The following is a 57671-nucleotide window of genomic DNA, read 5'->3' on the forward strand; positions in this document are numbered from 1 at the left end:
TGAAGGCCGCGTGCTCCTCGAGGGTGTTGAACCGGGTCAGGCCCGGCGGCGTGGAAGGGGACGTCACGGGAGCCTCCGTGGCCGGATTCGGCCGTCGTGCTGAACGGGCGTGCCGATAGCTAACGCCCTCCCGCGACAGCGCGTCAACAGTTTGTTGAAAATTCGGTGGCGCGAAACCCGACCGATACACCCGGGGCCGGGTCAGGCCCCCTTCTCGCGGTTGAGGTAGTTGTAGACGGTGAAGCGGCTGACGCCGAGGGCGCTCGCCACGGTCTCCACCCCGTGCCGCACGGAGAAGGCGCCGCGCGCCTCGAGTACCCGCACGACCTCCTGCTTGGCCCTGCGGTCCAGATCGGCCAGTGGCATGCCCTTGCGGCGCTCCATGGCGGCCAGGATGTGATCGAGGGAGTCGGCGAGCTGGGGCAGCCGTACGGCGACGGCGTCCCTGCCCTCCCAGGCCAGGACGACGTCATCGGGGCCGGCCTCGTCGGGCGGGATCATCTCGCCGCCCATGGCGTCCACCAGGGGTTTCACGGCCGCGATGAACGGCTCGTCCCCCGCGCCACTCACGCCCCGCCCTCCTCGACCACGTTGACCTGGAGCGAGACGCGGGTGGCACCGGCCTCCAGGGACTTGCGGAGCAGGGCGTCCACAGCGGTGAGCACCGCGTCGGCACCGCCCTCCGCGGTGTTGCCGAACGGGCCCACGTCGACGGCGTCCAGCTCGGCTGCCTCCACGACCTCGCGGGCCACCACCGCGTGCGCGGGCGCCTCGTCCAGGTCGAACGGCTCGGTCGTGAACTCCACTCTCAGTCGCACGCGCTCAACCTAACGCGCGGGACGGACTTTCCGGCAGCCCCTCTTGACAGCCCTCGCACCCCGCAGGCAATCTTCCGTTAAGCAGAAACGAGATTCCGCAATACGGAATAAGCCGTGGAAGGCCCACCACGGCGGACAAGGAAGGGAGCGCCGCCCCGATGGGATTCGCAGACCAGCGCTTCAACGTCAACCTGTCGATCCTCTTCACGGAGCTCCCCCTCCTGGAGCGTCCCGCGGCGGCCGCCGCTGCGGGCTTCACCGCGGTCGAGCTGTGGTGGCCCTGGGTCGACTCGCCGGTCCCCGAGCGGTCCGAGCTCGACGCCCTGAAGCGCGCGATCGAGGACGCCGGCGTCCGGCTCACCGGCCTGAACTTCTACGCCGGGCGGCTCCCGGGCCCGGACCGCGGAGCTTTGTCGGTCCCCGGCGAGGAGTCGGAGCGGTTCCGCGCCAACATCGACGTGGCCGCCGACCTCGCCGCCTCCCTGGGCTGCACGGCGCTCAACGCCCTGTACGGCAATCGGGTCGAGGGCGTGGACCCGGCCGAGCAGGACGCGCTCGCGCTGGAGAACCTGGCCCTCGCAGCCCGGGCCGCCGACCGGATCGGCGCGATCCTGCTGATCGAGGCGCTCAACAGGCCGGAGTCACCCCGGTACCCGCTGGTGTCCGCGCCCGCCGCCGTCGAGGTCGTCGACAAGGTCAACGAGGCGACGGGGCTCGGCAATGCGCGCTTCCTCATGGACCTCTACCACCTGTCCATGAACGGCGAGGACCTCCCGTCGGTGATCGAGCGGTTCACCCCGAAGACCGGCCACGTCCAGATCGCCGACAACCCCGGCCGTGGCGCGCCGGGCACGGGCTCGCTGCCCCTCGAAGACCTCCTCGACCAGCTCACGAAGGCGGGCTACGACGGCTGGGTCGGCCTCGAGTACAAGCCGGGCGACCGCCCGAGCGCCGAGGCATTCGGCTGGCTGTCCCGCTGACCCCGTATCCGAAAGGCACCCCATCATGAGCACACTCCCCAAGGTCGCCTGGATCGGACTCGGCATCATGGGCTCCCCCATGTCCGAGAACCTGATCAAGGCGGGCTACCAGGTCACCGGCTACACACTGGAGCAGGACAAGCTGGACCGCCTGGCCGCCGCCGGCGGTACCGCCGCCGGCTCGATCGCCGAGGCCGTGAGGGACGCCGACGTCGTCATCACGATGGTTCCCGCGTCCCCGCAGGTCGAGGCCATCGCCTACGGCCCCGACGGCATCCTGGAGAACGCCCGGACCGGCGCGCTGCTGATCGACATGTCCTCGATCACGCCCCAGACCTCGGTCGACCTGGCGAAGGCGGCGAAGGACAAGGGCATCCGCGTCCTGGACGCTCCGGTGTCCGGCGGCGAGGCAGGTGCCGTCGAGGCCGTACTGTCCATCATGGTCGGCGGCGAGCAGGCCGATTTCGACGCCGCGAGGCCGATCCTCGATGCGCTCGGCAAGACCATCGTGCTGTGCGGTCCGCACGGCTCCGGCCAGACGGTCAAGGCCGCCAACCAGCTGATCGTCGCCGTGAACATCCAGGCGTGCGCCGAGGCCGTGGTCTTCCTGGAGAAGTCCGGCGTGGACCTGAAGGCCGCCCTGGACGTCCTCAACGGGGGACTCGCCGGCTCGACCGTGCTGACCCGCAAGAAGGACAACTTCCTCGGCCGCGACTTCAAGCCGGGCTTCCGGATCGACCTGCACCACAAGGACATGGGCATCGTCACGGACGCCGCCCGCAACGTCGGCGCGGCCCTGCCCGTCGGTGCCGTGGTCGCCCAGCTGGTCGCGAGCCTGCGTGCGCAGGGCGACGGCGGCCTCGACCACTCGGCGCTGCTGCGGGCCGTGGAGCGGCTCTCCGGCGCACAGCTCTGACCACCTCTCCGACCTGCTCCCGGCCCCCGTAGCCGGGGCCCCCGATCCCCGGGCGGCGCCGCCGCTGACACCTGTCCTGTCGCGCCCAGAGCGGCGGCGCCGCCCGGAACCAGCCATGCCCACCGCTTCAACAAACTGTTGACGCTCCGACACACCGGTCCCGGGCTCCCCGAAGCGGAACCATATTTCCGCTGGGACCGCTGCCGGGCGCACTCTCGTACGGAAGGTCACGATGTCGCAGCGCGTGCTCACCACCGCCTTCCAGCGCCCCCTGTCGGCGCCGCTGCCGGTGACCGGCCGGACCGGCACCTACGAGGCGCCCCTGCACACCGAGGACGACGACTTCTTCCAGGCCGACGGGCTGTTCCGGCTGATGTCGGCCGAGGAGAAGTCCCGCCTGATCGCGAACATCGCGGGCGGCCTGTCGAAGGTCTCCCGCGACGACGTGATCGAGGAGAACCTCGCGCACTTCCACGCCGCCGCCGACCCCGGGTACGGGCGGCGTGTGGAGGAGGCGGTCCGCGCCCTGCGCGAGGACTGAACTCCCTGACCGTGTCCGACCGCCCGGGGCGACCCGGATGAGGGGTGGTCCCACCGGGCACGGACACGGTCAGGGCGCGGACCGCGGCGGCTGCGAGCCAGTGCGGTGGTGAAGGGCCCGGACCGGCTTCTCGACCTGAGGGAAACCGGCCCGGAGCCCGTCGCACCCGCCGCGGTCCCAGCACCACCCACCCCTCTCCCGGACCCCGTCCGGCGGCGCGAACGTCCTGTCGCGCCCAGCCTCGCGCCGCCGGACGGCCAAGCCCTCTCAGGGTGCGGATCGGGCCCGTTCGCAGCAGCCTGAAGGCATGGCACCTCCCACCGAGCAACCGCACGTCGTGGTGCACGCTCCCGCCCTGGACGGCTCCCGCCGGGTGACCCTGGGCGAGGAGCCGCTGGGCGTCGCCACCCACACCGACGACGTCGCCGAGATCCTGCGCCTGGCCGACCTGTACGTCACCGACGTCGCCGAGAGCGACCTCGTGGAATGGCAGGGCGGCGGTCCGGACGACTGGCCGGGGCTGTCGGAGCACCACGAGGCGTGAGCGCGTCTGCGTCACCGGTCGTACTGCCCGTACGGAACCCTCAAATCTACCTCTGAACCCGGCCCCGGGGGCTTCAACCGCCCCCGGGGCCGGGCACATTCCCGGCACACGGGCCCGCCGGCACGGGGGGGCGGGCCCCGGTACGGGGGTGAAGCCATGAGCGACGGCACGGCGGTCCGGCTGGAGCCGCACGAGATCGCACTGCTGGGGGACGGCCCGCGGGCCGCCGTCACCGTCGCCGTGGTGGACCTGCATCTGCGGGGCCTGGTGGAGCCGGACCTGCCCGGCACGATCCGGGCGCGCGCCGGCCACGACCCAGGGGCGGATCAGCCGCCCTCTCCCCTGGCCGCCGCGGTGCACGCCCGTCTGCGCACGCCCGCGGCTCCCACGGCTTTGGTGAAGGATCCCGACATCCGGCTCGCGGTGGCCCTCATGCGCATCCCGCTCGCGGAGGCGGGCCTGCTGCGCCGTCCGCTGCTCGGCGCGACCCGCGCCGCCCGCCGCCATGTCCGGGACCTGCGGCGCGAGCACCCCATGCCGGCGAGCAGGCACGGCCTGACCGACGGTGAACGGCTGGTGCTGGTCGCCCTGCACGGCGAGGCGGCCCTGCGGCTGCTGGTGCCGCGCTTCGCCCTGCGGGCGGGTCTGGTCCGCCGGGCCGAGGTGGGCGGCGCGGCCCTCCTCAAGGACCCGCCGCACGGTACGAACGGCGGTGGCGGCGCCTTCCTCTCCTGCGGCGGGGGCGGTGGAGGCGGAGGCGGCGAGTGAGGTGCCGGCGCCCTTCGAGGGGGCCTGGAACGCGTGAGGGGCGGCTCGTCCTCCCGGACGGGGCCGCCCCTTCTGCCGCGCAGGTCTCAGACCTTCAGCGGTTTGATCGACGTCGGGGCATGGCCCGGCTCCGTGGCGATCTCCTCGAACTCCACGACGTTGCCGATGTCGTTGGTCGTCGACATGGAGATGTTGGTGACGCGCTCCAGGATCGCCTCGACGACGACCGGGACCCGGTACTCCGCGGCCAGCTTCTTGGCCTGCTCGAAGGCGCCGCCCAGCTCGGCGGGGTCGGTGACGCGGATCGCCTTGCAGCCGAGCCCCTCGGCGACCTTCACGTGGTCGACGCCGTAGACGCCGAGCTCGGGCGAGTTGAGGTTCTCGAACTCCAGGTTGACCTGGAAGTCGATCTCGAACGCCCGCTGTGCCTGCCGGATGAGGCCCAGGTAGGAGTTGTTCACCAGGACGTGGACGTACGGGATCCGGTGCTGCGCGCCGACCGCGAGTTCCTCCAGCATGAACTGGAAGTCGTAGTCGCCGGAGAGGGCGACGACGGAGGCCTCCGGGTCGGCCTTGGCGACGCCGAGCGCGGCCGGGACGGTCCAGCCGAGCGGTCCGGCCTGGCCGCAGTTGATCCAGTGGCGGGGCCGGTAGACGTGCAGCATCTGGGCGCCGGCGATCTGCGAGAGGCCGATGGTGGAGACGTACCTGGTGTCCGGGCCGAAGGCCTTGTTCATCTCCTCGTAGACGCGCTGCGGCTTGATCGGGATGTCGTCGAAGTGCGTACGGCGCTGGAGGGTCGCCTTGCGCTCCTGCGCGGCCCCGGCCCACACGGAGCGGTCGGGGAGCGCGCCGGCGGCCTTCAGCTCGCGGGCGACCTCGACGAACAGCTCCAGGGCGGCCTTGGCGTCGGAGGCGATGCCGTAGTCCGGGGCGAAGATCTTGCCGATCTGGGTGGGCTCGATGTCGACGTGGACGAACGTTCGCCCGGCCGTGTAGACGTCGAGCCTGCCCGTGTGGCGGTTGGCCCAGCGGTTGCCGATGCCGAGGACGAAGTCGGACTCGAGGTAGGTCGCGTTGCCGTAGCGGTGCGAGGTCTGCAGGCCCACCATGCCGGCGTTCAGCTCGTGGTCGTCGGGCAGGATGCCCCAGCCCATCAGGGTCGGGACGACCGGGGTCCCGGTCAACTCGGCGAACTCGACGAGGAGTTCGGCGGCGTCGGCGTTGATGATGCCGCCGCCCGCGACGATCAGCGGCCGCTCGGACGCGTTGAGCATCCCGATCGCCTTCTCGATCTGGGCGCGGGAGGCGGCGGGCTTGTAGACCGGGAGCGGCTCGTAGGTCTCCGGGTCGAACTCGATCTCCGTCAGCTGGACGTCGATCGGCAGGTCGATGAGGACCGGGCCGGGGCGGCCGGAGCGCATCAGGTGGAAGGCCTGCTGGAAGACGCCCGGGACCTGCGCGGCCTCCAGCACGGTGACGGCCATCTTGGTGACCGGCTTGGCGATGGAGGCGATGTCGACGGCCTGGAAGTCCTCCTTGTGGATCACGGCGGTCGGGGCCTGGCCCGTGATGCACAGGATCGGGATGGAGTCGCCGGTCGCCGAGTACAGCCCCGTGATCATGTCGGTGCCGGCCGGGCCCGAAGTGCCGATGCAGACCCCGATGTTGCCGGGGTGGGTGCGGGTGTAGCCCTCGGCCATGTGCGAGGCGCCCTCGACGTGCCGGGCGAGGGTGTGGGCGATGCCGCCCGAGGCTTTGAGCGCCGCGTAGAACGGGTTGATCGCCGCGCCGGGGACACCGAACGCGTCGGCGACGCCCTCGCGCTTGAGGATCTCAACTGCCGCGCGGGCAGCGGTCATTCGAGCCATCGAGTACTCCTGCTTCGGCTGTCGGATTCGCACTCCCGTCGCGCCCCGCGGTGAGCTCTTCCGTATTGCGGAAATTGTTTTCTACAATCTGGAATGAATGTATGTGGGGCGGACGACGGGCGTCAAGAGACGGAAAGCGCCGGACAGGGCGGGGCCCGAGGGAGCACGATGGGCACGCTGTCCCGATACGACACGGTTCTGGAGTGGCCATGGCCGAGACCGTTGCGGTGCGCTGCCCGGCCTGCCGCCGCGAGCACCGCTACACGGCACCGGCGTACCCGTGCGCCTGCGGTGCGCCGGTCGCCCCGCGACTGGACCGGGACGGTACGGCGACGCCCGTCTCGCACCGGGTCTGGCAGGACGACTGGGTGACGGTGCGGTGCGGCTCCTGCGGGCGACGCGGCGAGTGGCCGCGCCCGGAGGTGGGGTGTTCGTGCGGAGTGGTGCTGCGGGTGGCGGTGGTGGCGGAACGGGGTACGAGGGGGTGGGCAGCTGCGGGTGACGGGAGCGGAACGGCAGCCGCCCAGGCCCCGGAGACCGGCCAGGACGCAACGGCAGCCGACCAGGACAACCAGCAGGGCTCAACCGAACAGCCCGCCCGCAAGCGCGCAGCCGACCAGCACGGCACGCCCGGGACGCACGACACGACGCCCGGTCCGCGAGATGCCGCGGCCGTCGCCGCCGAGGCGCGTCCCGCCCGGCCCCCCTTCCTCTCGGTCACGATCCGCACCGCGCGCGACGCCGTCACGGCCACCGCCCTGTATCTGCGCTGGCTCGGCTACCGGGGTGTACGCAGGGCGGACCAGCGCCCGCCCTCCGGCATCGGTCTCGCCGCCCGCGGTGTCGTCGCGCAGGTGGACCCGGCGGTGCGCCCGGCGACCCTCAGGGACGTCGAATGCCTGTGGCTGACGGCCATGACGGAGTCCGCGGACTGCCTCTACTTCGCCCTCGCCGGATACGCCGACGACGCCCGGGCCCGCGCCGACACCCTGGGCGTCGCCTTGTTCGTCCTCGACCTCACCGGCACGCCGAGGCCGGTGAACGCCCCGGCCGAGATGCTGGCCGCCACCGGCGCCGGGTAGCGGAGCACCCTGACCCCGGGCCCCACGGCCCCGCATACTCACCGCATGCGTATCCGCCTCGCCACCCGAGCCGAACTCCTGGCCCTCCAGGCCATCGAACGGGCCGCCGGAGCCCCCTTTCGTGAGCTCGGCATGCCGGAGATCGCGGACGACGAACCGCCCGCGCTCGACGTACTGGAGCGCTACCGCCGGGCGGGCCGCTGCTGGGTCGCGGTGGACGAGGGGGACGAGGGGGACCTGCCGGCCGCCTACCTCCTCGCCGAACCCGCGGACGGCGCCCTGCACATCGAGCAGGTCTCGGTCCACCCGCGCGCCGCACGCCGGGGCGTGGGCCGCGCCCTGTTGGCCCACGCCGCCGACCGCGCCCGCGAGGAGGGCCTGACCGCCCTGACGCTGACCACCTTCACGGACGTCCCGTGGAACGCCCCGTACTACGCCCGCCTCGGCTTTCGGCCCCTCCCCGAAGCGGACCTCACGCCCGGCCTCCGTGCGATCCGCGCGGAGGAGGCGGCGCACGGCCTGGACCGCTGGCCGCGGGTGTGCATGCGCGCCCCGCTGTGACCGGCGGGGCCGCGCCCCTCAGCCGTCCGCGAACCGTTCCCGCAGCTCCACCTTGCGCACCTTCCCCGACACCGTCATCGGGAAGGAGTCGAGGATTTGCACCCGGCTCGGGAGTTTGTAGTGCGCCAACCGCCCCTCGCAGAAGGCACGGAGCTCCTCCAGCGTGGGCGGGTCGTCCGGGTCGCGCGCGATGACACAGGCCAGGACCTCCTCGCCGTAGCGTTCGTGCGGGACGCCGACGACCTGGACGTCCTGGATCTTCGGATGACCGTAGAGGAACTCCTCGATCTCACGGGGGTAGATGTTCTCCCCGCCCCGGATGATCATGTCCTTGATGCGGCCGACGATCTCGACGTAGCCGTCCTCACGCATCACGGCGAGGTCGCCCGTGTGCATCCAGCGGCCTGCGTCGACGGACTCGGCGGTCTTCTCCGGCTCGTTCCAGTAGCCGAGCATCACGCTGTAGCCGCGGGTGCACAACTCGCCCGCCGTGCCGCGCGGTCGGGTGACGCCCGTGGCCGGGTCGACGACCTTGACCTCGATGTGCGGCAGGACGCGGCCCACCGTGCCGGTGCGGTGCTCCAGGTCGTCGTCCCTGCGGGTCTGCAGGGACACCGGGGAGGTCTCGGTCATGCCGTAGCAGATGGAGACCTCGGCCATGTGCATCTCGGCGACCACCCGCTTCATCACTTCCACCGGGCAGGGCGAGCCCGCCATGATGCCGGTGCGCAGCGAGGAGAGGTCCCAGGAGGCGAAGTCGGGGAGGTTCAGCTCCGCGATGAACATGGTCGGGACGCCGTAGAGCGAGGTGCAGCGCTCCTGCTGGACCGCCTCCAGGGTCGCCCTCGGGTCGAAGGACGGGGCGGGGATGACCATGCAGGCGCCGTGCGAGGTGGCAGCCAGATTCCCCATGACCATGCCGAAACAGTGATAGAACGGGACAGGGATGCAGATTCTGTCCTGCTCGGTGTAGGCGATCAACTCCCCCACGAAATAGCCGTTGTTGAGGATGTTGTGGTGGGAGAGGGTCGCGCCCTTCGGGAAGCCCGTCGTGCCCGACGTGTACTGGATGTTGATCGGGTCGTCACAGGAGAGTGCGTCGTACGTCGCGTCGGTGGTCGCCCGCCCGAGCAGCGCCTCCCAGCTCGGGTCGCCGAAGTAGACCACCTCGCGCAACTCCGGCAGCGCGCCGCGGACCTGCTCGACCATCGCCCGGTAGTCGCTCGTCCTGTGGCTCAGGGAGGCGAACAGCAGGGACACGCCCGCCTGCTTCAGGACGTACTCCACCTCGTGGGTGCGGTACGCCGGGTTGATGTTCACCATGATCGCGCCGATGCGGGCGGTGGCGTACTGGACGAGCACCCACTCGGGGCAGTTGACCGCCCAGATGCCCACCCGGTCGCCCTTGGCGACGCCGGAGGCGTACAGGGCCGAGGCCAGTTCGCCGACCGCCGCGCCGAACTCGGCGTACGTCCAGCGCCGCCCGGACGGCACGTCGACCAGTGCCTCGCGGTCCGGCCACATGGCGACGGCGCGGTCCAGGTTGGCCCCGATGGTGTCGCCCAGCAACGCCGTCCCGCTGGTGCCGTGACTGTAGGAACTCACCGGAAGTCCTCCTCGCGGTACTCGGCGTCCGAGCCGGCCGCCGTGGCCTCACGCAGCTCGATCCGCCGGATCTTGCCGGAGACGGTCTTGGGCAGGTCGGCGAACTCCAGGCGGCGGATGCGCTTGTAGGGGGCCAGCACCTCGCGGGAGTGCTCGAACAGGACCTTGGCGGTGTCGGGGCCCGGCTGCCAGCCCTCGGCCAGCACGACGTACGCCTTGGGGACGGCCAGCCGCAGCTCGTCCGGGGCGGGGACGACCGCTGCCTCGGCCACCGCCTCGTGCTCCAGCAGCGCGCTCTCCAGCTCGAACGGGCTGATCTTGTAGTCGGAGGCCTTGAAGACGTCGTCGCTGCGCCCGATGTACGTCAGGTAGCCCTCGTCGTCCCTGGAGGCGACATCGCCGGTGCGGTAGTACCCGCCGGCCATCGCCTCGGCCGTCCGGTCCGCGTCGCCGTGGTAGCCGGCCATCAGGCCGACGGGACGGTCGGACAGGTCGAGCGCGATCTCGCCCTCCGCCGCGCCCGGTGCGCCGGACACGGGGTCGAGGAGTTCGACGCGGTAGCCGGGGCTCGGCCGGCCCATCGAGCCGGTCTTGAGCGGCTGGCCGGGGCTGTTGGCGACCTGGACGGCCGTCTCGGTCTGGCCGAAACCGTCCCGGATGGTGAGGTGCCAGGCCCGGCGGACCTGCTCGATGACCTCCGGGTTGAGCGGCTCGCCGGCCGCGACGACCTCGCGGGGCGGGGTGCGCAGCTGCGTCAGGTCGGCCTGGATGAGCATGCGCCACACGGTCGGCGGGGCGCAGAAGGTGGTGACGCCCGCCCGGTCCATCTCGGTCATGAGACGGACGGCGTCGAAACGCGTGTAGTTGTGCAGGAAGACCGTCGCCTCGGCGTTCCACGGGGCGAAGAGATTGGACCAGGCGTGCTTGGCCCAGCCGGGTGAGGAGATGTTCAGGTGCACGTCCCCGGGTTTCAGGCCGATCCAGTACATGGTCGACAGATGGCCGATCGGGTACGACGTGTGGGTGTGCTCGACGAGTTTGGGCCGGGCCGTGGTGCCCGAGGTGAAGTAGAGCATCAGCGGGTCGTCGGCCCGGGTCGGGGCGTCGGGGGTGAAGGCGGCGGAGGCACCGTGGGCGTCGTCCAGCGGCAGCCAGCCCGCCGGCACGGCCCCGGCGGCGCCCGCGGCGATGCGCGTGTAGTCCCCGGGGACCTCGGCGAACTTCGCGGTGTCCTCGGGGCGTGCGATGACGTGCCGGACCCGGCCGCGTTCGACGCGGTCACGCAGGTCCGCGGGGCCGAGCAGCGGGGTGGCCGGGATGACCACCGCGCGCAGTTTCATCGCGGCGAGGGCGGTGATCCACAGTTCGGCCTGGTTGCCGAGCATGACGAGGATCCGGTCCTCGGCGCGCACGCCCCGCTCACGCAGCCAGGTGGCGAACCGGTTCGACCGTACCGACATCTCCCCGAAGGACAGCCGGGTCTCGCGGCCGTCCTCCTCGACGAGGTGCAGGGCGGTGCGGCCGTTGCCGTCGGCGATCACGTCGAACCAGTCCAGCGCCCAGTTGAAGTACTCGGGGCGTGGCCAGCGGAAGCCCTCGTAGGCGGTCGGGTAGTCCTCGCGGTGTTCGAGCAGGAAATCCCGCGCGTCGCGGAACAGCTCCGTCGCCGATGTCATCTGTCCTCCTGGGTGCCGGACCATTGCCGGGCGGCTCTGAGCCATCGTGTAATCCGTGATGCAGGTCTCACTACCCCCGAACGGGGGGTGCGCCCGCACAGGAGCCGTGACGAAGGGGCGGATCAGGTGACGACGGACGCGTCCGACGCGGTCGAGATACGCAGCGCGCTGCTGCGCCTGCGGCGGGGCACCGGCCTTCCCGTCGCCTTCGGCGGCCTGCTGGAGGCCGGGCAGCAGATGCGTATCAGCGAACTGAGCGGCACGGCGACGCACGCCCTGCGCTCGCTGGTGGTGACCTCCGGCACCGGCCTCGGCGGCAAGACGGTGGCACTGGCCCGGCCGTGCGTGGTGACGGACTATTCGGTGTCGCGGCAGATCAGCCACGAGTACGACGCCCCGGTGGCCGCGGAGGGGCTGCGTTCGGTGCTGGCCGTGCCTGTGGTGGTGCGGCACCGGGTGCGCGGGGTGCTGTACGGGGCGCTGCGCACGTCCCAGCCGCTGGGCGGGCGGATGCTGGACGCGGCCATGGAGGCGGCGCGGGACCTGGAGCGGGCACTGGTCGTCCGGGACGAGGTCCGCACGCTCGCCGCCGGGGCCGGAGCGGGCCCGGGGTGGGAGCGGGTGCGGGAGGCGCACGCGGCCCTGCGCGCGCTGGCCCCGCGGATCGCGGACCCCGAGCTGCGTGCGGAGGTGCACGAGGTGTGTGCGCTGCTGACGGCCGAGTCCGCCGGGCCGGCGCGGGTCAGGCTCGCACCGCGCGAGGTGGACGTCCTGGCGTGCGTGGCGGCGGGGGCGACGAACGCGGCCGCCGCGGAGCGCCTCGGCGTGACGCCGGAGACCGTCAAGGGGTACCTGCGGTCGGCCATGCGGAAGCTGCGGGCCCGCACCCGCGGCGAGGCCGTGGTCGCCGCGCGCCGGGCGGGGTGGTTGCCATAGGTTTGTGGTGTTTTCTGTGATGCCTGCGCGAGTGCTTCGCCGAGGGGCCCCGGAGAGGGCGCCGACCCCGTCTTCCGGGGCATTCGGGAGTCCGCTGAATTCTGCCGCCGTCACGTGTTGTTATTTCCCTCACGAGGTCGTCCCTCCGAAATTCAAAGAACCGTTGCCTAATATTGGCCAGGACACGACACAGGGAGGGGAGCGGTGACCGTACGACGGGACTTCCAGGAGCCTCCCAGGAGCCGCCCCGACCTGGTCATCGGCCGGGAGGATCTGTTCACCGCGGCGCGTGAGCAGCTCGGCCGAGGGGGCAGTGTGCTGCTCCACGGACCCGCCGGAATAGGAAAGTCGACGGTGCTGCGGGCGCTGGCCGCGGATTACGGCGGTGCGGACCGGACGGTGTTGCGGTGCTCGGCGACCGAGTCGGAATCCCACCTGCCCTTCCTGGCGCTGGCCGACCTGTTCGGGCTGGTCCTGGACGACGTGTCCGGTGCGCTGCCCGGCGCCCAGCGCACCGCCCTGGAGTCGGCGCTCACCGGCCGTGGCGAGTCCACGCTCCAGCGGGACGGGCTCGCGCTGCGCCTGGCGGTGCTGTCGGCGCTGCGCGTCCTCGCCGCGAAGGGCCCGGTGCTCGTGGTCGCCGACGATCTGCAGTGGCTGGACGCCGCCAGTGCGGAGCTGCTCGGTTTCGCGGCCCGCCGGCTGGGTGACACGCCCGTGCAGATGCTGTGCGCGGTGCGGACCGAGGGCCAGGAGTACGACCGCCACCTGCCCGCGTCCCCGCCCGACACGCTCGCCGTCCGGCTGGGCCCGCTGAACCGTACGCAGGTCTCCGCACTGCTCGACCACCGCGGCTACACGCCCCTGTCCCGCTCCACGATCCGCGACATCCACCGCACCAGCGGCGGCAACCCGCTCTTCGCGCTTGAGCTGGGCAGGGCCCTGGCCGAGAGCCCGGCCCGGCCCCGGCCGGGCGAGCCGCTGCCCGTGCCCACCTCGCTGCGGGCCCTGGTGCTGAGCCGGCTGGAGATGCTGTCCGACGAGGCGCGCCGCACGCTCCTCGTCGCCAGTGCCGGTGCCCGTCCCACCCTGGCGCTGCTGCACGCGGCCGGGCGGGAGCACGCCGAGGCCGAGACGGCCCAGGCGGCGGCCCTGGGGCTGCTGGCCACGGACCCCGAGGCGCCGGCCCTGCGGTTCGCGCATCCGCTGATCTCGGCCGCGCTCTACGCGGAGGCCCCGGCGCAGGAGCGGCGGGCCGCGCACGCCGCGCTGTCGACGGCGGCCTCCGACCCGATCGAGCGGGCCCGACACCTGGCCCTGGCGACCACCGGCACCGACCCCGAGGTCGCGGCCCGGCTCGCCGAGGCCGGTGCGCTGGCCCGGGACCGCGGGGCGCCCTCCATGGCCGCCTCGCTCGGGCTGCTCGCCGCCCGGCACACCCCGGCGGACAGCACCCCCGGCCCCGACGAGCGGCGTCTGCTGGCCGCGGAGGACGCGATCACCGCCGGCGAGGCCGATCTCGCCCGGGACATCGCACGCGACGTACTGACGCGTGCCACCGTGCCCGCCGAGCGGGTCCGGGCCTGGATGGTGGTCATCGAGGCGGCCGGGCAGGCCCTCGGCGAGGTCGACGCCGTCTTCCCGCAGGTCCTGGCCGACGCGGGGGACGACCCGTGCCTGCTCGCGCAGGTCCACTACCAGCTGGCCTGGCGCGGCCTGGTCGTCGAGGGGGACTTCGCCGAGGCCCGCCAGGAGGCCGCGCACGCGGCGGAGCTGGCCGCCCGCGGCGGGGACCGGCGCACCGAGCTGATGGCGCTGTCCTTCCAGGCCTCGACGGAGACCCTGATGGGCCACCCGGACGCCCCCGTGACCGTCAAACGGGCCCTGAAGGAGCCCCAGGACCCGTACGTGGCCTGCCACCACAACGGCGCCGGGTCGGCCCGGTTCCGCTGGCTGATCATGAGCGACCAGCTGCCCGAGGCGCGGGCGACCATCACCGCGCTGCTGCGTGAGGTGCGCCGGCGCGGCATGGTCGAGAGCGAGGTGCACTTCCTGCGCTTCCTCGCCGACACGGAACTGCGCTCCGGGCACTGCGGCCGGGCCCTGGACCTGTCCCGCGAGAGCCTGCGGCTCGCCCGGGACGCCGGGATCGGCGAGGGCGCCTCGGCCATGCTGGCCTCCCTCGCGGAGGCCTCGGCCGGGGACGTCGACCGGGCCCTGGCCCTCGCCCGCGAGGCGGCGGACCACGCCGAGGTCGACGGCGACCAGATGTACCTCTCCCGGGCTCTCGCGGCTCTGGGCTACGCCCAGTTGGTGGCCGGCGACCCGGCCGCCACCGTCCGTTCGCTGCGCCGGGTGCGGGAGTTGGAGCAGGGCCTCGGCATCAACGACCCCGGGCGCGGGCGCTGGCACGGTGACCTCGCCGAGGCGCTGGTCCGCATCGGGGAACCGGGTGAGGCCCAGGACGTCATCGACACCACCCGGGCGCACGCGCTGCGGCTGGGCCGGCAGAGTGTGCTGGCCGTCCTGGACCGGGCCGAGGCGCTGGTGCGGGCGGCACGCGGCGAACACGAGGCCGCCGCCGTCCGGTTGACGTCCGTGCAGGACCGGCTCGGCCGGCTCGGGTACGGGCTGGAGGAGGCCCGGGCCGCCTTCGCGCTGGCCCGCCTGCGTGCCCAGGCCGCGGCCTCCCCCCGCCCCGGGGCCAGGCCGCTGCCGGGGCCGGTGTCGTACGACGAGGCCGCGCGGCTGTTCCGGCGCTGCCGCGCGCTGCCCTGGCTGCGGCAGGTCGACGCCGCCGCCACGGCCGGCCCCACGGCGGTGGAACCGGCCGCCGCCGCGCCGCCCGTCGCCCTGGACGCGCTGGAGGGGCTCGCCGCGATGGAGCGTCAGGTCGCCTCGCTGGTGATGGAGGGTGCGACCAACCGGGAGATCGCGGCGCGCCTGTTCATCAGCGTCAAGACCGTCGAGGCGACCCTGACCCGGGTCTACCGCAAGCTCGGGATCCGCTCCCGGGTGGACATCGTCCGGCTGGCCGCGGGCCGCCGCACGACCTGACCCCACCTGGGTTTACGGCGCCGGACCGAGGGTTATCCCTGCCCAACTCCCTTAGGGGGTTCCCTCATTGGGAGCCACCTCGTCGTGGCTCTAGCTTTGGGGCGTGCCGCTCGCCGGACACACGGAGATCCGAACAAAGGCGTCAGGGTCACCGTGCACCACCACCCGCGCGACCCCCCACCGGCAACTCCCCGAGGAGACCCCATGTTCGGGCTCAACGCTGCCAAGAAGGCCGCCGCCGCCGTCGCGGCGACCGCCGCCGCCGCCACGACCGCGCTGCTCGCCGCCCCCACGGCCGTCGCCGCGCCCCAGCCGATCGTCGGGGGCACCACGACCACGGCGTCCGCGTACCCGTTCGTCATGCAGATCACGGACGCCTCGCAGAACCAGTTCTGCGGTGGCACGCTGGTCTCGCCCACGAAGGTCGTCACCGCCGCGCACTGCATGGTCGGCGAGACCACGAGCAGCGTGCGCGTCGTCGGTGGCCGCACCTACCTCAACGGCACCAACGGCACCGTCAGCAGAGTCAGCAAGATATGGATCCACCCGAGCTACACCGACGCCACCAACGGCGACGACGTGGCCGTGCTGACGCTGTCGACGTCGATGCCGTACACCACGGCGAAGTACGTCTCCGCCTCCCAGACCTCGGTGTACGCGGCCGGCTCCACCGCCCGCATCCTCGGCTGGGGCACCACCGCCTCGAACGGCAGCAGCTCCAACCAGCTGCGCACCGCGACCGTACCGACCGTGTCCGACTCCAGCTGCGGAAGCTCCTACGGCTCCCAGTTCGTGAAGAGCGACATGGTGTGCGCCGGATACACCGCCGGCGGCGTGGACACCTGCCAGGGCGACAGCGGCGGCCCCCTGCTCATCGGGGGCGTCCTGGCAGGCATCACTTCCTGGGGCGAAGGCTGCGCCCAGGCCGGTTACCCGGGTATCTACACCCGGCTGACCACCTTCTCCAACCTGGTCACGACGCAGGTCAACTCGTGACCGCCCACTAGCTCCTGAGTATCCCTCAGGTGATTGACCGGGGGGCGTTGCGGGCCTCCACGAGCGGCCCGCAACGCCCCCTATCCATGTCGCGACGCAACCTGGTGCCGCGGCTCTAGGTCCGTACGACGCCGAACCGGACGTCGTGCGACGACCCCGGGTGCATGACGCGCAGCATCCGCTCCCCCTCGGCGGTGACGTCGTCCCTCTGGCTCCGGGAGAGCCGGTCGAAGGGCTCGATCACGAGCGCGTCCTCCTCCAGCCGCCACAGCCCCGCGAGGAAGCCGTCGACGAGGAGCGTGCGGTAGGCCATGTTGCCCTTCCACGAGCGGCCCCGGTGCTCGGGCGGGATCACGCGGCTGCGGTCGGCGTGCGAGAGCAGCAGGTTGTCGAACTCGGGGAGGAAGCGCGGCGGTGCCGGGGTGTCGGGGTCGGGGCGGGAGGCGTCGGGGAGGTCGAAGAGCTCGACGCCGGCTTCGTCCCGGAAGGTCACGAGCTGCGGCCGGAGACGTTCGAAGGCGTCGCGCAGACGCGTCATGCCGGCCCAGGTCTGCATGTCCTGCACCGAGGCCGGGCCGAAGGCGGCGAGATAGCGCAGGACGACCGCGTCGGGCGTGGGCGCCGGCTGTGCGGGCCGGCCGAGCCAGTGCTCGGCGGTGGTGAGACTGACCTGCCCGCTTCGCCCCCACAGACCGCGCGGCGTCACCTGCACCAGCGGCAGGCGGCAGCGCGCGGCGACGGCCAGGGCCTGCGGATCGGCGTCGGGCCACTCCTTGAGCAGGGCCTCGCGCAGTTGCCCCATGGTGCGGGGCTCGGTCTCGACGAGGTCGCGGGCGAGCCCGGCCAGCCGGTCCAGGTCGACCCCGGCCAGGCCTTTGCGGAAGGTGACGAGCTCCCGGTCGCGGGCGGGCTGCACCAGCGGCCGCAGGGTGAGGCAGTCGTCCGCGGTGTGGGTGTGGATCGTGGAGCGCATCGTGACGATCCGGACGGCCTCGCGGTCGGCCATCAGCCGGGACAACGCCTCGGGGGCGAACCCGTCGAGCCGGGCGGCGAGCGCGTAGTACGGCGGTTTGACGTTCTGCGCCTGGAGGCCGAGCAGGTGCTCGACGGCCGCCGCGACGGAGCGCCGGGAGCGGCGCAGGAGCAGCTGCCGGTCGAGGGTCGCGCGGTTGAGGGCCCGCGCGTCGAGCAGGGGTGCCGTGCCGGTGACGCTCCGCTTGGTGTTCGTCATGTGAGGCACGGTAGCGGGACTTGCGGACAGGTTCTGGCCGCGACTGAAGGGTCCGGCCGACCAGGCTCCCGTTCTCTTCGGCCGCGTGTCCTGCCCGTGTCCCGCTGCGCGTCCTGCCCGTGTCCCGCTGCGTGTCCTGCCCGTGTCCCGCTGCGTGATCACTCGTACGTACGCTCGACCGAGAGGCAGCCGGGACGCCCGAGCGACCCGCCCGCCCCGCCGAGGAGACCGCCTGCCGAGGAGACCTGGCCCGCAGACCTGGCCCGCCGAGGGAGACCCGGCCCGGCGCGACGAGTCGCTCCGCCGAGGAGAGCCGGCCGGGCAAGGAGAGCAAGCCCGCGGCATCGCCGCAGCCGGTGAAACCGCCCTTCCCGCACAGCGCTCCGGCGCCGCGCCGTGGCCTCGCCGCAGCGGCCTTCCTCCCCGTCGTCCTCCGTCGGCACCCTGCCGGGTCGGGGCGTCCTGGGCGGCGATCCTGTTCGCCCCGACTGGGTGTGGCGCCCCGAGGCTGCCGCGCAACGGGTACAGGGCGGCCCTGTCGACTTCTGCCTGTGGGTCACCCGGCGTCGCCCCTGGTCCGAGACCGATGACGGCGACCGGCGTGGACGCACAGAAGTGGCTGGAGGTGGCCCGCGTCTTCCTCTGAGGCGGACGTCGCCGACTTTCTGCACGAGGCGGCCCACGACCCGGGGTGGATTAACCGCGACGCCGTCCTCACGGACCGACGACGCCCGGGCGGATCGTTACGTCCGCCGCGCCCCCGGGTACTCAGCAGTGCGTTCCCCGAACCCGCACCACACGCTCCACCCGGGAGATCCGATGCTTCGACCTCCACCCCGACCAGAACTCGCCGGATCCCATGAGTGACAGCACCGGACGGACGGTGGACGGCATGGCACGTGGCGCGGACCCTACGCGGTCGGCTCTGATCGTGATCGACATGATCAACACCTACGACCACGAGGACGCCGAGCTCCTCGTGCCGTCCGTCGAGCCGGTCGTGCCCGTCCTGACGGAGCTGCTCGGCCGGGCCCGGGAGGCGGACGTCCCCGTGATCTACGTGAACGACAACTTCGGCCTGTGGCGTTCGCACCACGGAGAGTTGCTGGACGCGGCCCTGTCCCAGCCGAACGCCCACCTGATCGAGCCCATCCGGCCCGACGACCGGTCGCTGTTCGTCATGAAGGCCCGCCACTCGGTCTTCTTCGAGACGCCCCTGTCCTACCTGCTGTGGAGCCTGGACGTCGGGCACGTGGTGCTGACCGGCCAGGTCACCGAGCAGTGCGTCCTGTACTCCGCCCTGGACGCGCACATCCGTCACCTGGAGGTGACGGTACCGAGGGACGCCGTCGCCTCCATCCATCCCCACCTGGCCTCCGCGGCCCTGGAGATGATGGAGCGCAACATGGGCGCCCGGATCACCACGGCGAAGGAGACCGAGTTCCCACCACGTGAGGCCTGAGGCGGCCGGGGGAACGGCCTGGAGGGCTCCTCTCGGCCTGAGCGGCTCCTTGCCGCGGGGCCTCTTCGAGCGGCTTCGACCCCGCCAGGCGCCCGGAGGCCGAGCGGTCGACGAGCCTCACGCCCTCCCCTGGTGCGAGGAACGGCTGTGACGCGGGCGGCCGCAGCGGTCTCAGCCGCAGCGACGGCCGGAATTGATGCAGGTGACGGCCTGCTTCATCAGTCGCTCGGGCATCGCGTCGATGAAGTCGCCGTGGTCGGTTATGGGCTTGTGACGCGACTCGGGGAAGCTGTCCACGGCGAAGGCGGTGCTGCCCGCCAGACCGCTGTAGGTGAGGCGCTGTACGAGCTGCGGGACCGCCTTGAAGCCGGCCGGGCACCTCCCCCGGGCGTCGGCGAAGGCGACGTGGCTGCGGTGGTTGGCGCTGTCGGTGTTCCGGCCGTCCCAGCAGCTCTGGAACCGCTCGGTGCGCACCACCTCGCTGCCCGCCGGGCAGATCGGGTACTTGTCCTTGAGCTGGACGCGGTTCTCGAAGCCGGTGCAGGACCAGGCCGCGTTGGCGTTGGCTCCGCCGTTGGCGTCGGCCTTCGCGTCACCGGTGATGATGCGCAGGAAACGCGGCATGGCGACCACCTTGGTGGTGGGGCTGCCGACGAAGGTGAGGCTCGCGGACGTGGGGGTGAGGATCTTGCCGACGTTGCCCTCTGCTCCACCGCCGGGCGAGCCCGCGTCCGCCTTCTCGACTCCGCGGCGGTCGCGCAGCACCGGCCAGTAGTAGGTCGACCGGTCGCCGTTGGTGCAGGTGGTGCGGGCCGCGGCGAGGCTGTCGTCGGTGGTGAAGGCGTCGACACCGACGGCGCCGACGTAGTCGTGGGTGTGGTGGGCGCCGTTGCCCACGCCAGGGGCGACGATCACGTTGTCGGAGTTGTGCCGTCCCTCCGCGTTGGCACCGCAGCGGGTCGTGAAGGCGCCCTTGGAGGCGTTGCGGTTGCCGCGGGGCGGGGCGGGCACGTTGCGGGCGACCTTGGTGATGTCCACGAAGTCCTCGGGCGCCGGGCCGTTGCCCGCAGCCGGGGACGGACTCGTTCCCTGCCCCTGCTCCCCCCGGCCCTTCTGCCCCTGCTGGCCCTGCTGCCCCCCTCGGGCACCCGCAAGCGTGCAGGCGGCCAGGCTGTCCAAGCCCTGCGGCCGGGGTGCGCCGGTGCGGCTGATCGCGATGGCGATGCGGTCGACGGTGGCGGCCCGCTTGTCCTTGAGGGGGCCGAGGACGGCGTTGCGCACGAAGTCCGGGCCGCCCTGGCCGCGCGTGGCGGCCAGCCGGTTGCCGGCCTCGGTGATCTGGGTCTGCAGCAGCCGCAGGTTGCGGTCGACCTCGGCACGCGCCTGCCGGGGCACGTCCGGCAGGCGGTCCGCCACGGAGGGGCAGGACAGGGGTGCGGCCGCGCGGGTGGTGGCAGGCGGGGCGTCGGTCGCGTTGGCCTGCATGGTGACCAACGCGAGTCCGACACCGCCCGCGGCCAGCCCGGCGGCCAGGACTATCGCGTTGCGGCGTGTGCGGTTGCGCCTGTGTCCCTGGTTCATGGTGACCTTTCCGTTCCCGTGTCAGGTGTGACCACCGTGACCGCTGGGACGGGGAGCGACCACCGGTTCCGGGGGCGCGTCACCATCGCGTAAGAACTGGCACCACCGGGCCGGCCCCGCCGGTCAGCGGTGCTCGGGGTTGTCCGCCCCCGGGCGGCAGCCGGCGTCCCACTGCGAGCGCTGGTTGCCGTGGGCGGGGACCCCTCCGGCGCGCTTCAGCAGGGCCGCGATGTGCATCAGGTTCCAGGTCATGAAACTGGTGTTGCGGTTGGTGAAGTCGTTCTCCGGGCCGCCCGAGTCCGGGTCCAGGTACGACGGTCCGGGTCCGGCCGCGCCGATCCAGCCCGCGTCCGCCTGGGGCGGGATCGTGTAGCCGAGGTGCTGGAGGCTGTAGAGGACGTTCATCGCGCAGTGCTTGATGCCGTCCTCGTTGCCGGTGATGAGACAACCCCCGACACGGCCGTAGTAGGCGTACTGCCCTTGGGAGTTGAGCAGCGAGGAGCAGGCGTAGAGGCGCTCGATGACCTGCTTGGTGACGGAGCTGTTGTCACCCAGCCAGATCGGCCCGGCCAGGACCAGGATGTCCGCCGCCATGACCTTCTCGTACAGCGCCGGCCAGGCGTCCGAGGCGAAGCCGTGCTCGGTCATGTCCGGGTAGACGCCGGGTGCGATGTCGTGGTCGACGGCGCGCAGCAGCTCCGTGGTCACTCCCGCCCCGTCCATGATCGACCGGCTCTTGTCGATCAGACCTTGGGTGTGGCTGCGCTGCGGAGAGGGTTTGAGGGTGCAGTTGATGTAGAGGGCGGTCAGGTCGTCGAAGCGGTGGGCCGCATCGGATGCGGAGGGTGCTGTCATGGGGGCAGGGTCTCCCACGGAGTCCGTTTTGTTCCGGTTCGGCGCACCCGGGCACGTCTTACGGAGTCATGACGTACGGCCGTGCTCCCGCGAGGCGGCGGCGGTGAGCGCCTAGCGTGCCCGTATGCGCGTACTGGTCACCGGCGGTGCCGGGTTCATCGGGTCTCATGTGGTCGCCGCCCTGCGGGAGCGCGGGCACGAGGCGATCGTGTTCGACGTGCGGGAGGATCCCGCGGCGGACGTGCGGGACCCCGCAGCGGTGGGCCGTGCCCTGGCCGATGTGGACGCCGTGTGCCACCAGGCCGCGAAGGTCGGGCTCGGCGACGGGGTCGCCGACGCGGCGGACTACGTCTCGCACAACGACCTGGGGACGGCCGTGCTGCTCGCGGCCATGGCGGAGGCGGGAGTACGCGCCCTCGTGCTCGCCGGGTCGATGGTCGTCTACGGGGAGGGGCGGTACGTGTGCGCGCGGCACGGGGTGGTCAGGCCCGGGCCGCGGGCCGTCGCCGCTCTCGACGCGGGCCGGTTCGAGCCCGCCTGTCCGGAGTGCGGGCAGGACCTCTCCCCGGGGCTGGTCCGCGAGGACGCCCCGGCCGATCCGCGGAACGTGTACGCGACGACCAAACTCGCCCAGGAGCATCTGGCCGCCGCCTGGGCCCGCTGCACCGGCGGGTCGGCGGTGTCGCTGCGTTACCACAACGTGTACGGGCCGGGCATGCCACGGGACACCCCCTACGCCGGTGTCGCTTCGTTCTTCCGCTCCGCGCTCGCGAGGGGCGAGGCCCCCCGGGTCTTCGAGGACGGGCTGCAGCGCAGGGACTTCGTGCACGTGCGGGACGTGGCGGCGGCGAACGCCGTCGCGCTGGAGGCCGAGGCCGCAGCCCGCGGCGCGCTCACCGCCTACAACACCGGCAGCGGCGACCCGCACACCGTGGGCGGGATGGCCCGGGCCCTGGCCGCCGCGTACGGCGGGCCCGAGCCGGTCGTCACGGGTGAGTACCGGCTCGGGGACGTCCGGCACATCACCGCGGACTCGTCCCGGCTGCGGGCGGAGCTGGGCTGGAAGCCCGAAGTCGGCTTCGAGGAGGGCATGAGGGAGTTCGCCCGGGCAGGGATGCGCGAGGGATGAACCCGCCGGCTGCGGCCGGGTGCAGGACGCGGCCGCGTGCGGGGACGCGCGAAGGACCGACCCGATGGTCGCGGCCGCCATCAGGACACGAGAGCCCGCAGGACACGACCGCCCGCAGGACAGGAGCGCCCACGGGGACACGACCGCCGCGGGGGACACGAAGGACAGACCCGATGGTCGTGGCCGGCCATCAGGACACGACCGCCCGCAGGACACGTGCGCCCGCGGGGACACGCGCGAGACAGGCCTCGACGGCCTCGGCCCGTCTTCAGGACGCGGCGGCCGGCAGCACCACCTCGAAGCGGCAGCCGCCGGGGATGTTGCGTACGCCGGTCCGCCCCTGGTGGGCCTCCACGATGCCGCGGACGATGGCGAGGCCCAGGCCCGCACCCGCCGGGGGCGTCCGGGCGTGTGTGCCGCGCCAGCCGGTGTCGAAGACGCGCGGCAGGTCCTCCTCGGGGATACCGCCGCAGGCGTCCGTCACGGACAGGACGACGCCCTCGGGCGAACGCTCGGCGGCGATGGCGACCGTGCCGTCGGCCGGGGTCCGGCGGATGGCGTTGACCAGCAGGTTGCCCAGCACCCGGCTCATCTCCTTGCCGTCCACCTCCACCGGCACCGGCTCGATACGGCCGCCGACCAGCCGCACCCCGTACTCGCGGGCGAGGGGGTCGACGCCGGCGAGGGCGTCGCCGACGAGGTCGTACAGGGAGATCCGGGTGGGCGTCAGCGCGAGGGTCCCGGCGTGGATGCGGGAGAGCTCGAAGAGGTCGCCGACCATGTCGTTGAGGCGTTCGACCTCGGTGCGCATCTGCCGGAGATAGCGGTTCGGGTCGGCGGCGACGCCGTCCTCCAGAGCCTCCGACATGGCGCGCAGACCGGCCAGCGGAGTGCGCAGGTCGTGCGAGATCCAGGCGACGAGTTCACGGCGGGACGCCTCCAGGGCGCGTTCCCGGTCCCGGGATTCGGCCAGCCTGGCGCTGGTGGCCGCCAGCTCTCGGCTCAGGGCGGCGAGTTCGGCGGTGGCGGGCCCGTCGGGTGCGGCGAAGTCCCCGCCGTCCCCGAAGGAACGCGCGGCCACGGCGAGTTCACGGCTGCGGGCGACGACCCACCGGCCCAGCAGCAGGGCGGTGGCCAGCGAGACGACGGCCGCCATGGCGACGACCGTGGTGACGACGGTCAGGTCGTGCGCCGACAGGAACATCGCCCAGGCGACGGCGAGCGTGCCGGCGAGCATCGCGACGACGCCGACCGCCGCCACCACGGCGAGGGAGACGGTCAGCGAACGGCGGCGGATCAGGCGCAGCACGCCCGCTCCGGCCAGCCCCGTCGCGGCGGCACCGGCGAAGGCGTACAGGGCGATCAGGACGGTGTCGCTCACGGCCGGTCGCCCCCATCGCCGGGTACACCGAGTACACCGGGTTCACCGGGTTCACCGGGTTCGAAGCGGTAGCCCACGCCCCAGACCGTCTGGATCAGGCGGGGCCGGGCCGGGTCGTCCTCGACCTTGCCGCGCAGGCGGCGGACGTGGACCGTGACCGTCGACAGGTCACCGAAGTCCCACCCCCAGACTTCGCGCATCAGGTCCTCGCGGCCGAACGCCCGCCCCGGGTGCCGCAGAAAGAAGGAGAGCAGGTCGAACTCGCGCAGGGTGAGGGCGAGTTCGGTGCCATTCTTGGTGGCCCGGCGGGCCGCCGGCTCCACGGTGAGACCGGCCGCTCCCAGCCGGCCTCCCGTGGCGGCGGGGCGGCTGCGGCGCAGCACCGACTCGACACGCAGGACGAGTTCGCGAGGGCTGAAGGGCTTGGTGACGTAGTCGTCGGCGCCGACCTCAAGACCCAGGATGCGGTCGTCCTCGTCGCCGCGGGCGGTGAGCATGATGACGGGCACGGGCCCCTGTCCGCGGATCCGCCGGCACACCTCCAGGCCGTCCATGCCGGGCAGCATCAGGTCGAGCACCACCAGGTCGGGGCGGTGCGCGGCGGCGCGGGTGAGGGCGGCCGGGCCGTCGTCGGCGCGGTCGACGCGGTAACCGGCGCGGTCCAGGTACCCGGCGACGACCTCGGCGACGGTCGGATCGTCGTCCACGACCAGGATCCTCGGGGACCCGCCCTCGGTCCCGACGGGCTCGTACGGCTGCTGTTGCATGTCTCCAGCCTGGCACCGCGCCGCCGTCGGCGGGGGCCCGGTAGCCGCGCTGACCGCCGACGTCCGCGTTTCGTAAGGACCGATGGTCCGGTATGCCCGATTCGCGTTCGTAGGGTGAAACCGTGACGACGACACCTTCGGACGTCGACGTGGTGCTGCCCTGCCTGAACGAGGCCGAGGCCCTTCCCTGGGTGCTCGAACGGATTCCGCCGGGCTGGCGCGCACTCGTCGTCGACAACGGTTCCACGGACGGCTCGGCCGATGTCGCCCGAGCGCGGGGCGCGACCGTGCTGCACGAGCCGCGGCGGGGCTTCGGCGCGGCCTGCCACGCCGGGCTGACGGCCGCCACCGCCGAGGTGGTGTGCTTCTGCGACTGTGACGCCTCCCTCGACCCCGCTCTCCTGGTCCCCTTCGTGCGCGAAGTGCGCGACGGACGGGCCGACCTGGTGCTCGGGCGGCGGCGTCCGCAGGGGCGGGGCGCGTGGCCACCGCATGCCCGGGCCGGCAATCTCGCACTGGCGCGGATGCTGCGCCGGCGCACCGGGCTGCGCCTGCGCGACCTCGGTCCCCTGCGCGCCGCCCGCCGTGAGCCGCTGCTCGCCCTCGGCCTCACCGACCGGCGCAGCGGTTATCCGCTCCAGATGGTGGTCCGCGCGGCCGACGCGGGATGGCGGATCGAGGAGCACGACGTGCCGTATCTGCCGCGCACGGGCGCCTCGAAGGTGACCGGCACGTGGCGCGGTACGTGGCAGGCCGTACGGGACATGAGCCGCGTGCTGGCCGAACCCCCGGCGCACGGCACCCCGCCGCGCGACACGCCGGCCCACGAGACCTCGGCGCACAACACCCCGTCGCACGAAACCCCGGCCCACGAAGCCTCCGAGCAAGAAGGGGGAACGGTCCGTTGACCACGCTCCTCGTCATCGCCAAGGAGCCGCGGCCGGGCCGGGTGAAGACCCGGCTCACGCCACCGTTCACCCCCCAGCAGGCGGCCGCACTGGCCGAAGCGGCCCTCGCGGACACCCTGCAGGCCGTGGCCGCCGCGCCCGCCACCCGGCGCGTCCTCGTGCTCGACGGCGCCCCCGGCCCCTGGCTGCCGCCCGGTTTCGACGTCGTGGCGCAGTGCGCGGGGCGTCTGGACGAGCGCCTGGCGGAGGCCTTCGCGCGCTGCACCGGCCCGGCCCTGCTCATCGGCATGGACACCCCGCAGGTGACCCCGGAGCTGCTCACCGTGGACTTCGCCGGTTGCGACGCCTGGTTCGGCCCCGCCGAGGACGGCGGCTTCTGGGCCCTCGGCCTGGCGTGTCCGGACCCCGCTCTGCTGCGGGGCGTGCCCATGTCGACACCGGTGACGGGTGCCGTACAGCGGGGACGGCTCGTCGCGGCGGGACTGCGGGTGCGCGACCTGCCGCCCCTGCGCGATGTCGACACCGCTCCAGACGCCCACGCGGTGGCCGCGATGGCCCCGCGGGGGCGCTTCGCGGCGCGGCTCGCCCGGTGCACGCCCGCCGGGCCGCCCGCCGCCGGGCCGTCGGCCGGGCCGCCCGACACCGTGCCGTCCGCCGGGCCGCCCGACACCGTGCCGTCCGCCGGGCAGTCCGACACCACGCCGTCCGCATCGACGGCCGGTCCTCGATGAGCGCCCCGCCCGCCACCGCCCCGGCCTGGTCCGACGCCGGTCCCTATGACGCCGCCCTGCGGGCCGGCCGCGGCCCTCTGTTCCTGCGGCGCCCGGACGGTTGGCTGCTGCCGCTGGAGGTGGAACGCTGGTGCGCCCGGGCCGACGCGGTCGACCGGGACGTGCTGGACCGGTGCGAGGGGGCCGTGCTGGACGTGGGGTGCGGACCCGGACGGCTCGTGGCGGAACTGGCCGCCCAGGGCCGGACCGCCCTCGGGATCGACGTCAGCGGGGCCGCGGTCGAGCACAGCGTCCGGCTCGGTGGACGGGCGCTGCGGCGCTCCGTCTTCGCGACCCTGCCCGGTGAGGGCCGCTGGGACACCGTGCTGCTCATGGACGGGAACATCGGCATCGGCGGCGACCCGTGCGCCCTGCTGCAGCGGGTCGCGGAGCTCCTGCGCCCCGGCGGCCTGCTGATCGCCGAGACCGCCCCGGCGGACGTCGACGAACGCCTGGACGTCCACATCACCGATGCCCGCGCCGCCTCCGGCGCCCCTTTCCCCTGGGCGCGGCTCGGCACCCGTGCGCTGCTCCGGCACGCGCGGGACTGGGAGCGGGCCGGTCAGTGGACGGCGGGCGGGCGGCGTTTCGCCGCCCTGCGCAGTCGTGGCAGCCGCACCACCAGCAGCAGCGCCGAGCCACCGAAGAGAACAGCGGTGATCAGCAGCCAGCGCGTGAGGAACACCCCCGGCGGCAGGCCGGTGGCGGACCGGTAGCGCGCCTCCACCACGGAGCTGATCAGCGGGAACCACACGAGGAGCAGCAGCCCGGAGAGGGCGGCCGGTACGCGTACGTACATCGCCCACTCCCGGCGGCGGGCCCCGTCGAGCCCCCGCAGCAGTGCCCGGTCCGCCGCCGCGTACAGCGGCAGCAGCACGAGGTCGTGCAGCACCGCGGCGCCCACGACCCACAGGGCCACGCCGAACCAGTCGCCGGCCGCCAGGCGCACGCCCGCGTAGGCCGCGAGGGCGAACGAGCAGGACAGCAGCAGGAGTTGCAGGGGGCTGCCGATCACGAGGCGCCCCCGCATCACAGGTCTCCGCATCACAGGTCTCCGAACGTCATCCGGGCCACCCACTTGGTGTTCAGCACGCCGGGCGCCGCGGGCACGATGATCCGCGCCGGGTGGCCGTGGTCGGGGGACAGGTCCTCGCCGTTGACGTACAGGGCGAGCAGGGAACGCGGGTCGGCCACCTGGTTGGCGCGCAGCGCGGCCTTCCGGAAGGCGCCGTGCCGCTGGAGGGACTCGACGAACACGTCCGGCGGATCGTCCTCGTACCCGACGAGGGCCGCGAGGTCACGCAGCCGCACCCCGCGCCACCACTGGTCCGGCGTGGACCAGCCCTCCACGCAGGCGATGGGCAACGCCGAGCTGTGCAAGGGAAGTTCCGCGAGCCGGGCCCGGCTGAGGCGCACCGTTCCGGTACGTCCCGTCACGACGAGCCGCCAGGCGTCCTCGGCCGCCTCGGCGGAGTCGATCCCGGCGTACGCGGCGGTCTTGTTGATCTGGAAGCCGTTCGGGCCGCTGCCGGGTTCGCCGCCGCCGTGCGGGGCGAGGAGGGCGGTGCGCCGCAGCGGGCCGCCGAAGTTCTGCCCCACGGTCGTGACGAACAACAGCAGCGAGCCGCCCCCGACGAACCACAGGGCGCCCCGCCGGGAGACGGTCGGCTCGGCGGGACGCGGGGAGACCAGGTCGCTCTTCTCCTCCCGCAGCCGCCGCACACTGCGCAGGGCCGTGGGCGTCTTCAGCAGGGCGTGGGCCACGAAGGCGGCGAAGAACACCCAGGCGCCGTAGAAGTGCAGGGGGTAGAACGAGCCCGGGAAGACGTAGTCGAGCTGGACGTTGAGGACGCCGGTCACGAACTCGAACAGCCCGCCCCCGACCAGCAGCAGCAGCGAGATCCGCTCCAGGGCGTGGGCGAGCGAGCGGGCCGGCGGCAGGGCGAACAGCCTCGGCACGACGGACCACAGCTTGGCGAGCAGCACGGGGATCAGGGTGATGCCGAGGGTGACGTGGACACCCTGGTTCAGCCGGTACAGCCAGTGCGGGTCCGTCGGCCAGGCGAACAGGTAGAAGCCGAGGATCCCCTTGTCCGGGGTCTTGTCGTTGACCGGCGACAGGTCCGGGTTGTAGGCGGCGTACGAGAGGAGTCCCGTCACGAACAGCACGGTGATGCCGGCCAGGAGGACCAGGCCCAGCACCGAGGTGAACCAGGGGCCCCGCAGGGGGCTGCGCCAGAAGCCGGGGGACGTGGGGAGCCGCGGATCGCGTGGATCGTCTCGCATGTGCCGACGGTAGGCCGCGAACACCCCGCGAAAGGGGGCGCGACCCATGACGAAACGCTGACGTCGGGCCCGATCGGCGGTCCGCGACCGGCCGCGCGGCCTAGCGTGCCGGTGTGATCCGCACCCCTTCGACCACGCCGTCCCGAGGCCTGCGCCGCGATGTCCGCGCCGCCGGGGCCGCCGCGCTGCTCGTGGTGGCGTCCGTACTGGCCGGCCGCCACATCGAGGACACCAGCCGGACGCTGTTCGTCGACTGGCCCCCGCTGCTGGCGTCCTGGGGGCCGCACCTGGGCCCCGGCACCCCGGCCGCCGTCCTGGTGGCGGTCGCCACCGTGGCGTACGGGCCCGGTCTGGCGGCCCGGCTCCCCTGGCGCGCCCTGCTCCCGGCCGCCTGGGGCACGGCCACGGTGTGGATCCTCTCCCTCGCCCTGGTCGACGGATGGCACCGGGGCATCGCCGGCAGGCTCACCACCCGCCACGAATACCTGCGGGTCATCGACCGGTTCGACGACATCCCGGCAGCGCTGCGGGGCTTCACCGGGCACATCCTGCTCGACTCCCCCGACAACTGGCCCGCCCACGTCGCCGGGCACCCGCCCGCCGCCACCCTCACCTTCGTGCTGCTCGACCGGATCGGGCTGCGGGGCGGGGGCTGGGCAGGGATGTGGTGCGTCATGGTCGGGGCGACCGCCTGCGTGGCCGTGCTGGTCGCGATCCGCGCCCTGGCCGACGAGGCGCTCGCCCGCCACGCGGCCCCCTTCCTGGTCCTGGCCCCGGCGGCCGTGTGGATGGGCACCTCGGCCGACGCGTACTTCGCGGCGGTGGCGGCATGGGCCGTGGCGCTTTCGGCGCTGGCGGTCACCCGGAGATCCCCGGGGTGGGCGGTCGCGTCCGGCCTGCTGCTCGGCCTGACCTGCTCCCTGTCGTACGGCCTCACTCTCGTCGCGCTGATCGTGGCGGCGGCCCTGGTGCTCGGCCGCCGCGAGGTACGTCGACGCCCGGTGCTGCCGGCGGCGCTGCTCGCCGGGCTCGCCGTGGTTCCCACGGTGTTCACGCTCGCGGGTTTCGACTGGTGGGAGGCCTACCGCCTGCTGGTCACGCGCTACGGCCAGGGCGCGGGCGGCATCCGCCCCTACGGCTACTGGGTGTGGGCCAACCTGGCCTGCGCGGTGCTCATCACGGGCCTGTCGACGGTGGCGGGGCTGCGGCGGACGGCTGCCGTGCTGGTCCGGCATCGCACGGGGCCCCGGGCCGACCTCCGCCTCGCATGCCTGGTGTGCGCAGCGCTGGCCGCGCTCCTGGTCGCCGACCTGTCCGGCATGAGCAAGGCGGAGACGGAACGCATCTGGCTCCCCTTCGCCCTGTGGCTGCTCCCGGCCTGCGCGTTCCTCACCCGCCCTCGCCTCTGGCTCGCCGCCCAGGCACTGCTCGCGCTGCTCCTGAACCATCTGCTGTTCACCGGGTGGTGAACGCCGCCGGGCGGAGGGGACGTCGTCGGCGTCAAGCGGCAGGGCCCGCTTCGAGGATCTCGTCGGGGCCGTCGTTCGGCACGGGGCGCAGGCAGGCGGTGATCTCCTTGCCGTCGCCCAGGAAGACGACGGACACCTCGCTGCTGACGGTGTGCACCACGTGCATCCCGTGGCCGCCGAAGCGCTGCCCGTCGCGCCTCATGACCACCGGCTGCTCGACGGAGGTGTCCCAGACGGTGATGGCCAGTCCGTCGCCGGACAGCCGGAGGGTCATCCCGCACGGGCCGGGTGCGTGCCGGATCGCATTGGTGACCAGTTCACTGACGACCAGTTCGGCGTCGATCGCGAGCGGGGCCGGCACGGGTGTGCGGCCGGTACACGGTACGTGCGACAGAAACGCGTGCAGCGCCCGGCGTGCCTCGACGGCACACGCTGCGTCTTCGGCCCAGACCACGCCGTAGCGCAGGATGGCCCGCTCGTCCGCGCCCGGCTCATCTTCCGCCTGCTTCATAAGCGGGATGACCATACGGGGCTCTTTCGTTGTTGTTCGTGTTGCCAAGTGGTTGTTCGTGTTCCGAGCAACCTTTCGGTCGTTCATCTACCCGGGCGCACGGCGCACACACTGCCGACTGCCCTCGTCCTCATGTGCTGTGCGCCGCATGGCCCGGCCGGGCCATGCGGCGCACAGCACATGACGGCCGTCACCTCTCCGCCACGAGACCCTTGAGCGCAATGTTGAGTTCCAGGACGTTCACGCGGGGCTCGCCCAGGAAGCCCAGCGTGCGGCTCTCGGTGTGCCGGTCGACGAGGCGCCGGACCTGCGCGACGGGCAGGTGGTTGCGTTCGGCGACCCGGTGGACCTGCAGGTCGGCGTAGCGCGGGGAGATGTCGGGGTCGAGGCCGGAGCCGGATGAGGTGACGGCGTCGGCGGGGACGTCGGCCGGGTTCACCCGGTGGCCGGCTGTCGAGTTCTCCTTCACCACCTCGGCCTTGGCAGCCCGCACCGACCTGACCAGTTTCTCGTTGTCTGCGGACAGGTTGGTGGCGCCGGAGAGGATCAGCTTGTACTGGGTGTTGAGGGAGTTCTCGCCCAGGCCGTCGGCGGGGCGTGGCTGGAAGTAGTCCAGGCTGTAGCCCTGCTGGCCGATCAGGGACGAGCCGACCACCCTGCCGCCCGCCTCCACCTCGGAGCCGTTCGCCTTGCCCAGGAACAGTCCTTGGGCGATGCCGGTGACGACGAGCGGGTAGAGGACGCCCGTCACGAGGGTCAGCACGAGGAGTGCTCGCAGGCCTGCCCCGAGCAACCGGGCGGTGTTCCTGACGGAGTTGTTCATGGCTGTCAGCACGCTTTCGGAGAATTACAGCCCGGGGACGAGGGAGACGATCAGGTCGATGAGCTTGATGCCGAGGAAGGGGACGATCAGCCCGCCGAGGCCGTAGACGGTGAGGTTACGGCGGAGCAGCCGGTCGGCTTGAAGCGGCCGGTAGCGCACGCCCTTCAGGGCCAGCGGCACCAGTGCGACGATGATCAGCGCGTTGAAGACGACGGCCGACAGGATCGCGGAGTGGGGCGATGACAGGCCCATGATGTTGAGCTTGCCCAGGCCCGGGTAGACCGTCGCGAACAGCGCCGGGATGATCGCGAAGTACTTGGCGACGTCGTTGGCGATGGAGAACGTCGTCAGCGCGCCCCGGGTGATGAGGAGCTGCTTGCCGATCTCGACGATCTCGATGAGCTTGGTCGGGTCGGAGTCGAGGTCGACCATGTTGCCGGCCTCCTTGGCGGCCGACGTGCCGGTGTTCATGGCGACGCCGACGTCCGCCTGGGCCAGTGCCGGGGCGTCGTTGGTGCCGTCGCCGGTCATCGCGACGAGCTTGCCGCCCGCCTGCTCGCGCTTGATGAGGGCCATCTTGTCCTCGGGGGTGGCCTCGGCGAGGAAGTCGTCGACACCGGCCTCCTCGGCGATGGCCCGGGCCGTCAGCGGGTTGTCGCCGGTGATCATGACGGTCCTGATGCCCATGCGGCGCAGTTCCGCGAACCGTTCCCGCATGCCGTCCTTGACGACGTCCTTGAGGTGGATGACACCGAGGACCCGGGCACCGTCCGCGTCCTCGACGGCGACCAGGAGCGGGGTGCCGCCGGCCTCGGAGATGCGGCCGGTCACCTCCCGTGCGTCCGGGGCGACTTCACCCCCCTGCCCCTCCACCCAGGCGATGACCGAACCGGCCGCGCCCTTGCGGATCCTGCGCCCGTCCACGTCGACACCCGACATCCGGGTCTGCGCGGTGAACGCGACCCACGCGGCACCGGCCGGCTCACGCTCGTACAGGCCGTACCGCTCCTTCGCCAGTGCGACGACGGAGCGGCCCTCGGGAGTCTCGTCGGCCAGTGACGACAGCTGGGCGGCGCCGGCGACCTCGGCCTCCGTCGCCCCGTCCACCGGCACGAACTCGGCGGCCTGCCGGTTGCCGAAGGTGATGGTGCCCGTCTTGTCGAGCAGCAGCGTCGACACGTCGCCCGCCGCCTCGACCGCCCGCCCGGACATGGCCAGCACGTTGCGCTGCACCAGCCGGTCCATGCCCGCGATGCCGATCGCCGAGAGCAGGGCGCCGATCGTGGTGGGGATCAGGCAGACGAGCAGGGCGACCAGCACGACCATGGTCAGTCGGGTGCCGGCGTAGTCGGCCAGGGGCGGGAGGGTGGCGCACGCCAGCAGGAAGACGATCGTCAGAGAGGCGAGCAGGATGTTCAGCGCGATCTCGTTGGGTGTCTTCTGCCGTGCCGCGCCCTCGACGAGGCTGATCATCCGGTCGATGAAGGTCTCGCCCGGCTTGGTGGTGATGCGGATGACGATCCGGTCGGACAGCACCTTCGTACCGCCCGTGACGGCCGAACGGTCGCCGCCGGACTCGCGGATGACCGGGGCCGACTCGCCGGTGATGGCCGACTCGTCGACGGTGGCCACGCCCTCGACGACGTCCCCGTCACCGGGGATGACGTCGCCCGCCTCGCAGACGACCAGGTCCCCGATCCGCAGTTCGGTGCCGGGGACGAGCGTGCCGTCGACCTTGCGGGCCACGCTGTCCGTGGTGGCCCGGCGCAGGGTGTCGGCCTGCGCCTTGCCCCGGCCCTCGGCGACCGCCTCGGCCAGATTCGCGAAGACGACGGTCAGCCACAACCAGGCGCTGATCGTCCAGCCGAACCAGTCCCCCGGGTCCTCGAAGGAGAACACGGTCGTCAGGACCGAGCCGATCCAGACCACGAACATGACGGGCGACGTGACCATCACCCGCGGGTCGAGTTTGCGCAGGGCCTCCGGCAGCGACGTGACGAGCTGCGCCGGGTCGAACAGACCCGATCCGGCACGGCCGCCGGGAGCCGTGGGCGCCGCCGGCGTGTCGGGGTGGGGTATCAGGGTGGGAGTGGACATGGAGTCCTCGTGGGGTTCGGTGCGGGTGGTCATGACGCCAGTCCCTCGGCGAGCGGGCCCAGCGCGAGCGCGGGGAAGTACGTCAGACCGGTGATGATCAGCACGGCGCCGACCAGCAGGCCGGTGAAGAGCGGCTTGTCGGTGCGCAGGGTGCCGGCGGTGACTTGGACCGGGCGTTGTCCGGCCAGCGAGCCGGCCAGAGCCAGGACGAAGATCATGGGCAGGAAGCGGCCGAGCAGCATCGCGAGTCCGGTCATGGTGTTGAACCAGTCGGTGTTCGCGTTCAGGCCGGCGAAGGCCGAGCCGTTGTTGTTGGCTGCGGAGGTGAAGGCGTAGAGGATCTCGGAGAAGCCGTGCGCGCCCGGGTTCAGCATCGAGTGGGCCGGTGTCGGCAGGGCCAGGGAGACCGCGGTGAGGACCAGGACGAGGGCCGGGGTGATCAGGATGTAGCAGGCGGCGAGTTTCATCTCCCGCGCGCCGATCTTCTTGCCCAGGTACTCGGGTGTGCGGCCGACCATGAGACCGGAGACGAACACCGCGATGACCGCCAGGATCAGCATGCCGTAGAGGCCGGATCCGGTGCCGCCGGGGGCGATCTCGCCCAGCATCATCGCGAGCATGGTGAGGCCGCCGCCGAGGCCGGTGAAGGAGGAGTGGAAGGAGTCGACCGCGCCGGTCGAGGTGAGGGTCGTCGACACCGCGAAGATCGAGGAGGAGCCGATGCCGAAGCGGACCTCCTTGCCCTCCATCGCCCCGCCCGCGGCGTGCAGGGCCGGGCCGTGGTGGGCGAACTCCGTCCACATCATCAGGACCACGAAGCCCAGCCAGATGGTGACCATCGTGGCGAGGATCGCGTATCCCTGTCTCACCGAGCCGACCATCAGCCCGAAGGTGCGGGTCAGGGCGAACGGGACGATGAGGATCAGGAAGATCTCGAAGAGGTTGGTGAAGGGCGTCGGGTTCTCGAAGGGATGGGCGGAGTTGGCGTTGAAGTAGCCGCCGCCGTTGGTGCCCAGCTCCTTGATGGCCTCCTGCGAGGCGACCGCGCCGCCGTTCCACTGCTGGGAGCCACCCATGAACTGACCGACCTCGTGGATCCCGGAGAAGTTCTGGATCACGCCGCAGGCCGCCAGGACGACGGCGGCGACGGCCGCGGCGGGCACCAGGATCCGCACGGTGCCGCGCACCAGGTCGGTCCAGAAGTTGCCGAGGTCGCCGACGCGCATGGGGGTCCCCCCGCTCGAGCGAGGCCGAGAGTGGGAGAGGGCGAAGCCGCGCATCAGGGCCACGGCGACGGCCATGCCGACGGCCGCGGAGAGGAAGTTCTGCACGGCGAGACCTGCCGTCTGCACCACGTGCCCCATGGTCTGTTCGCCGTAGTACGACTGCCAGTCGGTGTTCGTCACGAACGACACGGCCGTGTTGAACGCCTGGGCCGGATCGACCGACGCGAAGCCGAGGGAGCCCGGCAGGACGCCCTGGAGCCGCATGAGCAGATAGAGGAACAGCACGCCGGCGACCGAGAAGGCGAGCAGGCCGCGCAGGTACGCGGTCCAGGTCATCTCGGCGTCCGGGTCGGCTCCGATGCCCCGGTAGATCCACTTCTCCACGCGCAGGTGTCTCTTCGAGGTGTAGACCCGGGCCATGTAGCTGCCGGCGGGGACGTACGCGAGCGCCAGCGCCGCCACGAGGGCGAGCAGCTGCAGGACGCCGGCGAGGACGGGACCCATCTCAGAACCTCTCCGGGAAGATCAGGGCGAGGACGAGATAGCCCAGCAGGGCGACGGCCACGACCAGGCCGACGACGTTTTCGGCGGTCACAGCTTCGTCACCCCCTTGGCGACGAGTGCCACCAGCGCGAAAGCCGCGAGCAGGGTGAGGACGAAGGCCGGATCGGCCATCGCGGACTCCTGGAGTGAGGTGTGGGGACATGCGGACGCTTCGAGGAAAGCGCCCGACGGCCGGAGCGGACCCGCTTGTTGACGGGTCCCTTACGGCGGTGGCCACGGCCTTGACGGCACCTTGACGCATCGGGCCCCAGGGAGCGGATCCGTCGCTAACATGGGCGGCGATTCCCCGTCGCGCGGGCAGGTCCCGCGGGTGGGGAGAGCGAGGTCACAGGCCGGGCGAGGGCAAGGTCACAGCCGTTCCCTCTGCTGCTCGTTCGTTAACGTGGCCTAACATCCGAGCATGACGGTCCTGCCTGACGACGGGCTTGAGCTGGCCGGCGAGTTCCCTGACGTGCCCCATGAGCAGTGGCAGCGCCTTGTGGCGGGTGTGCTGCGCAAATCGGGCAAGGACGTCGAGGGGGCCGAGGCCGAGGAAGCCCTGTCCACCGCGGTGGAGGACGGGTTGCGCACCCGCCCTCTCTACACCGCCCACGACTCCGCGCCCGAGCCGGGTTTCCCCGGTTTCGCTCCCTTTGTGCGCGGCGGCCGCGCCGAGGGGAACACGGTCGGCGGCTGGGACGTACGGCAACGGCACTGCGCGGCCGACCGTGACGCGGTGCTCGGGGACCTGGAGAACGGCGTCACGTCCCTCTGGCTGACGGTCGGGGAAGGCGGCATCGCGGCGCCCGACCTCGGCCGGGTCCTCGACGGCGTCTACCTCGACCTGGCGCCCGTCGTCCTGGACGCGGGACGCGACACCGAGTCCGCCGCGCGGGAGTTGCTGCGGGTGTACGAGGAGCGGGGAGTCGCCCGGGACGCCGCGCGCGGCAACCTGGGCGCGGATCCGCTCGGGCACGAGGCCCGTACCGGGCAGCGGTGCGAGACCGCCCCGGCGGCGGAGCTCGCGCGGCTGTGCGCCGCGGAGTACCCGGGGCTGCGTGCGCTGACCGTGGACGCGCTGCCGTACCACGAGGCCGGCGGTTCGGCCGCCCAGGAGCTGGGCTGCTCGCTGGCCACCGGGGTGGCCTATCTGCGGGAGCTGACCGGGGCCGGGCTGGACGTCGAACAGGCCTGTGCCCAGCTGGAGTTCCGGTACACGGCGACCGCGGACCAGTTCCTGACGATCGCCAAGCTGCGCGCCGCGCGCCGGCTGTGGGCCCGGGTGGCCGAGGCCTGCGGGGCACCGCGCGCGGGGGCACAGCTCCAGCACGTCGTGACGTCGCCGGTGATGATGACGCGCCGCGACCCGTGGGTGAACATGCTGCGCTCGACGATCGCCACGCTGGCCGCCGGGGCGGGCGGGGCCGACGCGGTCACCGTGCTGCCCTTCGACCACGCCCTCGGCCTGCCGGACGCGTTCGCGCGCCGGATCGCCCGCAACACCTCGACCATCCTCATCGAGGAGTCGCACCTGGCCCGGGTGATCGACCCGGCGGGCGGCTCCTGGTACGTGGAGCGGCTCACCGACGAACTCGCCCGGGCGGGCTGGGAGTTCTTCCGGCGGATCGAGCGGCTCGGAGGCCTGGCGGCCGCCCTGCGCTCGGGAGACCTGGAGCGGGATCTCGCCGAGACCTGGCAGGCGCGCACCGGCCGGCTGGCCAAGCGGCGCGAACCCATCACCGGCGTCAGCGAGTTCCCGTTCCTCGCGGAGAAGCCGGTCGTCCGCGCGGACGCTCCCGAGCCGCGCTCCGGCGGGCTGCCGCGCGTCCGCCGTGACGAGGCGTACGAGGCGCTGCGCGCCCGCTCCGACGCCCATCTCGCCGCGACCGGGTCCCGGCCGCGGATCTTCCTCGCCGCGCTGGGCGGGGCCGCCGCCCACACCGCGCGCCTCACCTTCGCCTCGAACCTCTTCCAGGCCGGGGGCATCGAGCCGGTCACGGAGGGCACCTTCGAGGAGAGCGGTGCCACGGAGGCCGTGCTGTGCTCCAGCGACGCGCTGTACGCGGAGCAGGGCGAGGCCGCCATCCGGGACCTGAAGGCCGCCGGTGCACGGCATGTGTTCCTCGCGGGCCGTCCCGGGGAGTACCCCGGGGTCGACGCGTACGTGTTCGCGGGCTGTGACGCCGTCGCCGTGCTGTCCGCCACCCTCGACCGCATGGGAGTTGTGTCCTGATGGCCATCCCCGACTTCTCCGGGATCGAGCTCGGCACCCCGGCCCCCGACGGCGGCGCCGACGAGTGGCGCACGGCGGTCAAGAACGCCTCCGGCGGGGACGACCTGCTCTGGGAGACCCCGGAGGGCATCGCCGTCAAGCCGCTCTACACCGGCCGTGACCTGGAGGGCCTGGACTTCCTCGACACCCGGCCGGGAGCGGCGCCGTACCTGCGCGGCCCGTACCCGACGATGTACGTCAACCAGCCCTGGACGATCCGCCAGTACGCCGGTTTCTCGACGGCCGAGGAGTCCAACGCCTTCTACCGGCGCAACCTCGCGGCCGGACAGAAGGGTCTGTCGGTCGCCTTCGACCTGCCCACGCACCGGGGTTACGACAGCGACCACCCGCGGGTGACCGGCGACGTCGGCATGGCGGGCGTGGCGATCGACTCGATCTACGACATGCGGCAGCTGTTCGACGGGATCCCGCTGGACAAGATGACCGTGTCGATGACGATGAACGGTGCCGTGCTGCCGGTGCTGGCGCTGTACATCGTGGCGGCGGAGGAGCAGGGCGTACCGCCCGAGAAGCTGGCCGGAACCATTCAGAACGACATTCTGAAGGAGTTCATGGTCCGCAACACCTACATCTATCCGCCGAAGCCGTCGATGCGGATCATCTCCGACATCTTCGCCTACACCTCGCAGCGGATGCCGCGCTACAACTCCATCTCCATCTCCGGGTACCACATCCAGGAGGCGGGTGCGACGGCCGACCTGGAGCTGGCGTACACCCTCGCGGACGGCGTGGAGTACATCCGGGCGGGCCGTGAGGCGGGCCTGGACGTGGACGCGTTCGCGCCGCGGCTGTCGTTCTTCTGGGCGATCGGCATGAACTTCTTCATGGAGGTCGCCAAACTGCGGGCGGCGCGCCTGCTGTGGGCGAAGCTGGTGAAGCAGTTCGACCCGCAGAACGCCAAGTCGCTGTCGCTGCGCACCCATTCCCAGACCTCCGGCTGGTCGCTCACCGCGCAGGACGTGTTCAACAACGTCACGCGCACCTGCGTCGAGGCGATGGCGGCCACCCAGGGCCACACCCAGTCGCTGCACACCAACGCCCTCGACGAGGCGCTCGCGCTGCCGACCGACTTCTCGGCGCGCATCGCCCGCAACACGCAGCTGCTGCTCCAGCAGGAGTCCGGCACGACCCGGGTGATCGACCCGTGGGGCGGCAGCGCGTACGTGGAGAAGCTGACGTACGACCTCGCCCGGCGGGCCTGGCAGCACATCGAGGAGGTCGAGGCCGCGGGCGGTATGGCCAAGGCCATCGACGCGGGCATCCCCAAGCTGCGCATCGAGGAGGCCGCGGCCCGTACCCAGGCCCGGATCGACTCGGGCCGCCAGCCGGTCATCGGCGTCAACAAGTACCGGGTGGAGACCGACGAGCAGATCGACGTGCTGAAGGTCGACAACTCCTCGGTGCGGGCGCAGCAGATCGAGAAGCTGCGGCGGCTGCGCGCGGAGCGGGACGAGCGGGCCTGCCAGGACGCGCTGGAGGCGCTGACCCGGGCCGCCGGTGGCGAGGGCAACCTGCTGGAACTGGCCGTGCACGCGGCCCGCGCGAAGGCCACCGTCGGGGAGATCTCCGACGCCCTGGAGAAGGTGTACGGCCGGCACGCGGGGCAGATCCGTACGATCTCCGGCGTGTACCGCAACGAAACCGGAGAGTCCCCGAGCGTGGACCGCACCCGCACCCTGGTGTCCGCCTTCGAGGAGGCCGAGGGCCGCCGCCCGCGCATCCTGGTCGCGAAGATGGGCCAGGACGGCCACGACCGCGGCCAGAAGGTGATCGCCACCGCCTTCGCCGACCTCGGTTTCGACGTGGACGTCGGCCCGCTGTTCCAGACGCCCGCCGAAGTGGCCCGGCAGGCGGTCGAGGCGGACGTGCACATCGTCGGCGTCTCCTCGCTGGCCGCCGGTCACCTCACCCTGGTCCCTGCGCTGCGCGAGGCGCTGGCCGAGGAGGGGCGCGAGGACATCATGATCGTGGTCGGCGGGGTGATCCCGCCGCAGGACGTGCCGACGCTGCTGGAGATGGGCGCGGCGGCCGTCTTCCCGCCCGGGACGGTGATCCCGGACGCGGCGTACGACCTGGTGAAGCGGCTGTCGGACGACCTCGGGCACGACCTGTGATCGATGTCGACGCGTATGCGAAGGGCGTGCTCGACGGGAAGCGGGCGATCATCGCCCGCGCGATCACCCTCGTCGAGTCGACCCGACCGCAACACCGCGCGCTGGCCCAGGAGCTGCTGACCGCGCTGCTGCCGCACAGCGGCCGCGCCCGGCGCATCGGGGTCAGCGGGGTGCCGGGGGTGGGCAAGTCGACGTTCATCGACGCCTTCGGCACGCTGCTGACCTCGCTCGGGCACCGGGTGGCGGTGCTGGCCGTCGACCCGTCCTCCAGCCGTACGGGCGGCTCCATCCTGGGCGACAAGACCCGGATGGAACGCCTGGCCGTGGACCCGGCGGCGTTCGTGCGCCCCTCCCCCACGGCCGGCACGCTGGGCGGGGTCGCCAAGGCCACCCGCGAGTCGATCGTGGTGATGGAGGCGGCCGGCTACGACGTGATCCTGGTGGAGACGGTCGGCGTCGGCCAGTCCGAGACGGCCGTCGCGAACATGGTCGACACGTTCCTGCTGCTCACCCTCGCCCGCACGGGCGACCAGCTCCAGGGCATCAAGAAGGGCGTGCTGGAGCTGGCCGACGTGATCGCCGTCAACAAGGCGGACGGGCCGCACGAGCGCGACGCCCGTGCCGCCGCACGGGAACTGGCGGGCGCGCTGCGGCTGATGCACGGCAAGGACGCGTTCTGGACGCCGCCGGTGCTGCACTGCAGCGCCCGCGAATCGAGCGGCCTGGACACGGTGTGGGAGCGTCTCGAACAGCACCGCACCCTGCTGGACTCCACCGGCCGGCTCACCGCCAAGCGCCGCGACCAGCAGGTCGACTGGACCTGGACCATGGTCCGCGACGAACTCCTCGGCCGCCTCCGGGCCGACCCGGCGGTACGGGCGCTGGCGCCGGTGCTGGAACAGCGGGTACGGGAGGGTGAGCTCACCCCGACGCTGGCCGCCGAGCGGATCCTCGGCGCGCTGGACGGCGCCGGCCCCGAGACAGCGGATTCCTGAACCCGGACACCGCAGTCACCGCAGTCACCGCAGTCACCGACGCAGTCACCGATACAGTCACCGCGGGTAACCGAAAGTCACCGCGAGACCACCGGAGCGGCGAATTCGCATACCCGGCTTGCATGACTATGCAAAGTGATACATACTCTTTCTATGTCCAAGGTCCTCACCTCCCTGCCCGCCGGCGAACGCGTCGGCATCGCCTTCTCGGGCGGTCTCGACACCTCCGTCGCGGTCGCGTGGATGCGCGACAAGGGCGCCGTCCCGTGCACCTACACCGCCGACATCGGCCAGTACGACGAGCCCGACATCGCCTCGGTGCCCGGCCGTGCCAAGACCTACGGTGCCGAGATCGCGCGCCTGGTCGACTGCCGTGCCGCGCTGGTCGAGGAGGGCCTGGCCGCACTGACCTGCGGCGCGTTCCACATCCGCTCCGGTGGACGGGCGTACTTCAACACCACCCCGCTCGGCCGCGCCGTCACGGGCACGCTCCTGGTCCGGGCGATGCTCGAGGACGACGTCCAGATCTGGGGCGACGGCTCGACGTTCAAGGGCAACGACATCGAGCGGTTCTACCGCTACGGCCTGCTCGCCAACCCGCACCTGCGGATCTACAAGCCCTGGCTCGACGCGGCCTTCGTGACCGAGCTCGGCGGCCGCAAGGAAATGTCCGAGTGGCTGCTGACCCACGGCCTGCCCTACCGGGACAGCACGGAGAAGGCGTACTCCACGGACGCCAACATCTGGGGCGCCACCCACGAGGCCAAGACGCTGGAGCACCTGGACACCGGCGTCGAGACCGTCGAGCCGATCATGGGCGTCCGGTTCTGGGACCCGTCGGTCGAGATCGCCGCCGAGGACGTGACGATCGGCTTCGCCGAGGGCCGCCCGGTGTCGATCAACGGCAAGGAGTTCGCCTCCCCCGTCGACCTGGTCATGGAGGCCAACGCCGTCGGCGGCCGGCACGGCCTGGGCATGTCGGACCAGATCGAGAACCGGATCATCGAGGCCAAGAGCCGCGGCATCTACGAGGCCCCGGGCATGGCCCTGCTGCACGCCGCCTACGAGCGCCTCGTCAACGCGATCCACAACGAGGACACCCTCGCCCAGTACCACGCCGAGGGCCGGCGCCTGGGCCGGCTGATGTACGAGGGCCGCTGGCTGGACCCGCAGGCGCTGATGATCCGCGAGTCGCTGCAGCGCTGGGTCGGCGCCGCCGTCACCGGCGAGGTGACGCTGCGGCTGCGGCGCGGTGAGGACTACTCGATCCTCGACACCACGGGACCGGCGTTCAGCTACCACCCGGACAAGCTGTCCATGGAACGCACCGAGGACTCCGCGTTCGGCCCGGTGGACCGGATCGGCCAGCTCACGATGCGCAACCTCGACATCGCCGACTCCCGCGCCAAGCTGGAGCAGTACGCCGGCATCGGCCTGATCGGCACGGGCAGCCCCACCATCGGCGCCTCCCAGGCCGCCGCGACCGGCCTCATCGGCACCATGCCGGAGCTGCCTCAGGGCGGCGCCGAGGCCATCGCCTCCCGCGGTGAGGTCTCGGAGGAGGACGCGTGGCTGGACCGCGCGGCGATGGAGTCCGGCACGGACTGACCCCGAACACCTTGAGGCCGGCCCGACATCGCGTCGGGCCGGCGTCGACGTGCGCCGTCCGTACGGCGAACCGGTCTCTTCCGCGGGGTTCTCCCTACCGGTCCGGCGCCGACGCGCTCGAAGACGACCGTTCCGTCCCGCGCGGCACCCTCGAGTTCCGCCGGCCGGGCAGTCCGCCCGCAACTCACCGTCCGTCGTCCGCAGTCCGCAGTCCGCAGTCCGCAGTCCGCAGTCCGCAGTCCGCGTCGAGAATGCCCCGCCGGCCCGTGCCGGCGGGGCACCGGGCTCAGCGAGCCGTGTCGGCCAGCTCCCGGACCGGCGCGTCCAGGGAGTCCAGGCTGCGCAGGATGTCCTCGACGCGCTGCCTGGCGTCGCCGAAGAGCATCTGGGTGTTCTCGCGGAAGAACAGCGGGTTCTGCACGCCCGCGTAACCGGCGGCCATGGAGCGCTTGAAGACGATCACGTCGGACGCCTCCCACACGTGCAGGACCGGCATTCCGGCGATGGGGCTGGACGGGTTGTCGGTGGCGGCCGGGTTGACCGTGTCGTTGGCGCCGATGACCAGGACGACCGAGGTGGCGGCGAAGTCGTCGTTGATCTCGTCCATCTCCAGGACGATGTCGTACGGCACGTTGGCCTCGGCGAGCAGCACGTTCATGTGCCCGGGCAGCCGGCCGGCCACGGGGTGGATGCCGAACCGCACGTCCACGCCCCGGTCGCGCAGCTTGCGCGCCAGTTCGGCGACCGGGTACTGGGCCTGGGCGACGGCCATGCCGTAGCCCGGCGTGATGATGACCGAGGTGGCGTTGCCCAGGAGTTCCGCGGTCTCCTCGGCGTTGATCTCCCGGTGCTCGCCCTGCTCGCCCTCGTCGGCGGCCGCCGCCGGGGTGCCGAAACCGCCCGCGATCACCGAGATGAAGGAGCGGTTCATCGCCTTGCACATGATGTACGACAGGTAGGCACCGGAGGAGCCGACCAGCGCGCCGGTGACGATGAGCAGGTTGTTGGCGAGCAGGAAGCCCGAAGCGGCGGCGGCCCAGCCGGAGTAGCTGTTGAGCATCGAGACGACCACCGGCATGTCACCCCCGCCGATGGAGGCGACCAGGTGCGCGCCGAGGGCGAGCGCGATCACGGTGACCGCGATGAGCAGGCCCATGTTCGGGCGTACGACGAACGCCACCGTCAGCGCGACGAACGCGACGAGCGCGCCGATGTTGAGGACGTGCTTGCCGGGGAGCGTGAGCGGGCGCGAGTTGATGCGCGCCGAGAGCTTCAGGTAGGCGACGACGGAGCCCGTGAAGGTGACGGCGCCGATGAACACCCCGATGAACACCTCGGCGTGATGGATGCCCAGCAGCGAACCGGAGAGCTCGGCGTCGACGTCGAGGTAGCCGTTCCAGCCGACGAACGTGGCGGCGAGGCCGACGAGGCTGTGCATGATGGCGATCAGCTCCGGCATGCCGGTCATCTCGACCACCCGGGCCCGCCAGAGGCCGACACCCGCCCCGAGGGCCGTGGCGACGGCGATCAGGACGAGCCCGGTCGCGGTGATGCTGCGGGAGGCGAGCCCGACCGTGGCGGCCAGGGCCACGACCATGCCCGCGATGCCCCAGACGACTCCGGAACGGGACGTCCTGTGCTGGGAGAGGCCGGCGAGGCTGAGGATGAACAGCAGCGCGGCGACGACGTAGGCGGCCTGGGCGGCCGTGTCTGTGGTCATCCCTGATCAGCCCTTCGAGAACATGCCGAGCATGCGGCGGGTGACGGCGAATCCGCCGAAGATGTTGATGCTCGCCAGCAGGATCGCGGCGAACGACAGCACGGTGACGGCGGTGTCGCCCTGCCCGATCTGCAGCAGCGCGCCGACCACGACGATGCCGGAGATGGCGTTGGTGACCGACATCAGCGGGGTGTGCAGTGCGTGGTGCACGTTGCCGATGACGTAGAAGCCGATGACGATCGCCAGGACGAACACCGTGAAGTGGCCGAGGAGTTCGCTCGGGGAGAAGGCCGTCACCAGGAACAGCGCGAGGGCTCCGGCACCGACGAGGGCGTAGGAGGACCAGGCCGGGCGGGCGGGCTTGGCCGGTTGCTCGGCGGGGGCCGGTTCCGGCTCCTTCGCCCCGCCCGCGGCGGGGGCGGCGGACACCTGGACCGGGGGCGGCGGCCAGGTCTTCTCCCCCTCGCGGACCACGGTCATCGACCGCTGCACCACGTCGTCGAAGTCGAGGACGAGCCGGCCGTCCTTGCCCGGGGTGAGCAGCTTCATCAGGTTGACGATGTTCGTGCCGTACAACTGCGAGGCCTGGGCGGGGAGCCGGCCGGGCAGGTCGGTGTAGCCGATGATCGTCACGTCGTTGTCGGTGACGACCGCCTTGCCGGCGACCGTGCCCTCGACGTTGCCGCCCTGGACGGCCGCCATGTCGACGATCACGCTGCCGGGCTTCATGCGCGCCACGTCCTCGGCGGTGATCAGCCTCGGCGCGGGACGGCCCGGGATGAGCGCGGTGGTGATGATGATGTCGACGTCGGCGGCCTGCTCGGCGTAGAGCTCGGCGGCGAGCCGGTTGTAGTCGTCCGAGGTGGCCTTGGCGTAGCCGTCGGTGCTCACCTCCTGCTGGGCGCCCACGGCGAGGAACTCCCCGCCCAGGGAGCGCACCTGCTCGGCGACCTCGGGACGCGGGTCGGTGGCGCGGACCACGGCGCCGAGGCTGCGGGCCGCGCCGACCGCGGCGAGCCCGGCCACTCCGGCCCCGGCCACCAGCACCTTGGCGGGCGGTACCTTGCCGGCGGCGGTGACCTGCCCGGTGAAGAAGCGGCCGAAGGCGTGCGCGGCCTCGACCACGGCCCGGTATCCGGCGATGTTCGCCATCGAGCTGAGGACGTCCAGCGACTGGGCGCGCGAGATGCGCGGTACGGCGTCCATGGCGAGCACGGTGATCGGACGCCGTGCCAGTTCCTCGACCAGGTCCGGGTTGAGGGCGGGGCTGACCAGCGCGATCAGCGTCGCCCCGTCGCGCAGCCGGCCGATCTCCTCGGTCGAGGGGGCGTTGACCTTCAGCACGATCTCCGTCTGCCACGGGTCGCCGAGCCGGGCTCCCGCCTCCTCGTATGCCGCGTCGGAGAAGCGGGACGAGGCTCCCGCCCCCGGTTCGACCGTGACGTCGTACCCGAGCGCGACGAGTCTCCCCACGGTGGCCGGCGTGGCCGCCACCCTGGTCTCGCCCGCAGTGGATTCGGACGGTATGCCGATCCCCTGGGGTTGCGGTTCCGCTGGGACCATCGTCTGCCTCTCCCGTCGTTCGACTGTCTGTCCTCCTTGGTGCCCGCATCCTGCACGTTCGACGCGGCATCCGTGGCGGACCACGGTCACATGGCCGAGGAGGTCGTCCTCACACCGCCGAGGGGTTGCCGGAGAGCGCATCTCGCGGTATCAGCGTGACTGCCGGTGCTGCTGAGCCATGTGATGCGACACGCCACGGCCGGGCGCAGACTGAAGGCGTGAGCAGCACGCGCCCGGGGCGCGGCGAGGCCGCGGCCCCCTCCCCCTCCGCACCGCATCAGACTCTCGCGCTGGCGGCGATGATGTTCGCCGTCGCCATGACGTTCATCGATCAGACCATCGTGTCGATCGCTGCCCCGGACATCGTCCGAGAACTGGGTCTGTCGTCCTCCGGCATGCAGTGGGTGGTCAACGCCTATCTGCTGGCCCTCGCGGCGTTCTTCGCCCTCGGCGGCCGTCTCGCGGACCTCTACGGGCCGCGCCGGGTCGTCGTGATCGGCACGGTGGTGTTCGTCGTCTCGTCGGTGCTGTGCGGGTGTGTTCCCGAGGGCGGCGCCGCACAGACCTGGCTGATCGTCTTCCGCGCCACCCAGGGACTCGGGGCGGCGCTGATGTTCCCGGCGGCCCTGGCCGTGGTGGTCGCGGTGTTCCCGGTCGAGCGGCGCGGACGCGCCCTCGCGCTCTTCTTCGGGGTCACCGGCGCGCTGACCGCGATCGGCCCGCTGCTGGGCGGCTGGCTGACGAACTGGACGTGGCGCGCCGTGTTCTGGGTGAACGTGCCCGTGGCGATCGTGGCGCTGCTCCTCACGGCCCTGGCCCACATCTCCGACCGCCGCAGGTCCGGCACCCTGGACGTCCCGGGCGCCGTCCTGATCGCGGCCGGCATGGGACTGAGCGTCCTCGGCTTCCAGCAGGCCTGGTCGTGGGGCTGGGACAGCTGGGCGACCTGGGTGTGCATCGGGGGCGGCCTGGCGATTCTCGCCGGGTTCGTCCGCTTCGAGCGGCGGGTGGAGCATCCGCTGATCGACCTGCGGGTCTTCCGGGACAAGGCGTTCACCGTGGACGCGGCGGTGCTGTTCTTCTCGATGCTCGCCTTCGTGCCGCTGTTCTTCTTCACCTCCGTGTACGCGCAGGTGTCGTTGAGTGCCTCGCCGAACCAGGCGGCCCTGTTCCTGCTGTACTTCTTCGTCGGGTTCGCCATCGCCTCGCAGTGGGGTGGCCGGATCCTCGACAAGAAGGGCGCCCGCCCGGCCCTGAAGCTGGGCACGGCCGTGGGCTGTGTCGGCTTCGCCCTGTGGGCGGGCAAGCTCACCGACCTGTCCATGCACGACCAGTGGCCCTACGCGGCCCTGGCGGGGGCCGGTATCGGCTTCGTCCTGGCGCCTGCCTCCACGGACGCCGTCAACCGGTCCATCGGGGCGTCGTACGGCGAGGTCACCGGCATCACCCAGACCGTGCGCAACTACGCGGCGAGCGTGGGACTGGCCGTCTACGGCACGATCCTGACCCACGTCACGACCGACAAGGTGGTGGGCACCCTGACGTCCAACGGCATGTCCGCCGGGGACGCGAACACCGTGGCCCGCGACATCACGGAGTCGATCACCGGCAGCGGCGACTCCCAGCCGCCCACCGGCACCGGCCCCGCCGCCGAGGCGACCCGGGAGTCGATGTCCGCGATCCGCATGGACTTCGCCGAGGCGAACCAGTGGGTGTTCTACGGCATGGCCATCGCTCTGGGTATCGGCTTCCTGTGCGCCCTGCGGCACCCGGGCGGCAAGGTGGACGCGAACGCGAAGGTGGAGGAACCGGTGGCGCGGGCCCGCTGACGCCGTCCGCCGGGATGCGAACAGTTCGTCCGCGCACCGCTGGAGTCGGCCGAACAGGTCGTCGAGGCGGCCGCGGCCTGCCCTGCCCTGCCCTTGGAACTGATGGGCGATGCCCTGCCCTGCCGTTGGTGCTGTTCGGCGACTGAGTGCTCCACTCCCCGTGACGGCACGGTATATGCGAGTAATGCCCTGAATGTCTTGCTCGTGGGCGGGCACTCAGGGCATGTGCACACACAACAGGCCAAGCGACCGCGCAGGGTGCTGCTCACCGGATGGTTCAGCTTCCAGGACCGGGAGGCGACCGCCGGGGACGTGCTGGCCCTGCGCCGGGTGGAGGACGTGCTGCGGGGGACGGGCATCCCCTACGACGTCGCCTGGAGCCCCCGCTTCCGTCCGGAGGCGTTGCATCTGGACCGGCTGTGGCCCGAGGACTACACCCATCTCGTGTTCGTGTGCGGCCCGCTGCACGGGCCGCAGGTGGAGGAGCTGCACCGGCGGTTCGCGCACTGTGTGCGGATCGCCGTCGGCACCTCGGTGATCGACCCCGGCAGCTCGGCCGTGACCGGCTTCCACCGGGTGCTGCCCCGGGACGGACCGGACAGCGAGCCGGTGGAGGACCTCGCGGCCCGCGCCCCGGACGTGCCGGCGCGGCCCGTGGTCGGGGTGATCCTCGCGCACGGGCAGCACGAGTACGGGCAGTTGCGGCGGCACGGGCAGGTCGCCGAGGAGGTCACGCGCTGGCTGGCCACGAAGGACTGCGGCAGGCTGGAGCTGGAGACCCGGCTGGACGCGCACGACTGGCATCTGAGTGCGACGCCCGCGCAACTGCAGTCCGTGCTGGCCCGGCTGGACCTGGTCGTCACCGACCGGCTGCACGGCCTGGTGATCGCGCTGCGGGTGGGCACGCCGGTGCTGGCCGTCGACCCGGTCGCGGGCGGCGCCAAGCTGACCGCGCAGGCCCGTGCGTGCGGCTGGCCCGCGCTGGTGCCCGCCGAGCAACTGGACGTGCGGCAGTTGGACCGCTGGTGGGACTGGTGCCTGACCGGCGGCCGGGTGACCGCGCGGCAGATCCGCGACGGGTTCCGCGAGGGCACCGTGCCGGACAGCGCGGACCGGCTCGTCGAAGCCCTGGCGCGGCCGGTGCCCGGTTAGCTCGGCGGCCCCTCGGGGCACACGCTTGTACGTCCCCCGCTGTACTTCCCCCGCCGCACGTCCCCCTGAGGAGAGACGGTCCGGCCGCCCGGAAGGAGTAAGCGTGTCCATCGGCCGACTTCCCGAGAATGAGCAGCGCATCCTCGACGAGATGGAACGGGCCCTGCGCCGCGACCGTCGCCTCGACCGCAAGCTGCGTACCCATCGAGTGAGCCGCCGCCCCGACCCCACCCGTGTCCTGGCCCGTCTGGCCGCCTACCGCCCTCGCGTCTGGACCGTGGCGGTCCTGTTCGCGATGTCGACGGGGCTGATGGTCGCCGGGATCGTCACCTCCGATCCGGGGGTGATATGGGCGTTCGCCGCGATATGGCCCCTGACGATGTTCGCCGGGTTCCGGCTGATGTGCCGGTGGTGCGGGAGCTGAGCGCGGCACGATCCACTACGTCCGCTGCGCGCCGGGCAGTTCACCGACGGCGCGCAGCACGTCGTCGGCGGTGATGCGCAGGAGCGCCGGGTCGGGGCGGCGACCGTGCGGATCGCCCTCCGGGCCGTACCACAGGGCACGGTGGCGCGGGTCGGACGGCGGGCCCCAGCGGCTCGGCGCGACCGGGCCGAACAGGGTGACGGAGCGCGCGCCGTGGGCGACCGCGAGGTGGGCGATACCGGTGTCGCCGCTGATCACGGCGTAGGCACCGGCGACCAGTGCGGACAGCAGTTCGAACGGGAGGCCGCCGCCGAACACATCGGTGTCCGGCAGGCCGGCCTCCTTGGCGAGCCGGGCCACCAGGTCGCTCTCGGCCGCCCCGCCGGTCACCACGACCCGCAGGCCCCGGGCGCGCAGTTCGGCCGCGACGGTCGCGTACCGCTCGACGGGCCAGCAGCGCGCGGGCGACCCGGCGCCGGGATGCAGGACGACCGCGCCGGGCGCCGGCGACGCGACCTCCGGACGGGGCAGCAGCAGATCGCCCGGGTCGGCCTCTATGCCGTGGGCCCGCAGCAGCCGGCACCAGCGGTCGCGTTCGTGCTCCTCCGGGTACCAGGGCGGGCCCTCGATGCCGGGCAGGTCCGGGTGGGCGAAGGCGAGGAGCTTCAGCGGGCACAGGCTCAGCAGCAGCCGGTGACTGGGCGGGCCGTTGCCGTGCAGGTCGACGGCGACGTCCGGGGGCGGACCGGTCCAGTGGAGTGTGCGCGGGACGGCCCGGCCGGGGGCACTCGCGGGCAGCAGCCGGTCCACGGCCCCCGTGGCGTCCGCGACCGGCGCGAGCTCGGCGGGCGCTGCCAGCACGAGTTCGTACTCCGGGTGGGCCCGCCGCAGCGCGCGCAGCGCGGGGACGCCGGCGAGGAGGTCCCCGAGTCCGAGGGCGCGCAGGACGAGGAGGCGGGGGCGTACGGGCTGCGCTGTCCGGTCCGGGGTCATGCCAGCAGCCTGCCCCGCGGACCCCGCGTCCGCCGCCGCAGGCACGCCCATCGGGTGCCGTACGGCACCTCTGTGGCCGACCCGGCGAGAGCGGCGATTCTGCGGCACCGGCCGCCGCAGAGGCTCGCCGGGCGTGAGCCGACGGTCACGCCCGGCGGCACGACACCTGACGCCCCGGACGCCCGCCGAGGGTGGGGCGGGCCGTCGCGGGTGGCCGTCAGACATGGGCCTCGGCTTCTCGATGTGGCATCGGCCGTCCACGGCGCGCCCGCCCGGTCACGGACCCGTCGTGAACGCCTGCTGGATGGGGCGTTCGTCGGCGAGGACGCGGCCCTTCGGCGGTTCGTCCAGTACCGCGCGGACGGCGGTGAGCAGGTCCGGGGCGACGTGGTCGGCCCGGGCGGTCTCCTCGGGGCGGGTGTGCCCGTTCGGGACGAGGATGCCGTGGGCGCCCGCCCGGCGCGCGGCTTCGGCGTCCGCGGCGGTGGAGCCGATGACGACGAGCTCGGCGGGCCCGGTGCAGATCCGTCCGCCCGCCCACAGCAGCATGCCGGGCTGTGGCCTGCGGCAGTGGCAGCCGTCGTCGGGGCCGTGCGGGCAGACGGCGAACACGTCGAAGGGGCCGAGGAGTTCGTCGACGCGGCGATGGACGCGGCGGACGTCGGCGTCGGTCAGCAGCCCGCCCGCGACGCCCGGCTGGTCGGTGACGACACCGGTGCGGATGCCGCGCTCCCGAAGCAGCGCGAGCGCCTCGCGTGCGCCCTCCGCGGGGCGTACGCGGTCGGGGTCGGCGTTGTTCGGGACGTCCTCGACGAGCGTGCCGTCGCGGTGGAACAGCACGGCCTTCACCGGGCTCACGGGGTGGCCTCCTCCTGCCAGGCGGGGGTGTGACGGTGGCGCCAGGCACCTGCCAGCCGGTGCCAGGTCGCGGTGGGCGGGATGAGCACGCTGGTCGCCAGCATCGTCGTGACCTCGTGGCGGGTGCGCGGGCCGGGGACGATACGGGCGCGGGCGAACTCCGCCGTGCCGGCCGCCCAGCCGAGCGCGCAGGCCGTGGCGGCCCGGCCGTGCCCGGTGGCGGCGAGGGCGCAGGCGGCCACGCCCGCGGTCGTGATGGCCGCGTGGGTGCGGATCCGGCCGCGCGGCGCGACGGCCTTGTCCCACCAGTCGGGGCCGTGCAGATGCCGCATGAGGGCGTCGTCGGCGTTGCCGCGCTGCTGGCGCACGGACGCCCAGCGGGAGGCGGAGTGCACGGGGTGGCGGGCGGTGCGGCGGCCCTGCCGGATGCGCCGGCCCGAGTCGAGGACCCGCAGCGCGAGGTCGGCGTCCTCGCGAAAGGCGCGCCGGAAGCGCTCGTCGAAGCCGCCGACCTGCTTGAGGACCTCCGTGCGGTAGGCCATGTCGGCGGTGACCCAGTGGGCCCGGACGAGTCCCGCGGTGCCGCGTTCCCAGTCGGTGGGGCGGCGCTCACCGGGCAGCGGCACGGCGAGGACGCCCTGGACGCCGGCGGTGTCGGGGGACGCCCCGGCGAGGTCTCCGGCCAACTGCTCGCACCAGCGGGCTCCGACCTGCACGTCGTCGTCGAGGAACACGGTCCACGGCGTACTCACGGCGCGCAGCCCGGTGTTGCGGGCGGCGGCGGGCCCACGACCGCCGCCGCCCAGCACGGTGGTCCGCTCCCGCAGGTCGCCGAGGACGCTCAACGGGTGCTGCAGCGGCCCGGGTTCGGGGTCGCTCCGGTCGTCGACCAGGACGATCTCCTCGGGGCGCGGCCCGGTCGCGGCGGCGAGCGCGGCGAGACAGTCGGCGAGGGTGTCCGGCACGAGGGTGGGGATCACGACGGCGTACGAGGTCATACAGGCACTCCTCCCTCCGACGGCGTGCGCGGACTGCCGTGCTGGCGAGTGCCGCGGTACGGCTCCCCTCAAACACGAGGTCAGGCCGTCAGGGGACACTTCGGCGACTATAAACCGCCCGTATACACGCGATACATAATCCCGCCATGCCTTCTCTGACCAAGAATGAGCTTCTTCAGCGTTGCCGCTCCAGGGTGAGGATGGCCTTGGCGATTGACGTCATGCGGTTTGGACTGCACCGGGATCTGCGGAAAATCTGCCAGGACTTCAGGCGGGCGACGCCGCGTTCGACGGGTGCCCGTGCCGCAGACAGGGCCGCAGATGCGGATGATCCGGTGGGTGCGGGCCGCGGTCAGGTCGTGGGCCCGGCATGGCCGGTGAGAGCCACAGCAGCCGGCCGCCCGGATCGGTGACCACCTGCACGTCCACCCCGTAGCGGCGGTGCTTGTGGGAATAGTCCGCGCGTCCGTCACCGACTCGGTAGCAATCTTCGCCAAGGTGATGTGTTCGCGCAGGTACACCAGCGCCACCATCGCACGCTGCGACGGGCGAAGCTTGCAGCGCCGGTCGCCCTCACGGGTGACGACCAGCATCGTCACCCACCAGCGCATGCGGCAGGTCGAGTGCGGCAGGATAGATGACCAACGAGGCCCCCGAGCAACGTGATTGAGACGTCAGACATCTCGATCAACGTTCGGGGGCCTCGCTCGTTGCGCGTCATGAACGGCACCTCCTCGGCGGCCAGCTCGAAGAAACTCACCGATCGCCGAGATCTGGCACAACGACTACACGCGACCACACGTCCTACGCTCAGTGATCGCCTTCGATCACTGCCCCCTTGGAATCGTTCATCTAGTAGCGGATCCCTGCTACAATTGCGCCCGCCGCTGAGTGCTTCTGTGGCCTTCTGGGGGAATTCGTTCGACAGCGCGGCCCGATGGACCGCAGCACCGTACGCAGCGGAGATCTTCTCGTTTCTGCAGCCTTCTGCAGCACCAGTGCCTCACAGACGCCAGGCACGCGGACGACTGACCCCACTTGAGACCCAGCAAAGACGTCGGCGACCACACCTTCGGGGCGTAGACGGACCGTGTCCGATCGTGAGGGTGGAACTCCCATGCCGACATGTCAGGATTGTTGCGAAGAAAGGGAAGCAGCCATGGATACGCTGACCAGGATTGAGGTCGGTAGCGTCATCGGTGCGTGGCAACTGGAGTCGTTCACGTCGACCGATGTCCACGGGGCCATTGCTCATCCGTTGGGGACCGATGTCCAGGGCATGCTCATCTACACGTCGGATGGTCACGTCTCGGCCCAACTCGCCGGCCAGGACGGCTACATCGGCTATGCCGGTACCTACCAGTGGCTCGGTGACAGCGTGATTCACCGTTCGATGGTCGGCAGCCCCACTGAGTTCAGCGGCGCTGAACTGCCTCGCACGGCTCGCCTGGAGTTAGGCCGTCTCAGCCTCGCCACGCTCCCCGCCGACGGCTACCCGGTCCTTACCGCGACCTGGCAGCGCGCCACCCCGGCGCCCGTCCTTCCGGGTGCGGGAAACGGTGACAGACGATGATGCCGCACCCGTCCGATATGCCGCGCGGTGGCGTGGTCTTCCTGTTTCCGGGACAGGGCATCTCCCCTTGCGGCGCCCTGGCAAGCCTGTACGACGACGACCTCGGAGTGCCTCCCGCGGCCCGGAAGGAGGCCGACCGGATCCTTGATGAGGTCGACGAGGTGGCATCGACGCAGGGATACGGACCGGTTCGTGACGTGCTGCTGGCCGACCGTTGCCCCCAGGATGCGCCGCCGCTTCCCTATGGCACCTCGCAGTTGGCCCATTTCGCGGCCTCCGTCGCCACGGCCCATGCCCTCGCCGCCACGGGAATTACCCCAGACCTGATCGTGGGCCACAGCCTCGGCGAATTCTCGGCCTTCGTGACCGCCGGAGCGTTCACTGTCGCAGAAGGAGCTCACCTCGTATGCGCATTGAATGACGCCTACCGACCCGTCATCGGCGAGGGCGAAATGGTCCTGATCCTGGGCGAGGCGGGGGGCACCCAGGCCATGCTCGCCGACCTCGGCCGCGAAGACCTGGAGATAGCCTGTGTCAACTCTCCGAAGGAGACGATTGTCAGCGGCCCCCGAGCCGCTATAGCCGCCCTTCGCACCCTGGGTGACACTCGTCGGCTGTTCGCACTTGACGTCCCCTATGCGGCCCACCACCCCAGCCTCCAGGACATCCACGGCCGCTTCCTCGACAACGCCAAGGGCCTACGCCAGCGACCGCTGAGCGTCGCGGTGCACTCTCCCGTCCAGCGCCGCCCCTGCAGCGACGCTGACGACTTCCTCCTGGCCCTCGCCGATCTCATCACCAAACCCGTGTACTTCGCCGAGACCGTGAGCCGCTTGGCGCCGGTTGACCAACGGCTGTTCATCGAGCTCGGAGCAGGTGACACCCTCAGCCGCTGCGTGCGCGCAACTCTGCGGGGCGCCCGCACCGTCGTCCCCCTTGCGCCTCCGAAGAAGAGGTAGACCGAGGCCGGGAGAGGCTCCGATGGCTGTGTCGGTTCTGAGGGAGTCGTTTCGGCGTGACTTCGGGAGTCGTTCGGTGGCGAGCATCAAGATCGGTGAGTTTCTTCGAGCTGGCCGCCGATGAGGTGCCGTTCATGACGCGCAACGAGCGAGGCCCCCGAACGTTGTTCGAGATGTCTGACGTCTCAATCACGTTGCTCGGGGGCCTCGTTGGTCATCTATCCTGCCGCACTCGACCTGCCGCATGCGCTGGTGGAGTGGGTGACGATGCTGGTCGTCACCCGTGAGGGTGACGGGCGCTGCAAGCTTCGCCCGTCGCAGCGTGCGATGGTGGCGCTGGTGTACCTGCGCGAACACATCACCCTGGGAGCGGCAACGCTGAAGAAGCTCAATGATGAAGAAAACGGGGACCGCGTTCGAACCGCCGGAACACTCGCGGCGACCGCCGCCCTCACTGGTACGGAGCATGGCCGACGAGGACCACGAAGTGGCCAGCCACACCGGGAACCACAAAATACTGACCCGGCTCGAACCCGAGATCATCGACGCCTTGAAGGAACGCGGCTACGTCTTCGTGACGGTGCCCCAGTTGCCGGCACCGGGAAGGGCGGAGCCGGGCGAGGTGTGCCGGTGAGGCCCCGCGCGTTCCCTACGATCGTGCCGTGGCGAACTTCCTGCTCGAACGCACGGCCCCGCTCCCCCTCGACGAGGCGTGGCGGCGGATCACCCGGTGGCAACGGCACGGTGACACGGTGCCGCTGACGGTGGTCAGGGCCGTACCGCACGAGCCGACACGCGAGGGCACCCTCGTCGTGGCCCGCTCGGGCGTGGGGCCGCTGGTCTTCGACGACCCGATGGAGGTCACCGTGTGGCAGCCGCCCGAGGGCGGGGCGGCGGGGATGTGCCGGCTGGAGAAGCGGGGCCGGGTGGTGCTGGGGTGGGCCGAACTCGAGGTGCGGCCCGGGCCGGGGGGCCGTACGCGGGTGATCTGGCGGGAGGAGATCCGGGTCCGGTTCCTGCCGTCGCTCTTCGACGGCGCGGTGGGGCGCTCCTCCCGGTACGTGTTCGGGCGGGCCCTGAACCATCTGCTCCGACAGCCCTGACGCACCGGCCGCGCGGCCTCCCCGGCCGGTGCGTCAGGCCACCGACCCGATCCGCCCGACGGTGCCCGGGTCCGGCTCGTGGTGGATCGGCGTGTGCGCCCCGGTCAGGGAGACCCCGCTGCCGCCACGCCGTCCGGCGACGATCTCCGACGCGATCGACAGAGCCGTCTCCTCGGGCGTACGGGCCCCGAGGTCCAGGCCGATCGGCGAGTGCAGCCGGCTCAACTCCAGTTCGGTGACGCCGACTTCCCGCAGCCGGGCGTTGCGGTCGAGGTGGGTGCGCCGGGAGCCCATGGCGCCGACGTACGCCACCGGCAGGCGCAGTGCCAGCTTCAGCAGGGGCACGTCGAACTTGGCGTCGTGGGTCAGCACGCACAGGACCGTCCGGGCGTCGACCTCCGTGCCCTCCAGGTAGCGGTGGGGCCAGTCGACCACGATCTCGTCGGCCTCGGGGAAGCGCGTGCGGGTGGCGAAGACGGGGCGCGCGTCGCACACCGTGACGTGGTAGCCGAGGAACTTGCCCATGCGGACCAGGGCGGAGGCGAAGTCGATGGCGCCGAAGACGATCATGCGGGGTGCGGGGACCGAGGACTCGACCAGGACCGTGAGCGGGGCCCCGCAGCGTGAGCCCTGCTCGCCGATCTCCAGGGTGCCGGTGCGGCCGGCGTCCAGGAAGGCACCGGCCTCGGCCGCGACCGTGCGGTCCAGTTCCGGATGGGCGCCGAAGCCGCCCTCGTGGGAACCGTCGGGACGGACCACCAGGGCCCGGCCCGTCAGTTCGCGCGGACCCGACACGATCCGCGCCACCGCCGCCGCCTCCCCTTCGGCGGCGGCGGTGAGTGCGGCCCTGACCACCGGGCGGACCGGATCGGCGGCCCGTACCGGGGTGACCAGGATGTCGATGACGCCGCCGCAGGTCAGGCCCACGGCGAAGGCGTCGTCGTCGCTGTACCCGAAGCGCTCCAGGACGGTTTCGCCGTCCCGCAGCGCCTGCTCGCACAGTTCGTAGACCGCGCCCTCCACGCAGCCGCCGGAGACCGAGCCGATCGCCGTGCCCTCGGTGTCCACCGCGAGCGCGGCGCCGGGTTGGCGGGGCGCGCTGCCGCCGACGGCCACCACGGTGGCGACGGCGAAGTCACGGCCCTGCTCGACCCACCGGTTCAACTCCTCGGCGATGTCCAGCATCTGTCTCGGTCTCCTTGAGGTCGCGGAAGGGGGCGGGCCGTCAGTGGACGCCCAGCCGGCTCTCGATCGGATTGAGGGCGAAGTACACGAGGAACACCGCCGTGAGGATCCACATGAAGGCGCCGATCTCACGCCACTTGCCCTGGGCGGTCTTGATGGCGACGTAGGAGATGACGCCCGCGGCGACACCGGTGGTGATGGTGTACGTGAACGGCATCAGCACGACCGTGAGGAACACCGGGACGGCGGTGGCCCGGTCGGCCCAGTCCACGTGCCGGGCGTTCATCAGCATCATGGCGCCGATGACGACGAGGGCGGCGGACGCGACCTCCTGCGGCACGATCGCCGTGAGCGGGGTGAAGAACAGGCAGGCCGCGAAGAACAGGCCCGTCACCACGGAGGCCAGGCCGGTGCGGGCGCCCTCGCCGACGCCCGTGGCCGACTCGATGAACACCGTCTGGCCGGAACCGCCGGACACGCCTCCGATCGCGCCGCCGGCCCCGTCGATGAACAGCGCCTTGGACAGGCCCGGCATGCGGCCCTTGTCGTCGGCGAGCTTCGCCTCGGTGCCCACGCCGATGATGGTGGCCATCGCGTCGAAGAACCCGGCGAGCACCAGCGTGAAGACGATCATGCCGACCGTCATCGCGCCGACCTCGCCCCAACCCCCGAACCGCACGTCCCCGAAGAGCGAGAAGTCGGGCATGGAGACGGCGCTGCCGTGCAGTTCCGGTGCGCCGCCCGCCCACTGCCTGGGGTCGATGACGCCGGCGGCGTTCAGGATCGCCGCGACGACCGTGCCACTCAGGATGCCGATGAGGATGGCACCCGGGATGTTCCGGGCCTGGAGCATGAAGATCAGCAGCAGGGTTCCGGCGAACAGCAGCACGGGCCAGCCGGCCAGTTCGCCCGCC

General features: G+C 72.1%; 49 protein-coding genes and 4 pseudogenes (2 of these 53 cut by a window edge). 28 read left to right on the forward strand and 25 right to left on the reverse strand.

Translation table 11 applies throughout. The features are described 5' to 3' along the window. The 3 genes from uraD to FDO69_RS02995 form a co-directional block, all read right to left on the reverse strand. Positions 1-67, reverse strand: the 5' end (the start) of a protein-coding gene (gene uraD / locus FDO69_RS02985) for a 2-oxo-4-hydroxy-4-carboxy-5-ureidoimidazoline decarboxylase (protein ID WP_104778021.1). The gene continues 446 nt to the left of window position 1, outside the view; the window shows 67 of its 513 coding nt (coding positions 1-67); it begins with the start codon at positions 65-67; its stop codon lies beyond the left edge, outside the window. 134 nt (positions 68-201) lie between these two features. Continuing rightward, positions 202-570, reverse strand: a complete 369-nt coding sequence (locus tag FDO69_RS02990; protein WP_104778022.1) for a helix-turn-helix domain-containing protein — start codon at positions 568-570, stop codon at positions 202-204. Next, positions 567-818, reverse strand: a complete 252-nt coding sequence (locus FDO69_RS02995) for a YkoF family thiamine-binding protein (RefSeq protein WP_104778023.1) — start codon at positions 816-818, stop codon at positions 567-569. The genes FDO69_RS02990 and FDO69_RS02995 overlap by 4 nt, the downstream gene beginning before the upstream one ends. A gap of 158 nt (positions 819-976) precedes the next feature. Here FDO69_RS02995 and FDO69_RS03000 point away from each other — a divergent pair, with 158 nt between their 5' ends. From FDO69_RS03000 to FDO69_RS03020, 5 genes and pseudogenes are all read left to right on the forward strand, one after another. Then, a complete protein-coding gene (locus FDO69_RS03000; RefSeq protein WP_104778024.1) occupies positions 977-1798 on the forward strand; it encodes a TIM barrel protein in 822 nt (273 codons plus the stop codon). A gap of 25 nt (positions 1799-1823) precedes the next feature. Next, the gene (locus tag FDO69_RS03005; RefSeq protein ID WP_104778025.1) at positions 1824-2714 is read left to right on the forward strand and encodes a 2-hydroxy-3-oxopropionate reductase; all 891 of its coding nucleotides are present in this window, start codon (positions 1824-1826) and stop codon (positions 2712-2714) included. A 268-nt stretch (positions 2715-2982) separates the two neighbouring features. After that, positions 2983-3255: pseudogene (locus tag FDO69_RS03010) on the forward strand (catalase-related domain-containing protein); the annotation flags it as partial. Positions 3256-3562: 307 nt separating this feature from the next. After that, complete coding sequence (locus tag FDO69_RS03015; protein ID WP_167526512.1) at positions 3563-3799, forward strand: hypothetical protein; 237 nt, start codon at positions 3563-3565, stop codon at positions 3797-3799. Between the two features lie 156 nt (positions 3800-3955). Next, entirely contained in the window at positions 3956-4567 is a 612-nt protein-coding gene (locus FDO69_RS03020; RefSeq protein WP_104778027.1) for a DUF2207 domain-containing protein, read from the forward strand. An 86-nt stretch (positions 4568-4653) separates the two neighbouring features. On the opposite strand, the gene gcl is transcribed toward FDO69_RS03020, so the two are convergent. Then, positions 4654-6438 (reverse strand): glyoxylate carboligase, encoded by a 1785-nt coding sequence (gene gcl / locus FDO69_RS03025; protein ID WP_104778028.1) that lies wholly within the window; start codon positions 6436-6438, stop codon positions 4654-4656. A gap of 209 nt (positions 6439-6647) precedes the next feature. Here gcl and FDO69_RS03030 point away from each other — a divergent pair, with 209 nt between their 5' ends. Continuing rightward, the gene (locus FDO69_RS03030; RefSeq protein ID WP_104778029.1) at positions 6648-7520 is read left to right on the forward strand and encodes a hypothetical protein; all 873 of its coding nucleotides are present in this window, start codon (positions 6648-6650) and stop codon (positions 7518-7520) included. A 45-nt stretch (positions 7521-7565) separates the two neighbouring features. Beyond that, positions 7566-8081: a GNAT family N-acetyltransferase gene (locus FDO69_RS03035; protein ID WP_104778030.1), complete on the forward strand. Its 516-nt coding sequence runs from the start codon at positions 7566-7568 to the stop codon at positions 8079-8081. Positions 8082-8099: 18 nt separating this feature from the next. Here the strand turns inward: FDO69_RS03035 and FDO69_RS03040 are convergent, their stop codons facing one another. After that, positions 8100-9686 (reverse strand): AMP-binding protein, encoded by a 1587-nt coding sequence (locus tag FDO69_RS03040; RefSeq protein WP_104778031.1) that lies wholly within the window; start codon positions 9684-9686, stop codon positions 8100-8102. Beyond that, complete coding sequence (locus FDO69_RS03045; protein WP_104778032.1) at positions 9683-11362, reverse strand: AMP-binding protein; 1680 nt, start codon at positions 11360-11362, stop codon at positions 9683-9685. The genes FDO69_RS03040 and FDO69_RS03045 overlap by 4 nt, the downstream gene beginning before the upstream one ends. Positions 11363-11488: 126 nt before the next feature. Here FDO69_RS03045 and FDO69_RS03050 point away from each other — a divergent pair, with 126 nt between their 5' ends. The 3 genes from FDO69_RS03050 (at position 11489) to FDO69_RS03060 (ending at position 16351) form a co-directional block, all read left to right on the forward strand. Continuing rightward, a complete protein-coding gene (locus tag FDO69_RS03050; RefSeq protein WP_104778033.1) occupies positions 11489-12298 on the forward strand; it encodes a helix-turn-helix transcriptional regulator in 810 nt (269 codons plus the stop codon). Between the two features lie 204 nt (positions 12299-12502). Then, on the forward strand, positions 12503-15355 hold the full coding sequence (locus FDO69_RS03055) for a helix-turn-helix transcriptional regulator (RefSeq protein ID WP_104778034.1): 2853 nt from the start codon (positions 12503-12505) through the stop codon (positions 15353-15355). A gap of 204 nt (positions 15356-15559) precedes the next feature. Further along, positions 15560-16351, forward strand: coding sequence for a S1 family peptidase (locus FDO69_RS03060; protein ID WP_104778035.1), 792 nt, complete (start codon positions 15560-15562; stop codon positions 16349-16351). Between the two features lie 115 nt (positions 16352-16466). Here FDO69_RS03060 and FDO69_RS03065 read toward each other — a convergent pair whose 3' ends face one another. Next, positions 16467-17582 carry a winged helix DNA-binding domain-containing protein gene (locus FDO69_RS03065; protein ID WP_104778036.1) on the reverse strand — a complete coding sequence of 372 codons (1116 nt, stop codon included), beginning with the start codon at positions 17580-17582 and terminating at the stop codon, positions 16467-16469. Between the two features lie 892 nt (positions 17583-18474). Here FDO69_RS03065 and FDO69_RS03080 point away from each other — a divergent pair. After that, positions 18475-19044, forward strand: coding sequence for a cysteine hydrolase family protein (locus tag FDO69_RS03080; protein WP_104778474.1), 570 nt, complete (start codon positions 18475-18477; stop codon positions 19042-19044). A gap of 171 nt (positions 19045-19215) precedes the next feature. On the opposite strand, the gene FDO69_RS03085 is transcribed toward FDO69_RS03080, so the two are convergent. Further along, positions 19216-20625, reverse strand: a complete 1410-nt coding sequence (locus tag FDO69_RS03085) for a DUF1996 domain-containing protein (RefSeq protein ID WP_104778037.1) — start codon at positions 20623-20625, stop codon at positions 19216-19218. Between the two features lie 123 nt (positions 20626-20748). Beyond that, the gene (locus FDO69_RS03090; RefSeq protein ID WP_104778038.1) at positions 20749-21480 is read right to left on the reverse strand and encodes a flavodoxin family protein; all 732 of its coding nucleotides are present in this window, start codon (positions 21478-21480) and stop codon (positions 20749-20751) included. Positions 21481-21604: 124 nt separating this feature from the next. Between FDO69_RS03090 and FDO69_RS03095 the strand changes: the two genes are divergently transcribed. Further along, complete coding sequence (locus FDO69_RS03095; protein ID WP_104778039.1) at positions 21605-22609, forward strand: NAD-dependent epimerase/dehydratase family protein; 1005 nt, start codon at positions 21605-21607, stop codon at positions 22607-22609. Between the two features lie 268 nt (positions 22610-22877). On the opposite strand, the gene FDO69_RS03100 is transcribed toward FDO69_RS03095, so the two are convergent. Then, positions 22878-23990 (reverse strand): sensor histidine kinase, encoded by a 1113-nt coding sequence (locus FDO69_RS03100; protein ID WP_104778040.1) that lies wholly within the window; start codon positions 23988-23990, stop codon positions 22878-22880. Beyond that, entirely contained in the window at positions 23987-24757 is a 771-nt protein-coding gene (locus tag FDO69_RS03105) for a response regulator transcription factor (protein WP_104778041.1), read from the reverse strand. Before FDO69_RS03105 ends, FDO69_RS03100 begins: the two co-directional genes overlap by 4 nt. Before the next feature lie 122 nt (positions 24758-24879). Here FDO69_RS03105 and FDO69_RS03110 point away from each other — a divergent pair, with 122 nt between their 5' ends. The 3 genes from FDO69_RS03110 to FDO69_RS42850 are packed head-to-tail and all read left to right on the forward strand — an operon-like array spanning position 24880 to position 27151. Next, the gene (locus tag FDO69_RS03110; RefSeq protein WP_234387824.1) at positions 24880-25665 is read left to right on the forward strand and encodes a glycosyltransferase family 2 protein; all 786 of its coding nucleotides are present in this window, start codon (positions 24880-24882) and stop codon (positions 25663-25665) included. After that, entirely contained in the window at positions 25662-26396 is a 735-nt protein-coding gene (locus FDO69_RS03115; protein ID WP_104778042.1) for a TIGR04282 family arsenosugar biosynthesis glycosyltransferase, read from the forward strand. The genes FDO69_RS03110 and FDO69_RS03115 overlap by 4 nt, the downstream gene beginning before the upstream one ends. Next, complete coding sequence (locus tag FDO69_RS42850; RefSeq protein ID WP_104778043.1) at positions 26393-27151, forward strand: class I SAM-dependent methyltransferase; 759 nt, start codon at positions 26393-26395, stop codon at positions 27149-27151. The genes FDO69_RS03115 and FDO69_RS42850 overlap by 4 nt, the downstream gene beginning before the upstream one ends. 328 nt (positions 27152-27479) lie before the next feature. Here the strand turns inward: FDO69_RS42850 and FDO69_RS03130 are convergent, their stop codons facing one another. Continuing rightward, positions 27480-28721: a molybdopterin-dependent oxidoreductase gene (locus FDO69_RS03130; RefSeq protein WP_104778044.1), complete on the reverse strand. Its 1242-nt coding sequence runs from the start codon at positions 28719-28721 to the stop codon at positions 27480-27482. A gap of 113 nt (positions 28722-28834) precedes the next feature. On the opposite strand from FDO69_RS03130, the gene FDO69_RS03135 reads away from it, so the two are divergent. Then, the gene (locus FDO69_RS03135) at positions 28835-30190 is read left to right on the forward strand and encodes a hypothetical protein (protein ID WP_234387826.1); all 1356 of its coding nucleotides are present in this window, start codon (positions 28835-28837) and stop codon (positions 30188-30190) included. 31 nt (positions 30191-30221) lie between these two features. Here the strand turns inward: FDO69_RS03135 and FDO69_RS03140 are convergent, their stop codons facing one another. From FDO69_RS03140 to kdpF, 5 genes are all read right to left on the reverse strand, one after another. Beyond that, positions 30222-30716, reverse strand: coding sequence for an ATP-binding protein (locus FDO69_RS03140; protein ID WP_104778045.1), 495 nt, complete (start codon positions 30714-30716; stop codon positions 30222-30224). Positions 30717-30891: 175 nt separating this feature from the next. Beyond that, positions 30892-31524, reverse strand: a complete 633-nt coding sequence (locus FDO69_RS03145; RefSeq protein WP_104778046.1) for a potassium-transporting ATPase subunit C — start codon at positions 31522-31524, stop codon at positions 30892-30894. Between the two features lie 24 nt (positions 31525-31548). Then, complete coding sequence (gene kdpB / locus FDO69_RS03150) at positions 31549-33654, reverse strand: potassium-transporting ATPase subunit KdpB (RefSeq protein ID WP_104778047.1); 2106 nt, start codon at positions 33652-33654, stop codon at positions 31549-31551. Next, positions 33651-35351, reverse strand: coding sequence for a potassium-transporting ATPase subunit KdpA (gene kdpA / locus FDO69_RS03155; protein WP_104778048.1), 1701 nt, complete (start codon positions 35349-35351; stop codon positions 33651-33653). Before kdpA ends, kdpB begins: the two co-directional genes overlap by 4 nt. A gap of 1 nt (position 35352) precedes the next feature. Continuing rightward, positions 35353-35442 carry a K(+)-transporting ATPase subunit F gene (gene kdpF / locus FDO69_RS03160; RefSeq protein ID WP_009326374.1) on the reverse strand — a complete coding sequence of 30 codons (90 nt, stop codon included), beginning with the start codon at positions 35440-35442 and terminating at the stop codon, positions 35353-35355. A gap of 369 nt (positions 35443-35811) precedes the next feature. On the opposite strand from kdpF, the gene FDO69_RS03165 reads away from it, so the two are divergent. From FDO69_RS03165 to argG, 4 genes are all read left to right on the forward strand, one after another. Beyond that, complete coding sequence (locus FDO69_RS03165) at positions 35812-37623, forward strand: methylmalonyl-CoA mutase family protein (protein WP_104778049.1); 1812 nt, start codon at positions 35812-35814, stop codon at positions 37621-37623. After that, positions 37623-39797: a methylmalonyl-CoA mutase gene (gene scpA, locus FDO69_RS03170; RefSeq protein WP_104778050.1), complete on the forward strand. Its 2175-nt coding sequence runs from the start codon at positions 37623-37625 to the stop codon at positions 39795-39797. Before FDO69_RS03165 ends, scpA begins: the two co-directional genes overlap by 1 nt. After that, positions 39794-40792: a methylmalonyl Co-A mutase-associated GTPase MeaB gene (gene meaB, locus FDO69_RS03175; protein WP_104778051.1), complete on the forward strand. Its 999-nt coding sequence runs from the start codon at positions 39794-39796 to the stop codon at positions 40790-40792. Before scpA ends, meaB begins: the two co-directional genes overlap by 4 nt. Before the next feature lie 153 nt (positions 40793-40945). Further along, positions 40946-42400 (forward strand): argininosuccinate synthase, encoded by a 1455-nt coding sequence (argG, locus tag FDO69_RS03180; protein ID WP_104778052.1) that lies wholly within the window; start codon positions 40946-40948, stop codon positions 42398-42400. A 286-nt stretch (positions 42401-42686) separates the two neighbouring features. Here the strand turns inward: argG and pntB are convergent, their stop codons facing one another. Next, a complete protein-coding gene (gene pntB / locus FDO69_RS03185; protein WP_104778053.1) occupies positions 42687-44120 on the reverse strand; it encodes a Re/Si-specific NAD(P)(+) transhydrogenase subunit beta in 1434 nt (477 codons plus the stop codon). Between the two features lie 6 nt (positions 44121-44126). Further along, positions 44127-45683 (reverse strand): Re/Si-specific NAD(P)(+) transhydrogenase subunit alpha, encoded by a 1557-nt coding sequence (locus tag FDO69_RS03190; RefSeq protein WP_104778054.1) that lies wholly within the window; start codon positions 45681-45683, stop codon positions 44127-44129. Positions 45684-45982: 299 nt separating this feature from the next. On the opposite strand from FDO69_RS03190, the gene FDO69_RS03195 reads away from it, so the two are divergent. The 3 genes from FDO69_RS03195 to FDO69_RS03205 all read left to right on the forward strand — a co-directional run bounded on the left by FDO69_RS03195 (position 45983) and on the right by FDO69_RS03205 (position 49088). Beyond that, the gene (locus tag FDO69_RS03195; RefSeq protein WP_104778477.1) at positions 45983-47512 is read left to right on the forward strand and encodes an MFS transporter; all 1530 of its coding nucleotides are present in this window, start codon (positions 45983-45985) and stop codon (positions 47510-47512) included. Between the two features lie 225 nt (positions 47513-47737). Then, positions 47738-48664, forward strand: a complete 927-nt coding sequence (locus FDO69_RS03200; RefSeq protein ID WP_104778055.1) for a polysaccharide pyruvyl transferase family protein — start codon at positions 47738-47740, stop codon at positions 48662-48664. Between the two features lie 103 nt (positions 48665-48767). Further along, on the forward strand, positions 48768-49088 hold the full coding sequence (locus FDO69_RS03205; RefSeq protein ID WP_104778056.1) for a DUF3040 domain-containing protein: 321 nt from the start codon (positions 48768-48770) through the stop codon (positions 49086-49088). Positions 49089-49103: 15 nt separating this feature from the next. Here FDO69_RS03205 and FDO69_RS03210 read toward each other — a convergent pair whose 3' ends face one another. The 4 genes and pseudogenes from FDO69_RS03210 to FDO69_RS03225 all read right to left on the reverse strand — a co-directional run bounded on the left by FDO69_RS03210 (position 49104) and on the right by FDO69_RS03225 (position 52582). Continuing rightward, complete coding sequence (locus tag FDO69_RS03210) at positions 49104-50081, reverse strand: glycosyltransferase family 9 protein (protein WP_104778057.1); 978 nt, start codon at positions 50079-50081, stop codon at positions 49104-49106. Positions 50082-50357: 276 nt separating this feature from the next. Continuing rightward, the gene (locus FDO69_RS03215) at positions 50358-50939 is read right to left on the reverse strand and encodes an HAD family hydrolase (protein ID WP_104778058.1); all 582 of its coding nucleotides are present in this window, start codon (positions 50937-50939) and stop codon (positions 50358-50360) included. Continuing rightward, positions 50936-51937, reverse strand: coding sequence for a glycosyltransferase family 2 protein (locus FDO69_RS03220; RefSeq protein ID WP_104778059.1), 1002 nt, complete (start codon positions 51935-51937; stop codon positions 50936-50938). Before FDO69_RS03220 ends, FDO69_RS03215 begins: the two co-directional genes overlap by 4 nt. A 175-nt stretch (positions 51938-52112) precedes the next feature. Next, positions 52113-52582: pseudogene (locus FDO69_RS03225) on the reverse strand (hypothetical protein). 514 nt (positions 52583-53096) lie between these two features. Between FDO69_RS03225 and FDO69_RS03230 the strand changes: the two are divergent. The 5 genes and pseudogenes from FDO69_RS03230 (at position 53097) to FDO69_RS03250 (ending at position 55572) form a co-directional block, all read left to right on the forward strand. After that, complete coding sequence (locus FDO69_RS03230) at positions 53097-53510, forward strand: lipocalin-like domain-containing protein (protein ID WP_159030587.1); 414 nt, start codon at positions 53097-53099, stop codon at positions 53508-53510. Beyond that, the gene (locus tag FDO69_RS03235) at positions 53507-54469 is read left to right on the forward strand and encodes an ACP S-malonyltransferase (RefSeq protein ID WP_104778061.1); all 963 of its coding nucleotides are present in this window, start codon (positions 53507-53509) and stop codon (positions 54467-54469) included. The genes FDO69_RS03230 and FDO69_RS03235 overlap by 4 nt, the downstream gene beginning before the upstream one ends. 210 nt (positions 54470-54679) lie before the next feature. Continuing rightward, positions 54680-54835, forward strand: a pseudogene (locus FDO69_RS03240) (IS5/IS1182 family transposase); the annotation flags it as partial. Positions 54836-54917: 82 nt separating this feature from the next. After that, positions 54918-55103: pseudogene (locus FDO69_RS03245) on the forward strand (polysaccharide deacetylase family protein); the annotation flags it as partial. Positions 55104-55131: 28 nt separating this feature from the next. Beyond that, positions 55132-55572 carry an Immediate-early protein 2 gene (locus FDO69_RS03250; protein ID WP_104778062.1) on the forward strand — a complete coding sequence of 147 codons (441 nt, stop codon included), beginning with the start codon at positions 55132-55134 and terminating at the stop codon, positions 55570-55572. Between the two features lie 33 nt (positions 55573-55605). Here the strand turns inward: FDO69_RS03250 and FDO69_RS03255 are convergent, their stop codons facing one another. Then, a complete protein-coding gene (locus FDO69_RS03255; RefSeq protein WP_104778063.1) occupies positions 55606-56757 on the reverse strand; it encodes an XdhC family protein in 1152 nt (383 codons plus the stop codon). Positions 56758-56797: 40 nt separating this feature from the next. Then, on the reverse strand, positions 56798-57671 hold the 3' portion of the coding sequence (locus tag FDO69_RS03260) for an NCS2 family permease (RefSeq protein WP_104778064.1). Its footprint extends 584 nt past the window's final position; 874 of the gene's 1458 nt are visible here — the last part of the coding sequence; the start codon falls outside the window, past its right edge — the gene reads right to left on this strand; its stop codon occupies positions 56798-56800.

It is taken from the genome of Streptomyces tibetensis, from assembly GCF_007655005.1.
Taxonomy (GTDB): domain Bacteria; phylum Actinomycetota; class Actinomycetes; order Streptomycetales; family Streptomycetaceae; genus Streptomyces; species Streptomyces tibetensis.

Coding starts and splice junctions, on each gene's coding strand:
- FDO69_RS03080 (WP_104778474.1), top strand. CDS start 18,475: ATGGCACGTGGCGCGGACCCTACGCGGTCGGCTCTGATCGTGATCGAC.
- FDO69_RS03255 (WP_104778063.1), bottom strand. CDS start 56,757: ATGCTGGACATCGCCGAGGAGTTGAACCGGTGGGTCGAGCAGGGCCGT.
- FDO69_RS03235 (WP_104778061.1), top strand. CDS start 53,507: ATGATGCCGCACCCGTCCGATATGCCGCGCGGTGGCGTGGTCTTCCTG.
- FDO69_RS03020 (WP_104778027.1), top strand. CDS start 3,956: ATGAGCGACGGCACGGCGGTCCGGCTGGAGCCGCACGAGATCGCACTG.
- FDO69_RS03030 (WP_104778029.1), top strand. CDS start 6,648: ATGGCCGAGACCGTTGCGGTGCGCTGCCCGGCCTGCCGCCGCGAGCAC.
- FDO69_RS03085 (WP_104778037.1), bottom strand. CDS start 20,625: ATGAACCAGGGACACAGGCGCAACCGCACACGCCGCAACGCGATAGTC.
- FDO69_RS03165 (WP_104778049.1), top strand. CDS start 35,812: ATGACGGTCCTGCCTGACGACGGGCTTGAGCTGGCCGGCGAGTTCCCT.
- FDO69_RS03130 (WP_104778044.1), bottom strand. CDS start 28,721: ATGCGAGACGATCCACGCGATCCGCGGCTCCCCACGTCCCCCGGCTTC.
- FDO69_RS03045 (WP_104778032.1), bottom strand. CDS start 11,362: ATGACATCGGCGACGGAGCTGTTCCGCGACGCGCGGGATTTCCTGCTC.
- FDO69_RS03210 (WP_104778057.1), bottom strand. CDS start 50,081: ATGACCCCGGACCGGACAGCGCAGCCCGTACGCCCCCGCCTCCTCGTC.
- FDO69_RS03095 (WP_104778039.1), top strand. CDS start 21,605: ATGCGCGTACTGGTCACCGGCGGTGCCGGGTTCATCGGGTCTCATGTG.
- FDO69_RS03190 (WP_104778054.1), bottom strand. CDS start 45,683: ATGGTCCCAGCGGAACCGCAACCCCAGGGGATCGGCATACCGTCCGAA.
- FDO69_RS42850 (WP_104778043.1), top strand. CDS start 26,393: ATGAGCGCCCCGCCCGCCACCGCCCCGGCCTGGTCCGACGCCGGTCCC.
- FDO69_RS03060 (WP_104778035.1), top strand. CDS start 15,560: ATGTTCGGGCTCAACGCTGCCAAGAAGGCCGCCGCCGCCGTCGCGGCG.
- FDO69_RS03005 (WP_104778025.1), top strand. CDS start 1,824: ATGAGCACACTCCCCAAGGTCGCCTGGATCGGACTCGGCATCATGGGC.
- FDO69_RS03195 (WP_104778477.1), top strand. CDS start 45,983: ATGATGTTCGCCGTCGCCATGACGTTCATCGATCAGACCATCGTGTCG.
- gcl (WP_104778028.1), bottom strand. CDS start 6,438: ATGGCTCGAATGACCGCTGCCCGCGCGGCAGTTGAGATCCTCAAGCGC.
- FDO69_RS03140 (WP_104778045.1), bottom strand. CDS start 30,716: ATGGTCATCCCGCTTATGAAGCAGGCGGAAGATGAGCCGGGCGCGGAC.
- kdpB (WP_104778047.1), bottom strand. CDS start 33,654: ATGACCACCCGCACCGAACCCCACGAGGACTCCATGTCCACTCCCACC.
- pntB (WP_104778053.1), bottom strand. CDS start 44,120: ATGACCACAGACACGGCCGCCCAGGCCGCCTACGTCGTCGCCGCGCTG.
- FDO69_RS03090 (WP_104778038.1), bottom strand. CDS start 21,480: ATGACAGCACCCTCCGCATCCGATGCGGCCCACCGCTTCGACGACCTG.
- FDO69_RS03015 (WP_167526512.1), top strand. CDS start 3,563: ATGGCACCTCCCACCGAGCAACCGCACGTCGTGGTGCACGCTCCCGCC.
- FDO69_RS03065 (WP_104778036.1), bottom strand. CDS start 17,582: ATGACGAACACCAAGCGGAGCGTCACCGGCACGGCACCCCTGCTCGAC.
- argG (WP_104778052.1), top strand. CDS start 40,946: ATGTCCAAGGTCCTCACCTCCCTGCCCGCCGGCGAACGCGTCGGCATC.
- FDO69_RS03230 (WP_159030587.1), top strand. CDS start 53,097: ATGGATACGCTGACCAGGATTGAGGTCGGTAGCGTCATCGGTGCGTGG.
- FDO69_RS03220 (WP_104778059.1), bottom strand. CDS start 51,937: ATGACCTCGTACGCCGTCGTGATCCCCACCCTCGTGCCGGACACCCTC.
- scpA (WP_104778050.1), top strand. CDS start 37,623: ATGGCCATCCCCGACTTCTCCGGGATCGAGCTCGGCACCCCGGCCCCC.
- FDO69_RS03000 (WP_104778024.1), top strand. CDS start 977: ATGGGATTCGCAGACCAGCGCTTCAACGTCAACCTGTCGATCCTCTTC.
- FDO69_RS03105 (WP_104778041.1), bottom strand. CDS start 24,757: ATGCAACAGCAGCCGTACGAGCCCGTCGGGACCGAGGGCGGGTCCCCG.
- kdpA (WP_104778048.1), bottom strand. CDS start 35,351: ATGGGTCCCGTCCTCGCCGGCGTCCTGCAGCTGCTCGCCCTCGTGGCG.
- FDO69_RS03145 (WP_104778046.1), bottom strand. CDS start 31,524: ATGAACAACTCCGTCAGGAACACCGCCCGGTTGCTCGGGGCAGGCCTG.
- FDO69_RS03035 (WP_104778030.1), top strand. CDS start 7,566: ATGCGTATCCGCCTCGCCACCCGAGCCGAACTCCTGGCCCTCCAGGCC.